General features: G+C 58.8%; 58 protein-coding genes and 2 pseudogenes (1 of these 60 only partly in view). 33 read left to right on the forward strand and 27 right to left on the reverse strand.

Going from position 1 to position 55,917, the window contains the following annotated elements; genetic code table 11:
- Positions 1-208 precede the first annotated feature (208 nt).
- The gene (locus QD357_RS23215; RefSeq protein WP_414125132.1) at positions 209-706 is read left to right on the forward strand and encodes a hypothetical protein; all 498 of its coding nucleotides are present in this window, start codon (positions 209-211) and stop codon (positions 704-706) included.
- On the opposite strand, the gene QD357_RS23220 is transcribed toward QD357_RS23215, so the two are convergent.
- The 6 genes from QD357_RS23220 to QD357_RS23245 form a co-directional block, all read right to left on the reverse strand.
- Complete coding sequence (locus tag QD357_RS23220; RefSeq protein WP_414125133.1) at positions 672-1,040, reverse strand: hypothetical protein; 369 nt, start codon at positions 1,038-1,040, stop codon at positions 672-674. The two genes, QD357_RS23215 and QD357_RS23220, sit on opposite strands and share 35 nt — an antisense overlap.
- A 345-nt stretch (positions 1,041-1,385) precedes the next feature.
- A complete protein-coding gene (locus tag QD357_RS23225; RefSeq protein WP_414125134.1) occupies positions 1,386-2,051 on the reverse strand; it encodes a hypothetical protein in 666 nt (221 codons plus the stop codon).
- A 284-nt stretch (positions 2,052-2,335) separates the two neighbouring features.
- On the reverse strand, positions 2,336-3,082 hold the full coding sequence (locus QD357_RS23230) for a DUF4393 domain-containing protein (protein WP_414125135.1): 747 nt from the start codon (positions 3,080-3,082) through the stop codon (positions 2,336-2,338).
- 54 nt (positions 3,083-3,136) lie between these two features.
- A complete protein-coding gene (locus tag QD357_RS23235) occupies positions 3,137-3,529 on the reverse strand; it encodes a hypothetical protein (RefSeq protein WP_414125146.1) in 393 nt (130 codons plus the stop codon).
- Entirely contained in the window at positions 3,495-4,223 is a 729-nt protein-coding gene (locus QD357_RS23240; RefSeq protein WP_414125136.1) for a GIY-YIG nuclease family protein, read from the reverse strand. The genes QD357_RS23235 and QD357_RS23240 overlap by 35 nt, the downstream gene beginning before the upstream one ends.
- A 183-nt stretch (positions 4,224-4,406) precedes the next feature.
- Entirely contained in the window at positions 4,407-4,934 is a 528-nt protein-coding gene (locus QD357_RS23245; RefSeq protein WP_414125137.1) for a hypothetical protein, read from the reverse strand.
- A 496-nt stretch (positions 4,935-5,430) separates the two neighbouring features.
- Here QD357_RS23245 and QD357_RS23250 point away from each other — a divergent pair, with 496 nt between their 5' ends.
- Genes QD357_RS23250 through QD357_RS23260 form a run of 3 tightly spaced genes read left to right on the forward strand, consistent with a single transcriptional unit; the run spans position 5,431 to position 9,391 of the window.
- Positions 5,431-5,811: a VOC family protein gene (locus QD357_RS23250; protein WP_414125138.1), complete on the forward strand. Its 381-nt coding sequence runs from the start codon at positions 5,431-5,433 to the stop codon at positions 5,809-5,811.
- A gap of 9 nt (positions 5,812-5,820) precedes the next feature.
- A complete protein-coding gene (locus QD357_RS23255; protein WP_414125139.1) occupies positions 5,821-8,145 on the forward strand; it encodes a 6-bladed beta-propeller in 2,325 nt (774 codons plus the stop codon).
- Between the two features lie 58 nt (positions 8,146-8,203).
- Complete coding sequence (locus tag QD357_RS23260; RefSeq protein ID WP_414125140.1) at positions 8,204-9,391, forward strand: cytochrome-c peroxidase; 1,188 nt, start codon at positions 8,204-8,206, stop codon at positions 9,389-9,391.
- 21 nt (positions 9,392-9,412) lie between these two features.
- On the opposite strand, the gene QD357_RS23265 is transcribed toward QD357_RS23260, so the two are convergent.
- Together QD357_RS23265 and QD357_RS23270 are read right to left on the reverse strand one after the other, a co-directional pair.
- The gene (locus QD357_RS23265; protein ID WP_414125141.1) at positions 9,413-12,640 is read right to left on the reverse strand and encodes an SIR2 family protein; all 3,228 of its coding nucleotides are present in this window, start codon (positions 12,638-12,640) and stop codon (positions 9,413-9,415) included.
- Between the two features lie 316 nt (positions 12,641-12,956).
- Positions 12,957-13,603: pseudogene (locus tag QD357_RS23270) on the reverse strand (magnesium chelatase domain-containing protein); the annotation flags it as partial.
- Positions 13,604-13,737: 134 nt separating this feature from the next.
- Here QD357_RS23270 and QD357_RS23275 point away from each other — a divergent pair.
- The gene (locus QD357_RS23275) at positions 13,738-14,139 is read left to right on the forward strand and encodes a hypothetical protein (protein WP_146143970.1); all 402 of its coding nucleotides are present in this window, start codon (positions 13,738-13,740) and stop codon (positions 14,137-14,139) included.
- A gap of 56 nt (positions 14,140-14,195) precedes the next feature.
- Here QD357_RS23275 and gshB read toward each other — a convergent pair whose 3' ends face one another.
- The 5 genes from gshB to rsmI all read right to left on the reverse strand — a co-directional run bounded on the left by gshB (position 14,196) and on the right by rsmI (position 18,204).
- The gene (gshB, locus tag QD357_RS23280) at positions 14,196-15,143 is read right to left on the reverse strand and encodes a glutathione synthase (protein ID WP_107106746.1); all 948 of its coding nucleotides are present in this window, start codon (positions 15,141-15,143) and stop codon (positions 14,196-14,198) included.
- Between the two features lie 93 nt (positions 15,144-15,236).
- Positions 15,237-15,740, reverse strand: coding sequence for a cupin domain-containing protein (locus QD357_RS23285; protein WP_181315991.1), 504 nt, complete (start codon positions 15,738-15,740; stop codon positions 15,237-15,239).
- A 96-nt stretch (positions 15,741-15,836) separates the two neighbouring features.
- Positions 15,837-16,832, reverse strand: a complete 996-nt coding sequence (locus QD357_RS23290; protein WP_107107031.1) for an endonuclease/exonuclease/phosphatase family protein — start codon at positions 16,830-16,832, stop codon at positions 15,837-15,839.
- Positions 16,833-16,934: 102 nt separating this feature from the next.
- Positions 16,935-17,303: a YraN family protein gene (locus QD357_RS23295; RefSeq protein ID WP_107106745.1), complete on the reverse strand. Its 369-nt coding sequence runs from the start codon at positions 17,301-17,303 to the stop codon at positions 16,935-16,937.
- On the reverse strand, positions 17,296-18,204 hold the full coding sequence (gene rsmI / locus QD357_RS23300) for a 16S rRNA (cytidine(1402)-2'-O)-methyltransferase (protein ID WP_107106744.1): 909 nt from the start codon (positions 18,202-18,204) through the stop codon (positions 17,296-17,298). The genes QD357_RS23295 and rsmI overlap by 8 nt, the downstream gene beginning before the upstream one ends.
- A 246-nt stretch (positions 18,205-18,450) precedes the next feature.
- Here rsmI and dnaN point away from each other — a divergent pair, with 246 nt between their 5' ends.
- The 6 genes from dnaN (at position 18,451) to QD357_RS23330 (ending at position 23,099) form a co-directional block, all read left to right on the forward strand.
- Positions 18,451-19,569 (forward strand): DNA polymerase III subunit beta, encoded by a 1,119-nt coding sequence (gene dnaN / locus QD357_RS23305; RefSeq protein WP_107106743.1) that lies wholly within the window; start codon positions 18,451-18,453, stop codon positions 19,567-19,569.
- A gap of 163 nt (positions 19,570-19,732) precedes the next feature.
- Positions 19,733-20,326 carry a phospholipid N-methyltransferase PmtA gene (gene pmtA / locus QD357_RS23310; protein WP_107106742.1) on the forward strand — a complete coding sequence of 198 codons (594 nt, stop codon included), beginning with the start codon at positions 19,733-19,735 and terminating at the stop codon, positions 20,324-20,326.
- Between the two features lie 84 nt (positions 20,327-20,410).
- Complete coding sequence (locus tag QD357_RS23315) at positions 20,411-20,992, forward strand: histidine phosphatase family protein (RefSeq protein WP_107107030.1); 582 nt, start codon at positions 20,411-20,413, stop codon at positions 20,990-20,992.
- A gap of 7 nt (positions 20,993-20,999) precedes the next feature.
- Entirely contained in the window at positions 21,000-21,692 is a 693-nt protein-coding gene (gene pyrF, locus QD357_RS23320; RefSeq protein ID WP_107106741.1) for an orotidine-5'-phosphate decarboxylase, read from the forward strand.
- Between the two features lie 25 nt (positions 21,693-21,717).
- Complete coding sequence (locus QD357_RS23325) at positions 21,718-22,005, forward strand: DUF1330 domain-containing protein (RefSeq protein ID WP_107106740.1); 288 nt, start codon at positions 21,718-21,720, stop codon at positions 22,003-22,005.
- A 113-nt stretch (positions 22,006-22,118) separates the two neighbouring features.
- On the forward strand, positions 22,119-23,099 hold the full coding sequence (locus QD357_RS23330; RefSeq protein ID WP_107106739.1) for a complex I NDUFA9 subunit family protein: 981 nt from the start codon (positions 22,119-22,121) through the stop codon (positions 23,097-23,099).
- 515 nt (positions 23,100-23,614) lie between these two features.
- Here the strand turns inward: QD357_RS23330 and QD357_RS23335 are convergent.
- Positions 23,615-24,415 carry an undecaprenyl-diphosphate phosphatase gene (locus tag QD357_RS23335; RefSeq protein WP_107106738.1) on the reverse strand — a complete coding sequence of 267 codons (801 nt, stop codon included), beginning with the start codon at positions 24,413-24,415 and terminating at the stop codon, positions 23,615-23,617.
- Positions 24,416-24,564: 149 nt separating this feature from the next.
- Between QD357_RS23335 and QD357_RS23340 the strand changes: the two genes are divergently transcribed.
- The 3 genes from QD357_RS23340 to QD357_RS23350 are packed head-to-tail and all read left to right on the forward strand — an operon-like array spanning position 24,565 to position 27,299.
- Entirely contained in the window at positions 24,565-25,257 is a 693-nt protein-coding gene (locus QD357_RS23340; protein ID WP_107106737.1) for a glutathione S-transferase family protein, read from the forward strand.
- Positions 25,258-25,269: 12 nt separating this feature from the next.
- Positions 25,270-26,427 (forward strand): tRNA epoxyqueuosine(34) reductase QueG, encoded by a 1,158-nt coding sequence (queG, locus tag QD357_RS23345; RefSeq protein WP_107106736.1) that lies wholly within the window; start codon positions 25,270-25,272, stop codon positions 26,425-26,427.
- Positions 26,427-27,299, forward strand: a complete 873-nt coding sequence (locus QD357_RS23350; protein ID WP_107106735.1) for an SDR family oxidoreductase — start codon at positions 26,427-26,429, stop codon at positions 27,297-27,299. The genes queG and QD357_RS23350 overlap by 1 nt, the downstream gene beginning before the upstream one ends.
- Positions 27,300-27,607: 308 nt before the next feature.
- Here QD357_RS23350 and QD357_RS23355 read toward each other — a convergent pair whose 3' ends face one another.
- Complete coding sequence (locus QD357_RS23355; RefSeq protein ID WP_245407412.1) at positions 27,608-27,820, reverse strand: hypothetical protein; 213 nt, start codon at positions 27,818-27,820, stop codon at positions 27,608-27,610.
- On the opposite strand from QD357_RS23355, the gene QD357_RS23360 reads away from it, so the two are divergent.
- From QD357_RS23360 to QD357_RS23385, 6 genes are all read left to right on the forward strand, one after another.
- A complete protein-coding gene (locus QD357_RS23360) occupies positions 27,723-28,064 on the forward strand; it encodes a septal ring lytic transglycosylase RlpA family protein (RefSeq protein WP_245407408.1) in 342 nt (113 codons plus the stop codon). The two genes, QD357_RS23355 and QD357_RS23360, sit on opposite strands and share 98 nt — an antisense overlap.
- Positions 28,065-28,278: 214 nt before the next feature.
- Complete coding sequence (locus QD357_RS23365; RefSeq protein ID WP_107106733.1) at positions 28,279-29,568, forward strand: RsmB/NOP family class I SAM-dependent RNA methyltransferase; 1,290 nt, start codon at positions 28,279-28,281, stop codon at positions 29,566-29,568.
- A gap of 224 nt (positions 29,569-29,792) precedes the next feature.
- On the forward strand, positions 29,793-31,079 hold the full coding sequence (locus QD357_RS23370) for an imelysin family protein (RefSeq protein WP_107106732.1): 1,287 nt from the start codon (positions 29,793-29,795) through the stop codon (positions 31,077-31,079).
- Positions 31,080-31,124: 45 nt separating this feature from the next.
- Positions 31,125-32,684 carry a di-heme oxidoredictase family protein gene (locus QD357_RS23375; RefSeq protein ID WP_107106731.1) on the forward strand — a complete coding sequence of 520 codons (1,560 nt, stop codon included), beginning with the start codon at positions 31,125-31,127 and terminating at the stop codon, positions 32,682-32,684.
- Positions 32,684-33,793 (forward strand): imelysin family protein, encoded by a 1,110-nt coding sequence (locus tag QD357_RS23380; protein WP_107106730.1) that lies wholly within the window; start codon positions 32,684-32,686, stop codon positions 33,791-33,793. The genes QD357_RS23375 and QD357_RS23380 overlap by 1 nt, the downstream gene beginning before the upstream one ends.
- A gap of 4 nt (positions 33,794-33,797) precedes the next feature.
- Entirely contained in the window at positions 33,798-34,883 is a 1,086-nt protein-coding gene (locus QD357_RS23385) for a DUF1513 domain-containing protein (RefSeq protein WP_107106729.1), read from the forward strand.
- A 12-nt stretch (positions 34,884-34,895) separates the two neighbouring features.
- On the opposite strand, the gene QD357_RS23390 is transcribed toward QD357_RS23385, so the two are convergent.
- Positions 34,896-35,576, reverse strand: a complete 681-nt coding sequence (locus QD357_RS23390; protein ID WP_107106728.1) for a GntR family transcriptional regulator — start codon at positions 35,574-35,576, stop codon at positions 34,896-34,898.
- A gap of 325 nt (positions 35,577-35,901) precedes the next feature.
- Here QD357_RS23390 and QD357_RS23395 point away from each other — a divergent pair, with 325 nt between their 5' ends.
- The gene (locus tag QD357_RS23395) at positions 35,902-36,699 is read left to right on the forward strand and encodes an alpha/beta fold hydrolase (RefSeq protein ID WP_107106727.1); all 798 of its coding nucleotides are present in this window, start codon (positions 35,902-35,904) and stop codon (positions 36,697-36,699) included.
- Positions 36,700-36,714: 15 nt separating this feature from the next.
- Here the strand turns inward: QD357_RS23395 and QD357_RS23400 are convergent, their stop codons facing one another.
- A complete protein-coding gene (locus tag QD357_RS23400) occupies positions 36,715-37,791 on the reverse strand; it encodes a DUF2252 family protein (RefSeq protein ID WP_107107029.1) in 1,077 nt (358 codons plus the stop codon).
- 161 nt (positions 37,792-37,952) lie between these two features.
- On the opposite strand from QD357_RS23400, the gene QD357_RS23405 reads away from it, so the two are divergent.
- From QD357_RS23405 to guaA, 3 genes are all read left to right on the forward strand, one after another.
- Positions 37,953-38,402 (forward strand): PaaI family thioesterase, encoded by a 450-nt coding sequence (locus QD357_RS23405; protein WP_107106726.1) that lies wholly within the window; start codon positions 37,953-37,955, stop codon positions 38,400-38,402.
- Entirely contained in the window at positions 38,399-39,040 is a 642-nt protein-coding gene (locus QD357_RS23410; protein WP_107106725.1) for a 5'-methylthioadenosine/S-adenosylhomocysteine nucleosidase, read from the forward strand. The genes QD357_RS23405 and QD357_RS23410 overlap by 4 nt, the downstream gene beginning before the upstream one ends.
- 94 nt (positions 39,041-39,134) lie before the next feature.
- On the forward strand, positions 39,135-40,697 hold the full coding sequence (gene guaA, locus QD357_RS23415; RefSeq protein ID WP_107106724.1) for a glutamine-hydrolyzing GMP synthase: 1,563 nt from the start codon (positions 39,135-39,137) through the stop codon (positions 40,695-40,697).
- Positions 40,698-40,842: 145 nt separating this feature from the next.
- Here the strand turns inward: guaA and QD357_RS23420 are convergent, their stop codons facing one another.
- Positions 40,843-41,490: a TetR/AcrR family transcriptional regulator gene (locus QD357_RS23420; protein ID WP_107107028.1), complete on the reverse strand. Its 648-nt coding sequence runs from the start codon at positions 41,488-41,490 to the stop codon at positions 40,843-40,845.
- A 91-nt stretch (positions 41,491-41,581) separates the two neighbouring features.
- On the opposite strand from QD357_RS23420, the gene QD357_RS23425 reads away from it, so the two are divergent.
- The 3 genes and pseudogenes from QD357_RS23425 to QD357_RS23435 all read left to right on the forward strand — a co-directional run bounded on the left by QD357_RS23425 (position 41,582) and on the right by QD357_RS23435 (position 43,688).
- A complete protein-coding gene (locus tag QD357_RS23425) occupies positions 41,582-41,779 on the forward strand; it encodes a hypothetical protein (protein ID WP_181315990.1) in 198 nt (65 codons plus the stop codon).
- Positions 41,772-42,665, forward strand: a complete 894-nt coding sequence (locus QD357_RS23430; RefSeq protein WP_107106723.1) for an NAD(P)/FAD-dependent oxidoreductase — start codon at positions 41,772-41,774, stop codon at positions 42,663-42,665. Before QD357_RS23425 ends, QD357_RS23430 begins: the two co-directional genes overlap by 8 nt.
- A gap of 160 nt (positions 42,666-42,825) precedes the next feature.
- Positions 42,826-43,688 (forward strand): annotated as a pseudogene (locus QD357_RS23435) (class I SAM-dependent methyltransferase).
- Between the two features lie 520 nt (positions 43,689-44,208).
- Here QD357_RS23435 and QD357_RS23440 read toward each other — a convergent pair.
- The gene (locus tag QD357_RS23440; RefSeq protein WP_107107027.1) at positions 44,209-45,141 is read right to left on the reverse strand and encodes an RNA polymerase sigma factor; all 933 of its coding nucleotides are present in this window, start codon (positions 45,139-45,141) and stop codon (positions 44,209-44,211) included.
- Positions 45,142-45,187: 46 nt separating this feature from the next.
- Positions 45,188-46,120, reverse strand: coding sequence for an alpha/beta hydrolase (locus tag QD357_RS23445; protein WP_107106721.1), 933 nt, complete (start codon positions 46,118-46,120; stop codon positions 45,188-45,190).
- 223 nt (positions 46,121-46,343) lie between these two features.
- Here QD357_RS23445 and QD357_RS23450 point away from each other — a divergent pair, with 223 nt between their 5' ends.
- Positions 46,344-47,363 (forward strand): patatin-like phospholipase family protein, encoded by a 1,020-nt coding sequence (locus tag QD357_RS23450; protein WP_107106720.1) that lies wholly within the window; start codon positions 46,344-46,346, stop codon positions 47,361-47,363.
- Positions 47,364-47,366: 3 nt separating this feature from the next.
- A complete protein-coding gene (locus tag QD357_RS23455) occupies positions 47,367-48,821 on the forward strand; it encodes a GntP family permease (RefSeq protein ID WP_414125142.1) in 1,455 nt (484 codons plus the stop codon).
- A 140-nt stretch (positions 48,822-48,961) separates the two neighbouring features.
- Here QD357_RS23455 and QD357_RS23460 read toward each other — a convergent pair whose 3' ends face one another.
- The 3 genes from QD357_RS23460 to QD357_RS23470 all read right to left on the reverse strand — a co-directional run bounded on the left by QD357_RS23460 (position 48,962) and on the right by QD357_RS23470 (position 51,238).
- Positions 48,962-49,402: a hypothetical protein gene (locus tag QD357_RS23460; RefSeq protein ID WP_107107026.1), complete on the reverse strand. Its 441-nt coding sequence runs from the start codon at positions 49,400-49,402 to the stop codon at positions 48,962-48,964.
- Between the two features lie 222 nt (positions 49,403-49,624).
- Entirely contained in the window at positions 49,625-50,884 is a 1,260-nt protein-coding gene (locus QD357_RS23465; protein WP_107106718.1) for an RNA polymerase sigma factor, read from the reverse strand.
- Between the two features lie 6 nt (positions 50,885-50,890).
- Entirely contained in the window at positions 50,891-51,238 is a 348-nt protein-coding gene (locus QD357_RS23470; protein WP_107106717.1) for a YciI family protein, read from the reverse strand.
- Positions 51,239-51,568: 330 nt separating this feature from the next.
- Between QD357_RS23470 and QD357_RS23475 the strand changes: the two genes are divergently transcribed.
- Both QD357_RS23475 and QD357_RS23480 read left to right on the forward strand, forming a co-directional pair.
- Positions 51,569-51,940 (forward strand): YciI family protein, encoded by a 372-nt coding sequence (locus QD357_RS23475; protein WP_107106716.1) that lies wholly within the window; start codon positions 51,569-51,571, stop codon positions 51,938-51,940.
- 143 nt (positions 51,941-52,083) lie between these two features.
- Positions 52,084-52,497, forward strand: a complete 414-nt coding sequence (locus QD357_RS23480; protein WP_107106715.1) for a GFA family protein — start codon at positions 52,084-52,086, stop codon at positions 52,495-52,497.
- Positions 52,498-52,516: 19 nt separating this feature from the next.
- Here QD357_RS23480 and QD357_RS23485 read toward each other — a convergent pair whose 3' ends face one another.
- The gene (locus QD357_RS23485) at positions 52,517-53,452 is read right to left on the reverse strand and encodes a LysR family transcriptional regulator (protein ID WP_107106714.1); all 936 of its coding nucleotides are present in this window, start codon (positions 53,450-53,452) and stop codon (positions 52,517-52,519) included.
- A 112-nt stretch (positions 53,453-53,564) separates the two neighbouring features.
- Here QD357_RS23485 and QD357_RS23490 point away from each other — a divergent pair, with 112 nt between their 5' ends.
- Entirely contained in the window at positions 53,565-54,098 is a 534-nt protein-coding gene (locus tag QD357_RS23490; RefSeq protein WP_107106713.1) for a hypothetical protein, read from the forward strand.
- Between the two features lie 16 nt (positions 54,099-54,114).
- Here QD357_RS23490 and QD357_RS23495 read toward each other — a convergent pair whose 3' ends face one another.
- Both QD357_RS23495 and QD357_RS23500 read right to left on the reverse strand, forming a co-directional pair.
- On the reverse strand, positions 54,115-54,678 hold the full coding sequence (locus tag QD357_RS23495) for a methylated-DNA--[protein]-cysteine S-methyltransferase (protein ID WP_107107025.1): 564 nt from the start codon (positions 54,676-54,678) through the stop codon (positions 54,115-54,117).
- A 171-nt stretch (positions 54,679-54,849) separates the two neighbouring features.
- Complete coding sequence (locus QD357_RS23500) at positions 54,850-54,984, reverse strand: hypothetical protein (RefSeq protein ID WP_280951155.1); 135 nt, start codon at positions 54,982-54,984, stop codon at positions 54,850-54,852.
- A gap of 247 nt (positions 54,985-55,231) precedes the next feature.
- On the opposite strand from QD357_RS23500, the gene QD357_RS23505 reads away from it, so the two are divergent.
- Positions 55,232-55,852, forward strand: coding sequence for a 2'-5' RNA ligase family protein (locus QD357_RS23505; RefSeq protein WP_414125143.1), 621 nt, complete (start codon positions 55,232-55,234; stop codon positions 55,850-55,852).
- A 27-nt stretch (positions 55,853-55,879) separates the two neighbouring features.
- On the opposite strand, the gene QD357_RS23510 is transcribed toward QD357_RS23505, so the two are convergent.
- Positions 55,880-55,917, reverse strand: partial view of a SulP family inorganic anion transporter gene (locus QD357_RS23510; RefSeq protein ID WP_107106711.1) — the end only. Its footprint extends 1,597 nt past the window's final position; the window shows 38 of its 1,635 coding nt (coding positions 1,598-1,635); its start codon lies off the right edge, out of view; it ends in the stop codon at positions 55,880-55,882.

The raw sequence follows: 55,917 nt of genomic DNA on the forward strand, positions 1-55,917 counted from the left end.
CCTGTCGGTGCAAATCTAAAATCATGACTATCTCCCCGAGTTTGATCACCAACATTCCCCTCTCGACCATCGAGAGCAGTATCGGTGATGACGCGCCGCCGGTCTTCCGGGGCGCGCCCCGGAAGACCGGCGGCAACGCTAAACTGGGGAAGATTCAAACGGCACTTCTGGGGAGTATTGATCCGGTATCGACAAACAAGCGGCAGCGATGGCTTCTGCTGCCGCTGAGCGCGAAAAGGCCATCGCCGCAAAGGCCATCGTCGCCGCCAGAATGGCGGAAGATCGCGCCAAGATACAACAAGAGCAAGCGCAAGCAGCGGTCGAAAATGCCAAGCGCTACAGTGGTTGGGCTGGGTGGGCACGTTCGATCTGGGATGGCCTGCGGAAATCAAAAATTACCGATAGAATCCGTCAGGAATTCACAATGGAAATCGGGCGACTGAGCCGGGGAATAGAGCAAAAACAAAGGCAACTGGACGCAGAACGCGAACAACGGAAAGAAGCTGAGCGATCAGTCCGTGAGGCCCGCCAGGCTTCCGAGACGTTGCGATTGGAGCGTGACCAGGCGAAATCGATCCTGTCGCGGCTCCAATTAAGCTTGGAGCCGGAGGCGGCTCATGATCATGTTCATGCCGCCCCCAGTCTCCAGTTGAAGCCAAGCTTTGGTAAACTTAATGATAGATCGCGGAAAGAAACTCGTGAGTAATCCTTTCTGCTTGCCCGGACTTTATCCAATGATAAAGATCGATCATCGCTCTGTCTTTCACTTTTTCAAGTGTTCTGCAGTATTTTGAAGCGACATTTCCGGTCTGAACCTGAAATGATCTGTCATCATCGTCATCTGTTCTAATGATTTGTTCGATTTCATATGACCACCATGTGAAGGACGGCCTTATCACTTGAAAGCAGTCGATGATGAAGTAGTTCCGCGTTTGTTTCCATTCAAATTCGCCCCAGGGGTCTTTTTCTTCCCAGTTGAATTTTAGCTTTTTGAAAACAGAGTCAAAATCTGTGTTTTGATTGGTAATTTCCGTATTCATGCACTTCCCTTTCATAACTATATCATTGCGCACCTCGCCGTTACGCGAGTATCATTTTCCTATATCCTCTAAATCTATGCGTCAACAGCACCAAAATCTGGGTAAATATCATAATCATAACCAATAAGTTGATTTTGTATTTAGCGTTATTCAAATGAATTATTTGGCATATGTTTTATTTATTTTGCTTACGCCCTTCGTGTCCAAAGAAATTCTTCCGATAGAATTCCTTTGACTTCAAAATTATGGGACCAGAATTCCTTTATGGGTGTCAAAAATTCCTTGCGGCACGAAAAAGGCGGCCAAAAGCCGCCTTGAGGAATTCCTTGTCAATTTTCGCCTGCTTTACATTTTTGGGTTGTGCCCAGGCGGCTCGTCAGGCTCTTCATTGTGGTTAAGATTGGCGTTAACCCTCTTCAATTTTTTTTCGATTTCCATCTTTTTTTGCCGGACGGCCTCTTCTTGCTCAAATTTCCAGCTTCTGGCGGCCATTTTCATGTTTAAGATCGTCTCAGCAGCACCGATTTTGTTGCCGCGCGCGGCAGTTCTGAAAGCTCGCTCCCGGCTACCTGTAAACATGGTGTGTGCCCATTCGTGTGCCTCTACCGGGATATGTTTTAGCAATTCCGCAAATGCTTCATCGCCACTCGGTCCGGGCAAAGCGAGATCGCGGATGAGGTCCGAAATGTGTGGGGTACGACCGAAATAGCGCCCCTTGTAAACTCCATCTGGCCGAATGGGTGCATATTCGAATCTAGATTCTTCTGCTGATTTGATTTTCGTCGTCGTCCTATCGCCCGCATTGCGAGGCCTGGCCAAAATCGACGTGATCAGCGTCCCCACGGCCGCGCCAAATTCTTTAGCTAAATCTAAAAAACGGATGTGCAAAATGAGTTTCGCAAGGTCCTTTAGTCGCTGAAGACTTTCTCGCTGTTGCCTCTTCCTCCGCCAGCGCTCAGCCTCGATGCGCTTTTCTTTCTCTCGTTGCTTCCGTTGTTTTTGCGTCGGCATTTTTGCTTACCCTTTTTCTCCTGGTAGAAAGGGTGGCGGAGGTCAGCGCAACGCACCAGTGCCGATATCGGCGGCGGTGATTTTTTTTGGGAGAAATCAGGAAAGCATGAATTATCTCGGGATAACAAAGACTTACGGCTGGTCGGAGTGGAGAGATTCGAAATCGTATAAGTCATTGATTTTCAACGACAATTTCCACTCTTTGTAACGCTATAACGGCCTACATTCTGTTCTAGATTGCAAGAGCATATAACCCGCATCGAAAGCTGCTCGCAAGAGCGAAGCTATAGGCTTACCGCCTCCATAAATTTGCGTCCGACATCCGTGAACCGTAGTTCCTTAAAGATGCGGATACCATTTTGTATCTGGCTCTCATCATAAAGCGGCTCCTGTTGAGCGCTATCGAAGAATGCGGTGATGCCCAAAGCATATAAATGCTGCCCGTAGAATTCGACGTTTTCGGGAAACATGAGGTTAGCGCGCGGTATCTCATCCAGCTCCATCTTTATGTTGCTGAAGGTATTTGAACTTCGGTCGTAATCTTGTGTAAACCGCTGACGGAAGGACTGGCGTTCTTGTTTCCAGAGAGTCCACATGGCGCTAAGTAATGTCGCCTCATCTGCCGATAGTTGCTTGACGATCTGAGAGAAAGCGGGATGCGCATTATGAACGCGCGCCTGGTCCATGCTACTGCTCAGAAGCTGTGAGAACATCTCAGATATCGGGCTATCCTCGGGCTCATACCGTATTCCTTCAAGGACCGGTCCTAACACCTGCGGAGGAGGTGGAAGTCGGTTATCTTCTGGAACGCGGCGAACGGACCTATCGAGGAAGTCTCTAAATCGGTCCTGCAGCGCGGCCGCATACTGTATAGGCGCGAGGGCAAGAAGAACTGTCTTCGTAATATCCTCTACAATATTTCCGACCTGCCGAGCGCCGGGCTTTACTGCATCGTCATAGGCGTCTTTGACTGGAATCTGCTTTGCAACTTCGACAGCTACCGCTGTAGCCAGGTCTACCTCTTCTGCCATCGCCGTCTACCCTGCTCGCGGATTGAGTTATTGTAGCAATAAGCCTGCCGATCTTCACCGGCGAATGTCATCTCGCATTGATTCTATCAGTCCGCTGAACGCCGACTCCCGTTCAGACCGTGGCCTATCATTTGTTTCCACGATGGCCTGGGCGAAACGCGCTACGTCCGGCGACCCGAAAAGCTGGCAGCGGGTTTGCCAAAGAGCAAAATCCTTTGAATTTTCGTCTGAAGGTTGCACCGCTGCTTTATGGAGCGCTCCGAGAAGTCCTAGATAGGCTTCCCGCTTCTCCTGATACAGGCGGTCTTTCATCACTGCCCTGCGACTATTGAAATTGTCGATAACCGACTTCAGTAGCGATCCGATACCAAGGCCACCGATTAGCGGCAAAACCCAATCCATGCTCAGTGCCTCACCAAATTTTTGACCATCGTTTGAAGGCAGCAACGTCGGCCTTCGTCAGCTTGAACCATTCCCCACGTGTCCGCTTCGCGGCAAAGCGTTTATGCCAATACGCTTCAATGCCCGCCGGATCGTCGGTTAAGATCGAATGGACAAGCTCGATTTCCTGAGGAAGCTCGATCTGGATTTGCCGACCGCGCTTATTGAGTGAGGTCGTGAAGCCGATCTTGTAATCCGTCCCGTGGCGCTGCATGTAGACGTAGCCGACTAAGGTGGCCGCATTGTCACGGTCGTAGTCGACGTTCTGACGGCGCGGAACGTATGCCCGCGCGAACGAAGCGACCTCTACCTCACCAGCTCGGTCAGCGTGATCGGCAAGGGCTGTAGCCAATTCGGCCATGCCCCAACGTTTCAACAAGGTTTTCCGATCGGGACTGTTAGGACGGTGATGAAATTCAAAATCGAGGTCGGAAGTCGTCGGGAAGCGGCCTAGTGCTTTAGCAATGTCCATCACGAGATCCAAGAGAGTGTCTTCGCTCCATGCGACCTGAAGTTCATTCGGTGCCAGTCCTGCCTCAGCAACAGCATCACTCCAGTTTCGCCAAATCCTTCCCTGCCACTCGTGACGCTTAATTCCCGTCTCTGCTTCGAACCTCGCAATGCCCGGCGATTTGCCGCCGTTGTCAGCTGCAACCTGCTGGATCTTAAGAAGTATGTCCTGCTTCTTGTAATCGCTCATTCGGCTGATTCCCGTTATGGGCGTATTTTGCTCACGACTACACAAAAAGAAAAGCCCGCCGAGTATACGCTAGGCGGTTACATATACGTATTATTGCCGGTTCGCCCTTGCTTTGAAGCGATCATTACCGCACACGCAGGTTCGCCGCCGACGGAGGAAAAAGCGGCATGAATTCAAAAATGTCTATTTGAGTAGCGACTGTAACATATGACCTAGATCCGGCGGCTGAAGATCGGCTTTTTCACGAAACACATTCGCCAACTCGTGAGCCTTCCTTCCGGTTCGCTTTGCAGCCTCCTCGGCCTCAAAAGGATTTCCTTCAAAATGGTTGGCGTATCTGGCGCTGGCCGCCTGAGCTTCGCATTCGTTCAAAAAGCTCATTGCCCTATAAGCCGTGCCCGCATCTAGCGAATGCCAATCGACGTCTTGAGGGTATGCAGGCGGATCGGGCAGTGAGAACGTGGTCGGAATTTGAGTTTGTCCGTAGTGAGCTATCGAGGCATCGACCAACTCAGCACATTCGATCGCGTAACTCTCAAGGATCGATGCAACTTTCATGCACAAATATGTCCTGGCGTGTTTTTGGCGGGTACGGGACCGAACAAAATCAGCAAGCCAGGTCAACACTGGAGACAAGAAAGCCGTGATGACACCGGTACTTATAACTGCCGTGACAATTTCCTTCGTGGTCCAAATAGATGCATCAGCCATTACACTCTCCGCGTTCACTCGCGGACAATGCTTACGCTAATAAAGAGCGTCAATCGAGCCAATGGAGAGCCTATGAACAATCTGCCGCCTAAAGAACCGCGTTTTAAGAAAGCAAAAGCTGGATCGGGCAAACAGCAGCAACTCGTCCAGAAGAAGTTATCGGATACCGCTCACTTACAGCAACTTGATTGATACCGAAGTGAATCCTACGAATAAAACGGCTTAGTGGGGACCTGTGAGAGCTTGTGGGCAGGACGCACAACTTCTTTGCCCTCAGCGCCATCCAATTTATAGATAGCCTTGCGTCGCTTCGGCGACGCAATAAAAAACCGTATGTGAGCAAGAACATACCAATTATTGGCGGAATTCTTTCGAATTTAGTCAGCACGCACCACAATACATTGAAACTCTTCATCTAGCGTGGTACACACAGGTTGCATCAGCTTTGTCTTAATTTCGCAAGCTGGTATTTCCGCGTCCATCGAGGAGCATCCCAGTGATCAGAGGTTTGCGGGACATCTACGTAAACGTTAGCGATATGCGAAGATCGATTGCATTCTATCGAGATATATTAGGGATTCCAGTCAGTTCTGAGACGACATACTGGACATCACTTGATCTCTATTCTTTGAGATTGGGTTTGCATTGGACGGGCGGGACCGCTGTCCCCTCAATCCCTGCGGATGAACATGGACCCTTTTCCGGGGCAACTATAACTTTCGAGGTTCCCGAGATGGATAAGTTCGTTGAGCACCTGAAACAGAGTGGGGTTTCAGTCGGGCCCATACTAACCTACGACTGGGGTCGCATTGTCACTTTAGCGGACCCCGATGGCAACATCTTGAAAGCCTTGGAACCCGTTCCGGCACGCGATTAGGAGGACGCCATGCGCACGCTGATCATCGGATTGATGATGGTCCTGTGTTTCGGTACAGTTCTCGCCAGCCCACCGCCCTTTCCAGACGAAATGAAGTATCCAAATGTAGTGCCTCCGCGAAAGCAATTTGGCGGATACGGCTCGGGTCTCGGTCAGATGAATGAACCCGTGGCTGTGGCAGTGTCAAAACAGAGCGAGATCTATATTGCGGACACGTTTAACAATCGAGTAATTGTTTACAGCGTCGACGGGGTTTTTCTACGATCGTGGGGATCGCTAGGCCGCGATTCAGGGAAGTTGGTCAACCCTCAGGGTATATTTGTTGGGTCCGACGGAAAAGTTTACGTATCTGACACCGGGAACGGGCGCATTCAAGTCTATGATGCACTCGGAAACTATATTCGGACTATTGGAACTGGGATCGGTGGCGCGTCAGGACACTTGAATGAGCCGATGGGATTGGCGGTCAAGGGCGAGAAAATCTATGTTGCCGACCGCGGCAACGAACGGGTGGCAATTTTTGGAACCGACGGCACGTACGAGGGGCAGATTGGAGAACTCGGTACGGCCGATGGACAATTCAACTATCCAACCGACGTGGCGATTGATGATAGCGGTTTCGTATATGTCGCAGACGCCTATAACAATCGTATCCAAAAGTTTGACAATACAGGAAAATATGTCGCTCAGTGGGGCGGATGGGGATCATATTCAGGGCTTTTCGCAAATCCAAGCAGTGTCAGTTTTGCGGGTGACAAACTCTATGTCGGGGATCTGATTAACCACCGAATTCAAGTTTTTGACGACAAAGGTAACTATCTATATCAATGGGGTCGTCACCCCCCTACCGGCCATGAGGGGAACGGTCGGCTTCACTATCCGGCCAAAGTCGCCGTAGCACCTGACGACTCATTCAGTGTGGTCTGCGAGCCATTTGAATACCGTTGTCAGGTATTTGATACGTCCTCTGCCAGCGCCGTCCACAATGTGGATGACAAGGCATGGTGGGACAAGGGATCGCGCTTCCACTATGGCACGCGGGCCGTTTGTCAGGGTGGGTTAATGACAATTGCCGAGCCCGATACACATTCGGTTTTGGTTTTTGACATAACCGCCGACAAGCCCAAACTCCTCACAAGGCTTGGCGGTCAGGGTAGAGCGCTCGGGAGCTTTGTGCGGCCCTCCGGAATGACTATCAACAGCGATAGTGGAGAGATTATCGTATCCGATGGCGGCAACCACAGGTTACAAGAGTTTGAATTGTCAAGAATGGTGCCTGCGTCGGCTGAGTTCGCTCCGAACGTCAGCCGCGTTGTTCGCGCGAAGAGTGTGATAGGGCTTGCGTTGCCTCATATTAGCGCACAGGGTTTCGATGGTTCCAATGCCTCCCCAGTAGAGCCGAGCGCTCTGGCAAGAGATAAAGACGGCTCTCTCTACATGGCCGATCCGCACAATTCGAGGGTAATTGTTCTAGACAAGGATATGAACCCCGTCAGGACAATTGGACACTATGGGAGCGGCGACGGAGAGTTGGAAGTCCCCAATGACATCAGCTTCAGCAAAGACGGCGAAACGCTTTACATCGTGGACACCTATAATTTTCGTATCGAAGCATTTGATCGCAAGACAGGGAACTACAAATTCCAATGGGGCGCCCCGGGCGCGCAACAAGGGAACTTCATACACCCGTTTGGTATTGCCAGCGGGAATGACGGCTTTGTCTATGTTTCAGACGATGCGGCTAACAGGATTCAAAAATTCGATGAAGCAGGCAATTTCGTTTTGACGTTCGGTCGTTGGGGAACCGAGCCGGGACAATTTTACAAGCCCAAAGGCGTCACACAGGATTATAAAGGGCGCATAATTGTCGCGGACTTCGGAAACCATCGCGGCCAGATATTCACTTCAAGCGGCGATTATTTGGACATGTTCGGCATTGGAGAAGGGTATACTCCGCCTCTCGTTCTTGCCAATCAGGCCCACGTCCTGGCATCGGCCGGTCCTTCGAGCCAAATTAGCAATGGTGGGTCGTACGTGGTGACCTATAGCATCTCGGATGGCGCTATCAGCATTGGACAGCCATTCGCGCTCACTCTTCGGATATTAAACGCACAAGATCATAGTGATGCGTCCGACGTAGGATTGTCGGTAAGCGCAACTATGCCTGCTCACTATCATGGGATGAATACTCAGCCCACGGTTGAAAGGGCGCCTGATGGCTCCTGGCAAATTAAGGGTATGTTGTTTCATATGCCTGGAGCTTGGCAATTGAACTTTGACATCAGCGGACCTAACGGAATCGAGCGTGCGCAGGCAGATTACCTACTGCAGTAGGGGACCTTGACCCAAAATGTCGCGAATTCTTTTAGTGGGTGCGATATGGACCCTCTTCTTGACGCTGGATGCTTCCAGTGAAGTAATAACACCCGAGGATCAAGAGGTTAGCTTTTCGAATTCAGAAGAAGCTATCATCCTTGGTATGTCGCCGATGCCCGAACCGCCTAGTGACCCAACAAACAGACTGGCACAGGCCGCCGGAGCGATAGCTTTGGGACGAAGGCTTTTCTTCGATTCTCGCTTGTCACAGGGAAACGTAGCCAGTTGTGCATCTTGCCACAATCCTCTCGAAGGTTGGGCGGACGGACGTCCGCTCGCGCAGGGACTCGCGCTTGGAGACAGAAATACACCATCTCTAGCAAACTCGTCATATCAGCGATGGTTCGGCTGGACCGGGGCCTCGGCCACACTTTGGCAACAAATAATCCGGGCAATAACAAACCCGCACGAGATGGGCGGAACCCCCGTAGCAGTAGCTGAGCTTCTAGAAACTGACACCATCTATTCGGCAACATTCAAAGATGTCCTTGCCGACGCCTACGGAAGAAGCATTGATCACAGTGTCGGTTCCCTCAATGAGCCGAAAGCAAAGCTGGTGGCTGCCGCTAAGGCGATCGCGGCGTTCGTTGCCACGCTTTCTTATGGCTGTGCGCCGTTTGATAGATTCGTTGATGGTTTGCGAACGTCTTCCGCAGGAGAGCAGGAAGCGATCAGTTCCAGTGCAAAGCGCGGCCTGAAGATTTTTATTGGCAAAGGGCGATGCAACACATGTCACTATGGGCCACTCTTTTCGGACCGCGAATTTCACGATCTCAAAGTACCTGGGCGTGACGGCAAGTTCTCCGATGATACTGGTCGTTACTTGGGGCTGGAACAGTTGGCAGCGGATGGCTTCGGCCCGAATTCGGACTTCAGTGATTCTAAAGATAGCGAAATAGGCAATCTTATCAATTACACGAAGAAACTACCCGAGAACGTAGGACAGTTCCGGACACCGTCCCTTCGAAATGTCTCACTCACGGCGCCTTATATGCACGCTGGGCAATACACCAGCCTCTTGGCCGTTCTGGACCACTACTCAGAAATGGCGGATGCTATGGTTCTCAACCACAGTGACGAGGGAGTGCTTGTACCGCTGTTTTTGACCATCAGCGAGAAGAATGATTTAATTAGTTTTTTAGAATCGCTTACTGACTACAGACTAGAGTCTGGCGCAAATCTGGCGTGCGAAATACGAAAATAGTCGATCAGGCGAGTGCCATAATCAAGACTCCTCACCCGTTTCGGTAGGCGGCGGAGTTTCCAGGATTTCCTCGCTGTCGCCTTCGTCACTCGGCGGCGTCAAACACTCGGCGGAAGGTTCCTCCTTGGAAATCTCCACTGCAACAGGCCCACGCGTGTTAAATCGCAGCTCAAAATAGACAGGGCTGCCGACGGAGATCTCGTCCCAAAGGTCGTCAGACGTCCCGCCTGTTGGGCGGAAGAATATCTCCGAGATCATTCCCGGAACCCTAATGAAACCACTTGTTGGACCGAGCTTAGTCACATTACCAGTCCATCGACCATGAGGCGTCGCAGGATTTATCACCGGTAAGCGCGGCGTGTTTTTTTCCTTACCCGGTACGCGCATCTTGCTGGCCGAAGCCAAAACCTTTTCCAGTTCCGGGCGATCGCCCCTCATAAAATGAAATCTGATGGCGTGCAGATGCATTAGCAAGTTTTGATCTTCGGGCGTAAAGGAACGCTTCAAAGGTAATTCCAACTCATTGCGGAAGTCGTCGGCTAGCGTGATTAGTAACTCAAAGTAGACCTGATTCAGGAACTTGCTGTGTTGCTTTTGCTGCAATGCGGTTCGGATGGCTGCCAATGCCTTATCCGGGTGCTTCCTGAAGATGGCGCGCGCGTACGTTGCAGCCACATACTCAAGATGTGGTTGATCCTTAAGCGTCGTCTCCAACATTCCGATCCCCCGGTCACCGAGCTGGAGAACCTGCCGGAGTCGATAACTTTCTCGGATTAGAGCTTCGAAATCAGGAGCGCTCGAAAGTCCTTTTTGAAGAGCTTTTTGAGCGTCTTCTGCTAGTCTGGCGACATCATTCGGGCTTGCAGCACCATTATTCAATCGATCGCGAATTTCATCAATTGCAATATGGGCAGAGAGGCTGCAAACGTAAGGATCACTTCGCTCCCCTCCAGCTACTTGCCGGAGGATGTTCTTTGCCTCACCTCTTAAAGACCTCCTCTCAAGCGTATCCTTCGCCTGCTCCGCTTCTCTTGCTAAGAGAGAAGCACGAGTATGCTTGATAGAATTGTCTCTCGGCCGAAGCGCCTCGGCTCTTTCAAGCTTTTGTCGTGCGAAATTTAAATTCCCCCCCGCCGAATTCATCTCTGTAATCGCCTGCTGTTGGAGGACAAATGTCTCGTCGCCAAATACTTTTTCGGCAAGAGAAAGAAGGTCCCTTCTTTCCTCTAATCCTGGAGCAAGTTCTCGAAGATTTCTGAACGATAACATTCTCCGCATGGCATCGTTGTCTGAAGAATAGCTGATATTCATATGCTCAAGAATTGAGCGATACTGTTGAAGCTGTTTAGACTGACTATCAAGAATTCGACGGAAGACAATATCTGCGATATGAGGATGTCGTGCTCGGTATGCATAGTCGCGAGAACCTGGATCAATTTCGGCAAACACTAGGCCCTCCAAAGGACCCAAGAAGCGTCGCTCAAAGTCCCGAAAACCTATGCCCATCACGCGATGAACCAATGCTGCGCGAACAGGAACTCTGAAACGATTCAGGGTACAGACGAACAAATAAAGCTCTTGTGCTTCTGTGAGAAGAATTCGGTGATACTCTTCCACCAAAATGTCTTCTAAGAGTTTTCCCTGGGTCGCCTCATAGAGAGCAACAAGAAGTTGTTTATCTGCAACCTTTTCAAATGCCTCCCTCTGCTTTTCAAGTGGCTCTCCACTTAGAACCCCCAAGGATTTATGTTCGAGCAGCCTCTTCAATAAGCTATTGATCTCATGATCTTCGAGATTCCGTAGCTCCGTTTTGAACTTGAGACGTTCAGAAAATGCCTCCAGACCATTGCCAAGAGAAGCATGGGTATCGGCTAGCAAAACAGTAATCGGTACCCCAGCCGCTTCAAGGCGATCCAGAAGATTATTAATTGAAATCAGTTGATCGGCGGCATGATCCACCACGAGGATGGCATGCAGACCTGTCAGATCGTAAAGCTCCAGCAGCGGCTCCGCCCGCAGGTTTGCTCCCGGTGGAGCAAAGAGCACGAGCTTTCCATGAGTCGCAGCGAGATCATAGGCGATTCTCCTTAGAAGCACTGACTTCCCAGAGCCAGCTACGCCTCTGAGCGCAACGACATTGGCGCTCTCTTCCGATTTCTGAAGGCCTAATAGCTTCAGCATGAGTGTCGCATACGGCAACCGCTCAATGTCGAAACCCTGCTCAATAGGAGCCCAAGATTGGCTCTCACCCTTATAAAACAGCTCTGCAGTCACCGTTGTAGTTGGTAGCCCCGAGCGCACGTGCTCAACGTTGTTAGTAAGAAATGCAGCCAAACCAGGTGGAGCGACCACATTGCGTCTGAAATGGCGCTCAATCGAATTCGTCTCGGCCTTCAACACGCCATGCAGTTTTCTGGCCGTGGGATCGATGCTCTTATCAAGTTCCACCATAAAGTCATCAAAGGTGAACTTCAGCGGCGTAATGCGGCGCTTAGCAAGTAGGGCTTCATCAAACTGATTGATTCCCGGCGAGACGAAATAGTACATCGGCCGTGAGGATGCCTCCTTTTCAACCTGGGCGATAATAGCCTTGATATGCGGATCGTTCAGACGGCTTCCTGCAAAGATGATCGGGTACTCGTAAGCCAAATCCTCAAGCCGTCGAAACAGTCGTTTTCGATTGGTCTCAAACTCGATGTAGGTATCTGTTGTCAAAATGAGGGGGGCTTCGCGGTCAGAGAGTTGATCAATACTCCCATGAAGCTTGAAGTATGGCAGCGGGTCAGCCAGGGCCGCCAAGTCCTTTTCGATTCCACTTTGATCTTTGTAAAAGGCACGTAGTTCCTGGTGAGTATTGACGTTGGCACGATAAGCGTCTTCGACGATCAAATCATAGTTCAGCGTGAAGATCGCCTTCCACCGAAACAAGGGCAACGCCTTATGCCCCGGAGTTGGCAAAAAACCGGAAATTTTCTCAGCGACATATCGTTGGAGGGTATTTCGGCCAACCTCATTTTCGACAAGCGTCGCAACTTCCTCAAGGGTGCGGTCTTTACATTCGCCACCTAGGAAATGATCTGCGAGAAGGTCTCGCAGATCATTCCCAAGCGGCATTTTTCGGCCATCAGGATGTCTGCAATCGTAATTTATCCCCGCCCCGAAAAACAGAACAACTTCACCCCGGGTCACCGCATTGATGAGCGTTGTGGGAATCATATGAATGCCGCCCTCTCCTAGTTGAAGCAGCATCCTGCAATGCCTCCAGGCAAATGGTCAACGAAAGAAGAACTAAGCCGCTTGTTGGTCTCTCGGGCCAACATCGCAACAATCGCCAGCCGTGCTTGGCCTGGCTACACAGATTTCGTCATTCCTTCTGCAATGGCGGGACAGCTAGCAAATTGGCTCGCGAGCGGCTTCGCCAAATTCGCAGACGACCCTTGAGATCGAGGGCAGCATAACGCGCCTCACCACATGCCACATCCAACTGCCGCTCATTCTGCCTGACAGGCGCTCGTCACCGTCCCGCGCCCTACTTATTTTGAGAAGGTTATATGCAACATAAACTGAGCAAATTATGGCCGCCGGCCGCCGCCACCTCCAGCGCCCGTTTGGCGCTCTCCTGGCCCTTGATATCGGCAAGGTCGGGGAAGTTGGCGGCATTCGCTCTGATCGCCGGTTCGGGGCGCGACAGGACCTGGGTGCCGCGGAAATGATTGGCGAGCGCAATCAGGCTACGCGGCGCGAGGATATCGATGTCTGGGCCGGCCCATGCGGCCTCCGGGCCGCTTTCGGCCGGGCATATCAGCCCCTCCCCTTGCCGATTGCGTTGGCGGCGATCGCGGCCGGCAGCGCGCCCGCAACGGGCGCGATCGTGCCGTCGAGATTGAGCTCGCCGACAACGGTATAGGCGGAGAGCGCATCCGCCGGAATGGCGCCCAGCGCCGCCATCAGCCCAAGCGCGATCGCAAGATCGAAATGGCTGCCCTCCTTGGGCAGGTCCGCGGGCGCGAGATTGACCGTGACCTTCTTCGGCGGCAGCGACAGGCCGGAGGCATGAAGGGCTGCCTGCACACGTTCGCGGCTTTCGGCCACGGCCTTGTCCGGCAGGCCGACGATATGCATCAACACCTTACCCGGTGCGATCATCACCTGCACTTCGACGGGAACGCCCTCAATGCCCTGAAACGCAACCGTGCTGACGCGCGCTACCATCCCCGCCCTCTTTTAACTCGTTTACCGTTATCAATTTTTCATAACAGACTATGGGTTGCATAGTGGCAGAAGTTATGGAATGAAACAAGAACAATAAAAGAACGAAGGGACGATTTCTACAATCGGGAGCAAATATGAGACGTGTAGTATCGCTTTCCCTTCTGCTGGGTGCTGTTCTGGCCGGCTGTCAGTCTATCGATGGCGGGGGTAATCTGGAAAAAGGCGTTCCCTATCAATTGAGCGCCAAGGAAATTGCCGCTGTGGAAAAGGGTTTGCACGAGCAGCTTCCCTATGAGGGCGCGCTGATCTTCGGGCCGATGTTGGCTTCCAAGGATAGCAAGGGCTACGTCAGCGTCTGCGGCACCATCAGCTCCTTTGGTGGCCTGCACGGTGTCATGGACAAGCGGCCTTACGTCGGCATGATGGTCGACGTGAAACCGTTTTTCGGCTTCGTCCCGACCGTCATCGCGGACGATAGCTCCACCGGACCGTCGGCAGTGATCCTAACCTGCCACCGGATGGGCATCGCGATATAGCGCGCCTTGCGGCGAGCGAAGAGGCGGCGTCGTGATCCCTGGAGGACAGGCGCCCCTCAAGCGCGCTTCGCTTCGATTGCATCCCACAACAGGCTTGCGATATCGGCACCGCCGAAGCGTTTGACTTCGCGCAGGCCGGTCGGCGAGGTGACGTTGATCTCGGTCATGTAGTCGCCGATGACGTCGATACCGACGAGCAGGAAGCCGCGCGCCTTCAGCGCAGGGCCGATGCGCTCGCAGATTTCCTTTTCGCGTGCCGTCAGATCGGTCGCCTCGGCACGGCCGCCGACATGCATGTTGGAGCGGGCGTCATGCTCGGCCGGCACGCGGTTGATCGCGCCAACCGCCTCGCCGTCGACGAGGATGATGCGCTTGTCGCCCTTGCGCACGTCAGGCAGATATTGCTGCGCGATGAAGGGCTCGCGGAAGAGCTGGCCGAACATTTCGAGCAGCGAAGACAGGTTGCGGTCGTCACGGGTCGAATGGAAAACGCCGGCGCCGCCATTGCCATAAAGCGGCTTCAGGATGATATCGCCCATCTCCTCGCGGAAGAGACGGATTTCGGCGGGATCGCGGGTGATCAGCGTCTTCGGCATCAGGTCGGCAAATTCGGTGACAAAGATCTTTTCCGGCGAATTGCGGACCCACGCCGGATCGTTGACGACGAGCGTCTTCGGATGGATGCGCTCGAGCAGGTGCGTCGAGGTGATATAGGCCATGTCGAATGGCGGGTCCTGGCGCAGCAGTACGACGTCCATCGTCGAGAGATCGACGCGCTCCGACTCGCCAAGCTCGAAATGATCGCCCTTGACGTCGCGCAGGATCATCGGCTCGACGGACGCATAGATCTTGCCGTCGCGCATGCTGAGACGCTCGGGCGTGTAATGGAAGAGCTTATAGCCGCGGGTCTGGGCCTCAAGGCTCATGGCGAAGGTCGAGTCGCCTGCGATGTTGATGCTCTTGACGTGGTCCATCTGGACCGCAACATTCTTGATACCAGCCATAGTCAGCCCTCGCTCGAATTTGCGGACAGATGTAGGTCGGCCCGCATCCAAACGCAACGGCTATTCAAGGACTTCCATCAAGGCCGGCAGCACTCAGGCGGCAAGCCCCTGTGCGCCGCCCTGACGGACGAAGTTGCGCAGGCGATACGCCATGGTCAAAGGCTTCGGGAACGGCTTGCGGCAGAAGGCGACCTTGCGCAGATAGCGATCGATACGCCAGGTGGCCCAAGTGCCGCCGGCGAAATAGGCGACATCGCCGGCGCTGAGCGTGCGTTCGACGCCATCTTCCGTTGTGATATGCACCTCGCCTTCGAGGATCATCACCGTTTCGTCCCAGCCGAAATACCAGCGAAACTCGCCTGCGGTGCAATCCCACAGCGCGGTCATCGCGGCATCGTCCTGCCCGCGCGAATGCTCCGCAATGCGGGCGACCGGATCGCCCGCCAGAATCCAAGACGGCTCGATCGGCGAAGGCTTCATTTCCATCTCGCCGCTGGCGCCCGCCACGAAACTCTTCGACTGCGGCGGCGCGGCAATGACCGGAGCGGCACGCGCGGCAAAGGCCGCCATGCTCGCCAACATCAATTTCAAGACCATGCAATCCCCCAATTCCATACGCGTCTCAATCTCCATCGCATGGAAGAGGTAACGGCGCGGTTCATGAAATCCGGCGCATTTTAATGATTGCAGAGATCAGGCAGAAAAACCTTCGATTGTACAAACGACCATATCGTGATCGGAAAGCGGCTTGCCCTCTTCATTGAGGGAGGAAACGAGGTGGCTTTCGCTGATCTTCAAACCGCGACTCAAGAACCAGTCGAGCTTCATGATGCGATCGGGAAAGCGCGTGATCAGGCTTGGGCGCGTGCTCGTTTGATCCAGCGGGCCGCCATGGCACTCGAAGCCGCGGCCTTCGGCCATGGCGAATAGGGTATCGGTCGAGAAATCGCCGCCCGTGTGATTGCCGGTATTGAGATCGCCGCCAATCAGGATCGGAAGGCCAGGCGCAAAACCTTCGACGGCATCGATCAACGCCGCCATCTGCCGCTCGCGATAGGCAACCGTCGCGACACTTTCGAGATGGACCGAAACGGCGACGAAGGGACCAGCCTCGGTTTCGACGATAGCGCCGACAGCGCAGCGATCGCCGATGCGCGGCTGTTCGTTGCTGTCGTTGAACCACTTGGCCTCGCCCGGCAAACGGAAGAGGAAAGCATCCCGCAAGGCAACGGACGCCATCAGGGAATTGCCGTGAAAGCCCTTTTCGTTGAAATCGTCCTTGCAGAGGGAGCGCTCGATTTCCGAGCCGAGGCTGAGTTCCAGGAATTCGACGCCATAAGCATAGTTCATGCCGAGTTCGCCTGCGACGATGGCGGTCGGGTCATTCTGTTCGGTGCGCGCCATGCCCTCGTCCATCTCGGAGAGCAGGATCAGCGGCGCCTTGGTCGCCTGCAACTTGGCGGCGGATTCGAGGGGAAAAAGGCAGCGCTCCATGTTCCACGCGGCCACGGTGAAGGGGAAGCCAAGCGGCCGAACCTCACCGGTCGCGCCACCGATGCGCACGGTGTTCATGCAGGCAAGGGATGCCAGTTTTGCGGCGTGAACATCGGGGGTCTTTTCCAACGAAATAAAGCCTTTGCGTTCCTCCTGCGAGGGAACGGCGAAGGCGGAAACGGTGCTGCGGATCATCATGAGACCTGTCGAAATGGGTGGGGCGCTATACCTGGAAGCAGTGCGAGCGCGGCGGTCTGGCAATAGTCGCGCTTTGTGACGCCGCCATGATGGCCAGTCTCAAAAAGCATCCGGAAAATGCCGTGGCCAGTGGCGCGGCAGGATGGCGACGATGTCGTAGCGCTGCGACAGGCGCGCATAGTCCGGCTGGCGTGCCAGCCAGAGGTCGCTGGCGGCACGAATGCGTTTTTGCGCGGAAAAGGAAACGGCATCGATCGCCTCCTGCTCGCCGCGCCTGGCTTTGACCTCGACGAAGACGGCGAGATCGCCCTTGCGGGCGATGATGTCGATTTCGCCGAGCTTGGTACGATGGCGGATGGCGAGAATGCGGTAGCCCTTGAAGAAGAGGAAAAGCGCTGCGGCATATTCCGAGACATGGCCGCGTCGCCATGCTTCCCGCCGCTTCAGCCGCTCGCCGGTCTCAACCATGGCGCTCCTTCATATCGAGCAGGCGCTGATAGAGATCCTTGCGCGGCAAGCCTGTGATCCGGGCAGCCTCTGCCGCCGCCTTGGCTGTCGGCATGCTCCGTGCGAGATCGCTGAGAATGGCCTCGACATCAGCTTCGGCAGCAACCGTCTCTTCCGGCCGGCCGACGAGCCAAACGATCTCACCCTTGACGTTATCGACCTTGTCGTAAAAGGCGGCAAGCTCGGTGAGCGTGCCGCGACGGAATTCTTCGAAGGTCTTGGTGAGTTCGCGGCAGACGGCCGCTTTGCGCTCGCCGCCCAGCACATCGGCGGCGGCGGCGAGCGTTGCGGCGATGCGATGGGGCGATTCAAAGAAGATCAGGGTCGCGGGGACGAGGGCAAGCTCGGCCAGCCGGTCGCGGCGGCCCTTGTCCTTGGCGGGCAGGAAACCGGCAAAGAAGAAGGCATCGTTGGGCAGGCCGGAGCCGACCAGCGCGGCAAGCGGCGCAGACGCCCCTGGGATCGGCACGACACGGTAACCCGCCTCGATCGCCTGCAGCGCCAGCCGGTAGCCGGGATCGGAGACCAACGGCGTGCCGGCATCGGAGACCAGCGCCACAGAGCGCCCGGCTTCCAGCGCCTGCAGCAGCCGTGGCCCTGCCTCATCGGCATTGTGCTCATGATAGGCGAATGGCCGGTTCTGGATGCCGTAGCGATCGAGCAGCACACGGGTCACCCGCGTATCCTCGCAGGCAAGCACATCGGCGCCCGCCAGCGTTTCCAATGCCCGCAGCGTGATATCGCCGAGATTGCCGATCGGCGTCGCGACAAGATAAAGCGCCGGCTCCAGCGGCCGGGCGGGAACCGTGGTATTATGCAGGCGGAAACTGCGCGCTCCGCCGCCTGTGTGTTCGTCGCTCATACCGACCCTGAATTCGTCTCGGAATCATCGCCTTTATGGGCGAGGTATGTCCTGACGGCAAGAGCGGCGCAAATCCTGTGAGCATTGTCGGCCAAATACCGAAATGACGTGCAGCATATCCCGATGCCTCTTGCATTCGCATGCTGAGTTCTGTCATTTTGCCCGTCCAATCTCGGGCCTTGTCCGAAAATGCATCCTTCGGGCGCCTGTGGCTGCCCGGGAGTAACGGTCGAAAGCGGTAGCATCATGCGTATTACAATTGAGCGGTCGAACCTCCTGAAATCGCTGAACCACGTGCATCGCGTGGTCGAGCGTCGCAACACGATCCCGATCCTGTCCAACGTATTGCTCAAGGCCGACGGCGCGAGCCTCGACATGAAGGCGACCGACCTCGATCTCGAAATCACCGAAGCGACGCCCGCCAATGTCGAGAAGGCCGGCGCCACCACCGTGCCGGCGCATCTGCTCTACGACATCGTGCGCAAGCTGCCGGACGGTTCGGAAGTGCTTCTCGCCACCAACCCCGATGGCAGCTCGATGACGGTTGCTTCGGGCCGCTCGAAATTCTCGCTGCAGTGCCTGCCGGAATCGGACTTCCCGGACCTGACCGCCGGCAGCTTCAGCCATTCCTTCAAGCTGAAGGCGTCGGATCTGAAGATGCTGATCGACCGGACGCAGTTCGCGATCTCCACCGAAGAGACCCGTTATTATCTGAACGGCATTTTCTTCCACACGATCGAAAGCAAGGGCGACCTGAAGCTGCGGGCCGTGGCCACGGATGGTCACCGTCTTGCCCGCGCCGATGTCGACGCCCCCTCGGGCTCGGAAGGCATGCCAGGCATCATAATTCCGCGCAAAACGGTCGGCGAGTTGCAGAAGCTGGTCGACAGCCCCGATGTCGTCGTCACCGTCGAAGTGTCTGACGCCAAAATCCGCCTGACGATCGGATCGATCGTTATGACCTCGAAGCTGATCGACGGCACTTTCCCCGATTATCAGCGCGTCATCCCGACCAGCAACGACAAGGAAATGCGGGTCGATTGCCAGACCTTCGCCCAGGCCGTCGATCGCGTCTCGACCATTTCGTCGGAGCGCGGCCGCGCCGTGAAGCTGGCGTTGTCGGACGGTCAGCTCCTGTTGACGGTCAACAATCCCGACTCCGGAAGTGCTACGGAAGAAGTTGCCGTGGGCTACGACATGGACGCGATGGAAATCGGCTTCAACGCCAAATATCTGCTCGACATCACCGCGCAATTGTCCGGCGATGCCGCGATCTTCCTGCTTGCCGATGCCGGCTCGCCGACGCTGATCCGCGACACGGCCGGCGATGACGCTCTCTATGTCCTGATGCCGATGCGCGTCTAGCGAAACCGAAGCATCCTCGTAAGTTCTTGGGAACGAAAGAGGGCGCTTTCATTTGAACCTGTAGAGGTTTGCGACATTTTCTCTTGTTATTGCGCCATAGCATTGCAAGATAAGACATAAGCGATATGTAACTCGCAACTGTAAAATCTGGTGGGGGGAGAGCATGGCGCTGCGTCTCAAGGAACGGCTGGGCAAAAAGTTCGACGAAGAAATCCGTTTCTTCAAAGGCATGATGCAGGGCCCGAAAACGGTCGGTTCCATCGTTCCGACATCCTCGATCACCGCCCGCAAGATGGCGAGCATCGTCAACACCCATTCAGGGCTACCGGTGCTGGAACTCGGCCCGGGAACGGGCGCGATCACCAAGGCGATCCTGGCGCGCGGCATCGAGCGGGAAAATCTCGTCGCCATCGAATATTCCACCGACTTCTACAATCATCTCGTCCGTCTTTATCCCGGCGTCCATTTCATCAATGGCGATGCCTTCGATCTCGACAAGACTCTGGGGGTATTGCGCGGCCAGACATTCGATTCCGTCGTCTCGGGCATTCCGCTGCTGAACTTCCCGATGAAGGCGCGCGTCGCGCTGCTCGAAAGCCTGCTGGACCGCATACCGCCCGGCCGTCCCGTGGTGCAGATCTCCTACGGGCCGGTCTCGCCGATCATCGCCCGGCCGGATCGCTATCATATCCAGCACTTCGACTTCATCGTCCGCAACATCCCGCCGGCACAGCTCTGGGTCTATCGGCGGGGCTGACGCTATTTTCGTAGAGCCGTCTTCCCTCGACCGGGCATATCTCGGCTTCGAAACTGCGCCTTTCAACATGGGATCATGCAATCGATGTTCGCTCTCTATATCACGCACCCGCAGGTGCGCATTGATCCCTCGGTGCCAGTTCCGGAATGGGGCCTTTCCGATATCGGCACGGCGCGCGCCAAACTTGCGGCAACGCGCCCATGGGCGAGCAAGCTCGGCCTCATCGTTTCCAGCGGCGAGCGAAAGGCAATCGAGACTGCCGAAATCCTGGCGACGGCGAGCGCTGCTGCGGTCGAGATCATCGAAGCCACGCACGAGAATGACCGCAGCGCCACGGGCTTTCTGACCCCACCGGAATTCGAGAAGGCGGCGGACTGGTTCTTTGCCCATCCACATGAGAGTTTTAAGGGCTGGGAGCGTGCGATCGATGCGCAGGCACGGATCGTCTCCGAGGTGGAAGCCGTTCTGTTGCGGCACGACCCGAGCGTGCCCATCGCTTTCGTCGGCCACGGCGGCGTCGGCACGCTGCTGAAATGCCACCTCGAGGGCAAGCCGATCGCGCGTCAAGGCGATCAGCCACCGGGCGGCGGCAATCTTTTCTGTTTCGACCTTGCGAAGCGCGCCGTCTCATGCGACTGGACGCCTATAGAAGATTGGCAGGGGTGAACCTGAGATGACCGCACGCGACCGCTTGATCGTTGGACTGGATGTTCCAAACCTTCAGGAGGCCGAAAAGGTCATCACGGCGCTCGGCGACGATATTCTCTATTATAAGATCGGCTATCAGCTCGCCTTCGCCGGCGGGCTGGAATTCGCCCGCGACCTTGCCGCCGATGGCAAGAAGATTTTCCTCGACATGAAGCTGCTCGATATCGACAACACGGTTGCTTCCGGCGTCGAGAATATCGTCAAGATGGGCATGTCGATGCTGACGCTGCATGCCTATCCGAAGGCGATGCGGGCGGCCGTCGCCGCAGCCAAAGGTTCCGATCTCTGCCTGCTCGGCGTCACCGTGCTGACCTCGATGGATGAAGAGGACCTGATCGCCGCCGGATACGAATACGACCCGCATACGCTGGTGCTGCGCCGCGCCGAACAGGCGCTGCTCGCCGGCATGGGCGGCATCGTATGCTCGGCTGAAGAATCCGCCGCCGTTCGCAAAATTATCGGCCCGGACATGGCGCTGGTGACCCCGGGCATTCGCCCGACCGGCAGCGACAAGGGCGACCAGAAGCGTGTGATGACGCCGACTGAGGCCATCAAGGCCGGATCGAGCCACCTCGTCGTCGCCCGGCCGATCGTCAAGGCCGCCGATCCGAAGGAAGCCGCCCGCGCCATCCTCGCGGAAATGGACGCCGCGATCTAAATTTTAGGAAACAGGGAGACCGGACATGGCAAAGGGATATTGGATCGCACGCGTGGATGTTCGCGATCCCGAGCGCTACAAGGATTATGTTGCCGCCGCCAAGCCGGCTTTCGAAAAATACGGGGCGGTTTTCCTCGCCCGCGGCGGTGCTTTCACGCCACTGGAAGGCCAGGCGCGCGGCCGCAATGTCGTTATCGAATTCCCATCGCTGCAGCATGCCGTAGAGTGCTATAATTCACCGGAATACCAGATCGCGGCCAAGATCCGTCATGAAGTGGCGGATGCCGAAATGGTGGTCGTCGAAGGCGTCTAAGGCTTCCAAAAAAGTGGCCCGAACATGCGGCGCGATAGTACTTCACCTCGGCCCTCGGATCGGTTAAGACGAAGCCACATCAGCCCTATTCTAAGCCTTTCGAGGAGCCTGCCATGACCCTGTCCAACCTTCCGCCGCTCGTGACCGTGTTCGGGGGATCGGGCTTCATTGGGCGGCATGTCGTCCGCGTACTCGCTAAGCGCGGCTATCGTATCCGCGTCGCCGTGCGCCGGCCTGATCTTGCCGGTTACCTGCAGCCGCAGGGCAATCTCGGCCAGATCTCGATCGTCCAGGCGAACCTGCGCTATCGCAACTCGATCGATCGCGCCGTCGAAGGTGCGCAGCATGTGGTCAATTGCGTCGGCATTCTCACCGAAAGCGGCCGCAATACATTCGATGCGGTGCAGGAATTCGGCGCCAAGGCCATCGCGGAAGCCGCACGCGGCGTCGGCGCTTCGCTGACGCATATTTCCGCCATCGGCGCCAACGCCAATTCGGCTTCCGCCTATGCCCGCACCAAGGCCCGCGCCGAAGCCGCCATCCTGTCGATCAAGCCGGATGCCGTCATCCTGCGGCCGTCGATTGTCTTCGGTCCGGAAGACGGCTTCTTCAACAAATTCGCCGATATGTCGCGCACCGCGCCCTTCCTGCCGCTGATTGGCGGCGGCCTGACGAAGTTCCAGCCGGTTTATGTCGAGGATGTCGCCGAGGCAGTCGCCCGCGGCGTCGACGGCAAGCTCAAGGCCGGCACGATCTATGAGCTTGGCGGCCCGGAGGTGCTTTCTTTCCGCGAATGTCTCGAGACGACGCTTGCCGTCATCAATCGCAAGAAGTCACTTGTCTCTCTGCCGTTCGGCCTTGCCTCCCTCATCGGCAACATCGCTTCATGGGTGCCGCTCATCACGCCGCCGATCACTGCCGATCAGGTTCGCCTGCTGAAGCACGACAACGTCGTCTCCAAGGAAGCCGAAGCGGAAGGCCGGACCCTGAAGGGTATCGGCCTCATGCCGACCCTGCTTGTCTCCGTGCTGCCGTCCTATTTGGTGCGCTATCGCCCGCAGGGTCAGTTCACCGGCTCCGGCAAGGCTGCGTGACGCTTTACCGATTCGAAAAATCGAAGCGCCGCCTGGTTCCTCCAGGCGGCGTTTTTGTTTCGTCTGATCGCGTTTCCGGCACCAATGAGCCGCTTTTACCGTCTTGATTCACAGCTTGGCGTTGCTCAAAAGACGCACACCGAAAATAGTAGCATTAACGTCAAATTTAACATGAACCTTTATTGCTATTCATCATTTCACTGACTAACACAACCGCGCGTCGCCGAGCCCGGCAAGGCACAATGCGTGGCGCGCTTCACTTCTGCGGAAAGGCATTCTTCGATGGGTAAGTCTATCGCGCTTTTGTTTGCGTGCGCGGCACTGGTGATTCTGGCAGGCTCATTCGTAGCCCGCGGAAGCATCGCTTCGGTCAAGGGTGAATGCGCCCCGACCTATGGCGTCGACCCCTGCACGACAGGGTCCATCGAGCCTTCATCCTCGAACTAATCGAGCATGAAAAAGGCCGGTTTTCACCGGCCTTCGTTTTCTCAAGATCTCAACTTAGGCGATCCGCCTCAGCCGACCGTATAAAGTCCGATCAGGCCGAGAACGCCGACGCCAATGCGCCACCAAGCGAAGGGCGCGTAGCCGCGGCGCGAGACGAAATCGAGCAGTGCCCGGACCACGAACAATGCCGATATGAAAGCGGTGAAGAAGCCGATGACGATCAGCAGGCCCTGATCCATGCTGAGGTCGTGGCGGCTTTTCCACAAATCCAGCGCGAAGGCGCCGGCCATGGTCGGCATGGCAAGGAAGAAAGAGAATTCCGCGGCCGAACGCTTGTCGGCACCGAGAAGCAGGGCACCAACAATGGTGGAACCCGAACGCGACGTTCCAGGGATCATTGCCAGACATTGGAAGAAGCCGATCTTGACTGCCATCGGCCAAGAGAAGTCATAGGCGCTGGTATATTTCGGCTTGAACGGGATCCTGTCGATAACCAGGAGGACGATGCCGCCGAGAATCAGCGAGATGCAGATAACCTTCGGCGAATCGAACAGCACCGTCTTGATGAAATCATGCGCGATCGCGCCGATGACGGCAGCCGGCAGGAAGCCGAAGAGGACCGCGAGCACGAAATGACGGGCCTTGACGCTGACCGGCAGCGCCTTTGCGATTTGAACGAGGCGATTGAAATAGACAAGCAAGATGGCGAGGATTGCACCGAGCTGGATCAGAACGTCGAAAGTGGCAGCTTCATCAAAACCGAGGAAATGTCCGATCAATATCAAATGTCCCGTGGAGGATACCGGAATGAACTCCGTCAGGCCTTCCACGAGGCCCAAAAACAACGCGATAACAATTTGTTCAGCCATATTGTGTCCTTTGTCAAAGGCCGGGGTGGCCCGATTCGCTTGTAATAGCTAGGCCAAACTCCTATAGCTTCAACCGATGACGTATGACTAGGGCCGCAAATCGTGGCCCGAGACTCTTATAAGCATCAACTGCAAAAGCCCGAGTATCAATGCCGACGCTGTATCATCACTCCATGTCATCTCCGTCACGGTTCGTCCGTCTGATCCTGACCGAATACGGTTATCAGACGGAGTTGATCGAGGAACAGACGTGGGAAAAACGGCGCGATTTTCTGGCGCTCAATCCGGCCGGCACGCTGCCCGTCTATGTTGATGACAGCATGCGTGCGCTCTGCGGCGCGACCGTGATCTCCGAATATCTCGACGAGACGCATGGCGTTTTGAAGCGAGATCGCCGGCTTCTTGCCGAAGACCCGTTCCAGCGCGCCGAAATACGCCGGCTGGCGGAATGGTTCATGCAGAAGATGGAACAGGACGTGACGCGGCCTTTGGTGCGCGAACGCGTATACAAGCTGCAGATGACCGCCGATCAGGGCGGCGGCGCTCCTGACTCCAAGGTGATGCGCATGGCTCGGGGCAATATCCGCCAGCACATGAAGTATCTCTCCTGGCTCGCGGGTTCCCGCCAATGGCTCGCCGGCGACCGGCTGAGCTATGCGGATCTCGCGGCCGCCGCTTCGATTTCCGTCCTCGATTATCTCGGCGAGATCGATTGGGTGGAATCGCCCGTTGCCAAGGAGTGGTATCAGCGGCTGAAATCGCGCCCGTCTTTCCGGCCGATCTTGGCGGAACGCGTGCGCGGCATCACACCCGTATCGCACTACGCCGATCTGGATTTCTGACGAGGGCTGGATATGCCCGAAGACCGTGCCACAGAAAAAGAAAGCAAGCGACGGCGTACGCTGACCGCCTTTCTTCGCGACGAAGCGCGGACGCAGGGTTTCGATCTCTGCCGCATCACTCGGCCAGACGCCATTCCCGAGGCAGGGATCAGGCTCAATCAATTCCTGGAACAAGGCTACCACGGCACCATGGCGTGGATGGAGGAGACGCGCGAACGCCGCGGCGATCCCAACGTGCTCTGGGGGGATGTCCGCTCCATCGCCGTCTTCGGCCTCAACTACGGCCCCGAGGAAGACCCGCGCGGCATTCTGGAGAAACCCGACAAGGCGGCCATCTCCGTCTATGCCCGCAATCGCGACTATCACGACATCATCAAGGGGCGGCTGAAGGAGATCGCCACCCGCTTCGCGGCGCGATCGCAGGAAGACGTCAAGGTCTTCGTCGACACGGCGCCGGTCATGGAAAAACCGCTGGCGGCCGCAGCCGGCCTTGGCTGGCAAGGCAAGCACACCAATCTCGTCAGCCGCACGCACGGTTCCTGGCTGTTTCTCGGCTCGATGTTCACCACGGCCGATCTCGAACCGGATCAGGCGGAGATCGATCATTGCGGCTCCTGCCGCGCCTGTCTCGACGTCTGCCCGACAGCGGCTTTCCCGGCCCCCTACCAGCTCGACGCGCGCCGCTGCATTTCCTATCTGACCATCGAACACAAGGGGCCGATCGATCCGCAGCTTCGGCCGCTGATCGGCAATCGCATCTATGGCTGCGACGACTGTCTCGCCGCCTGTCCCTGGAATAAATTCGCAAACGCTGCCGCGGAGATGAAGCTGATCGCCCGCGATGACCTCAAGGAACCATCGATCGCCTTTCTGCTCGATCTCGACGATGCCGCCTTTCGCACCTTCTTCAGCGGTTCGCCGGTCAAACGCATCGGCCGTGATCGCTTCATTCGCAATGTGCTGATCGCCGCCGGCAATTCCGGGGAGCGCGGCTTAATCCCGGCATGCCGCGGTCTGGCAGGCGATCCCTCGGCCGTGGTGCGCGGCATGGCCGTCTGGGCATTGTCGCGGTTGATGATGGCTGGCGAGTTCCGCACTTTTGCGGCAGAAAGAAGTGACGAACCGGACGCGGATGTGCGCGCGGAATGGACAATGGCGGGAGTTGCGTGATGCATGTGATGATTTTCGGCTGCGGCTATTCGGGAACGGCTATCGCAAAGGCCTTCGCCGGCCCGGGCGTTCGGATCACCGGCACGACCCGTTCGCCCGACAAGACCGGTCCTCTTGGTCAGGAGGGCATCGAAGCTTTCCTCTTCGACGGCGAGACGTTCGATCCCGCATTGAGCGAGACGATGAAATCCGCCTCGCATCTCGTCCAGTCGATCGCGCCCGGCAAGGCGGGTGATCCGCTGCTGCGGCTGGCGCATATGAATATCCGCGCGCTCATGCCGAAGCTCGAATGGGTTTGCTACCTTTCCACCGTCGGCGTATATGGCGACCACAAGGGCGCATGGGTCAGCGAGGAAACACCGCTGCATCCGGTTTCCGACCGCTCGGTCGAACGCGTCGAGGCAGAGGATGGCTGGCACCGCGTCGGCATCAGGCTCGGCATTCCGGTTGCCGTGCTCCGGCTTGCCGGCATCTATGGTCCGGGCCGTAACACTTTCTGCAATCTGGAAAAGGGAACGGCACGGCGGCTGATCAAGGCGAACCAAGTGTTCAACCGCATCCGCGTCGAGGACATCGGCGCCTGCGCCAAGTTCCTCTCCGAGCGTAAGCTGGGCGGCATCTATAATGTCACCGACAACGAACCCGGTCCGCCGCAGGACGTCATCGTCGAGGCGGCCCGTCTCATGGGGATCGAGCCACCGCCGGAACAGGCTTTCGAAACGGCGGAGCTAACGCCGATGGCGCGTTCGTTCTATGGTGAGAACAAGCGTGTTTCGAACGCAAAACTGCGCGCGCTGGGCTTCCCGTTCCGCTATCCTGACTACCGCATGTCGCTCGCCCAACTGTGGTCCTCTGGCCGTTGGCGCGGCTAAACGAACGCGAGATTATCTCCCCAAAAATCGCACGAAAATTCCTACTAACCCATATTGGTTAGTTCAATTTGCTCCACATTTATGGTTAATGGTCTCTGAAATTGCACAAATGCGGCAGCAAATAAGGCGAAGTCAGAAAATTATTTTTTCAAATTTCGTGATCTTCTGCATTGCAACATCGATTTGAGAAAATTCGTTCGGTTTTTAACTGAATTTATTGTGTTTTTTCCATCAAATCTTAGTTTTAGAGATACTCGATATTTATTGTCATAAATCACGAATGTTACAGGCTGTAACATTCCGTGATATTAGCAGGCACTTTTTTGCCATTTTTCGCCCGATTTAAGCCCCCGCCGCTCACCAGGCGTAAGTTCAATTGTTTGAGGGAAAATCGGTTTGAAGAAAATCAATCGCTCTGTTGCGATCGTCGCAACTATATCCGCTGCTTTTGCTATCCTCTCGACGGATGCATTTGCAGCATCGGGATGCGGGGGCGCATCATGGTACGGGGGAAGCTCCAAGACTGCTTCCGGGGAACGCATGAGTTCAGGCAATTTTACTGCCGCTCATCGCTCGCTTGCCTTTGGCACACGCCTGAAGGTGACCAACCGCCACAACGGCCGCAGCGTTGTCGTTCGCATCAACGATCGCGGACCTTTCATTCGCGGACGCGTGCTCGATCTCTCCCGTGCTGCAGCGCAGGGTATCGGCATGGTTGCCTCCGGCACGGCGAGTGTTTGTTACGACGTCGTCGCCTCGAAATAACCGGCGGATTTGCTGGGAACGACCCCGGCGTTTCGGCCTGACGCTTGCTCTCTCCGTCAATCGCGGCTACCACGCGGTTGAGACGTCTCAATAATCTGCCGCCACGTGCTTATTTCGTGCGGATTGATGAGGTGTCAGTGACACTTTAGTGGGCGCATGAGCCTTTCCGGCAACCCACGTGATTTCGGACCATGCGCAAGCAGGAGAATAGTAAATGCGTCTGGGCGGCCGGCTGCAGGGGGCCATCGAAGTTCTTGCCGATATCGAAGCGCGCAAGCGACCGGTGGCTGATGCCCTGAAGGATTGGGGACTGGCCCATCGCTTCGCCGGCTCCGGCGACCGCGCCGCAATCGGCAATATCGTCTACGACGCTCTGCGCATGCGGCTATCCCATGCTTGGCTGATGGGTGACGACAGCCCTTCCGCTCTTGCCCATGCCGTGCTCTTTCGCCAATGGGGCTTAACGCCCGAAAAGCTGGCCGCCGAATTTGAAGGCGACAAATTTGCGCCCGAGCCGCCAAGCGCCGAGGCGCTGGCAGCCTTTGCCACACGCAAGATCGAGGATGCGCCTCGCCATATCCAGGGCGACATTCCGGAATGGGTAGAGCATTCCTTTCAACAGGCATTCGGCGATAGCTGGCTTGCAGAAGCGCAGGCCTTGGCCGAGCGGCCGACGCTCGATCTGCGCGCCAACGCGCTGAAGGCCAGCCGCGACAAGGCCGTGAAGGCACTGGAACGCGCAGGAGCCCATGCTTCGAAGATCGCCCGTTACGGCATCCGCATTCCTGCCGGCGAAGGCGCATCACGCCTGCCGAATGTTACCGCCGAACTTTCTTTCCAAAAGGGCTGGTTCGAGGTGCAGGATGAAGGATCGCAGATCGTTGCCGATCTCGTTTTGCCTGAAGAAGGCGACCAGGTGCTCGACTATTGCGCCGGCGGCGGCGGCAAGACGCTCGCCATGTCGGCAGCAATGCACAATAAGGGCCAGGTCCATGCCTATGATTCCGATCGGCGGCGGCTGGCGCCGATCATCGAGCGCTTGAAGCGCGCCGGCACGCGCAATGTTCAGGTTCATGACGAAAGAAACGGCCTGCTTCCGCTGCGCGGCAGATTCGACAAGGTGCTGGTCGATGCGCCCTGCACCGGCACCGGCACGTGGCGCCGCCGCCCCGATACGAAATGGCGGCTGACGCAAAAGAACCTCGACGAGCGCACCAGCCAGCAGCAGGAAGCGCTGGCTCAGGCTGGCGAATTCGTGCGCCCCGGCGGCATGCTGCTCTATGTCACCTGCTCGGTCCTGCCGGAAGAAAATGAAACGCAGGTCAACCGCTTTGCAGCCAACAATCCGGACTTCGAAGTGGTCGAAGCGCTGAGTTCCTGGGAGAAGCTGTTCGGCGGCGATGCGCCGAAGCCGCGCTCATCGGACGGCAAGACCATCACCCTGACTCCGGCATCGACCGATACCGACGGCTTCTTCTTCTGCCGGCTGCACCGGAAGGGATAGGCTGAGCTCACTCTGCCCGCGGCGAGTGCTTTCGCGCGGGCGGAACGAGATTGTGCGACATCAGCCGCTTTTTCCAGCGAATCCACTCCTTTCCCGATACTGAAACCGATAATTTCCCGCTTTATAATCATTCCAAACTAGAGTGTTTGACACCAGTTTGTTTTTAATACATGAGACAATTTGCCAAGTTTCTGGCGGCGCCCCCGCCGTCACAGGAGAGGATCATGAAACTGAAAATCAATTTTGGCGCCGCCCTGGCGCTGGCCGTCGCCTCGACCGCCATGTCCATCCTTCCGGCGCTTGCGGCCGCGCCCGAGCCGGCCGCCATCATCAAGCATTACGCCGAAGTGGGCCATGCCAAGTATCAGGACGCGCTGACCACGGCGCAGGCGCTGGACAAGGCGATCGACGCATTGCTTGCCAATCCCAGCGACAAGACGCTGAAGGCTGCCCAGGCTGCCTGGATCAAGGCGCGCGTTCCCTACGAGCAGACGGAAGTCTACCGTTTCGGCAATCCCATCGTCGACGATTGGGAAGGTGCAGTGAATTCGTGGCCGCTCGACGAAGGCCTCATCGACTATGTCGACGCCTCCTACGGCACCGAGAGCGATGAGAACTCGCTTTATGTCGCCAATGTCATCGCCAACAAGACGATCAAGATCAACGGCAAGGATGTCGACGCTTCGCATCTGACGCCGGAATTCCTCTCCGGCACGCTGCAACAGGCCGGCGGCGTCGAAGCCAATGTCGCGACCGGCTACCATGCCATCGAATTCCTGCTCTGGGGCCAGGATCTGCACGGCACCGGTCCGGGTGCCGGCGAACGTCCCGCCACCGACTACGACCTGAAGAATTGCACGCACGGCAATTGCGACCGCCGCGCCGAATATCTGAAATCGGCCTCGACCCTGCTCGTCTCCGCCATGCAGGAAATGACCAATGACTGGGCGCCGGATGGTGAAGCCACCAAGCATATCGAAGCCGATCCGAAGGCTGGCCTCGCCGCCATCCTGACCGGCATGGGCTCGCTCTCCTATGGCGAACTCGCCGGCGAGCGCATGAAGCTCGGCCTGCTGCTGCACGATCCCGAGCAAGAGCATGATTGCTTCTCCGACAACACCTACAACTCCCACAACAATGCCGCCATCGGCATCGCTGCGGCCTATAACGGCAATTACACGCGCGTCGACGGCACCAAGATGAAGGGTCCGTCGCTGCACGATCTCGTCGCCGCCAAGGACAAGGCGCTGGACAAGGAGATGGAAGGCAAACTGAACGCGACGCTCGATGCCATGAAGGCCATGGTTCATCGCGGCGAGACGGTCGAGAAGTACGACCAGATGATCGCCGAAGGCAACACCGTCGGCAACGCCACCGTCCAGAAGGCGATCGACGGCCTACTCGATCAGACGAAGAGCATCCAGCGCGTCGTCGCCGACCTCGATCTCGGCACGATCAAGCTTGAAGGCTCGGACAGCCTGGATAATCCTAACGCCGTCTTCAAGAAGTAATAAAGGAGGGCGGCGGCATCCGATGATGCTGCCGCTCTGATCCAGATGATCCGCATTCCGGTTGTCAGCGCATTCTTGCCCGCTCTCGCAGCGGGCTTTCTGGCTTTTGCCGTCACGCTGGCGGCAGCCGATGTTCTGAATTTCCCGACCGTCCGCACCGATCTCTCGGCCGACACCCTGAAGAGGGTTCAGGACGTCACCCGTCCGACCGCGGATTTTTCCAAGGCCGAGCCCTATGAGGCGATGGAGAGCGGCGCGACGACCTCGATCGCGCCCGTCGGCCGCAACATCTTTTCGCAGCCTTCCGCCAATCTGGGCCTGGAGCGTCAAGAGAATTTCCATCTCGGCAATGCGCTGTTTCGCCAGCTCTGGGTCTCTTCGCCCTCTTCCACGCAGGCGACAGACGGGCTGGGGCCATTGTTCAACGCCCGCTCCTGTCAAAGCTGTCATGTCAGGGATGGCCGTGGCCATCCGCCGGAGGCGGCGGGAGCCCCTGCCACTTCGATGGTTCTGCGGCTGGCGCGACCGGCGATTACGCCGGAAGAGGAACAGGCCCTGAAGGATTTCAAGGCGCTGAACTTTCCGGATTCGACCTATGGCGCGCAGTTGCAGGACCTCGCCGTGCCCGGCCTCGCCGCAGAGGGGAAGGTGGCCGTCACCTATACCGAGGAAATGGTGACACTGGCGGGCGGCGAAACCGTTTCGCTGCGCAAGCCGCATTATGCCGTGACCAGCCTCGCCTACGGTCCGCTCGGCGAGACAACGACGATCTCACCGCGTGTTGCCCCCGCGATGATCGGTCTCGGCCTGATCGAAGCCATTCCCGATACGGATATCCTCGCGCATGCCGATCCCGAGGATAAAGATGGCAACGGCATTCGCGGCCGCGCCGCTGTGGTCCGCGACCACCGCACCGGCCAGCTCGTGCTCGGCCGCTTCGGCTGGAGGGCGCAAAATGCTAGCGTGCATGATCAGGTGGCGGACGCCTTCCTCAACGATATCGGCATTTCCACGCCCGACCAGCCGAACGCCCACGGCGACTGCACGGCTAAGGAAGCCCATTGCCTTGCCATGCCGACCGGTGTGCAAAAGCGTCTCGGCGATACGGAAGCACCGGGGCCGATCCTCGATCTCGTCACCTTCTATTCCGAGAACCTCGCCGTGCCCGCGCGCCGCAAGGCAAGCTTTCCCGACGTGCTGCACGGCAAGCAACTCTTTTATCAATCCGGCTGCGCCGCCTGTCATACGCCGAAATTCGTCACCCGTGACGATCTCAAGGGCAGCGACGGCAAGCCTACGGCGCAGGCCTTCCAGCTCATCTGGCCCTATACCGATTTCCTGCTACACGACATGGGCGACGGGCTTTCCGATGGCCAGCAGGTCGGTGTGGCATCCGGACGCGATTGGCGCACACCGCCACTCTGGGGTATAGGCCTGACGCAAACGGTCAGCGGCCAGCAAGCCTACCTGCATGACGGCCGCGCCCGCACACTCACCGAAGCCATCCTCTGGCATGGAGGAGAGGCAGAAAAGGCCCGCAATACGTTCGCAAACCTGCCGCAGAGCGACAGGCAAGCGCTTATCAATTTTCTGGAGTCCCTCTGATGCGCTATTGGAAGCCTTTCGCGGCCGGCCTTTTCCTCAGCCTTGCGGCACTGCCCGCCAGCGCCCAGGACGCGACGGCGAATGGCGCCGGGCTGAACGAGTCAGCCGTGCCGGCAGTACTGCAGAAGGCTATCGATGACGTCATCCGCCCCGGATACCGGGCCGTGCATGACAGCGCCTCGAAGCTGACCACGGCGATGAAAGCACTCTGCGCCGATCCTTCCGCCGCAAGCCTCGCCAGCGCGCAATCCGCCTTCGGCGACACGGTCAAAAGCTGGTCGCGCATCGAGATCGTGCAGACCGGGCCGGTCCTCGAAAAGAACCGTTTCGAACACATCCTCTTCTATCCCGATCGCAAGGGCGTCGGCCTTCGGCAAGTGCAGGCGCTGATCGCCAAGGCCGATGAGCAGGACACTACGGTCGAGGCGGTCGCCGGCAAGAGCGTGGCGCTGATGAGCCTGACGGCGCTGGAATATGTGCTCTATGGCAACGGCTCCATTGTTCTCAGCACCGAAAAGCAAGGTTTTCGCTGCCGCTATGGCGCGGCCGTCGCCGGCAATATCGAAAACACGGCCAAGGATATCGCCGACGAGTGGGACGACCCGAACGGCGTGCAGAAGTCCTGGAAGAATCCCGGCAAGACCAGCGACGACTTCATGGACAACAAGGAAGCTGTGACGGCACTGCTCGGCATCCTCGTGCACGGTGCGGGAAATGTCAGGGATCAGCGGCTCGAGACCTTCTACAAGGGCGATCCCGCTACGGCGCGGCCGAAAATGGCGATCTATTGGCGTTCCGGCGACACCTGGGCCTCGCTGTCCGGCAATCTCGAAGGGCTGAAAACGCTCTGGGAAAAAGCCAGCATGGCCAACCTTCTGCCCGCCGACAAGCGCGATATCGCCGACAAGATCGACGGTCTGCTGAAGGAACTGACCCTGACCGCGCCGACGGTCAATCCCGATATCGAAGCAGCGCTCGGAAACGATACCGAGCGCGCTAAGATCGACAAGCTGCTGAATGTCAGCCGCGACCTCACCACCGCTTTCAGCGACAATTACGGCGGCGCGATTGGCCTTTCCGCCGGTTTCTCCTTCGCTGACGGGGATTGATGGCATGCGCAGCGCGCTGATCGACCGCAGGGCCTTCGTGAAAGCGGCGGGGCTGACTTTCCTGGCTGCCTTGAAACCGGGTGCGCTGATGGCGCTGGAACAGGCTGACGCGGTCTATGCCTCCGGCATCCGTACGTCAGACGGTTCCTTCGCCGTGGCGACGGTCACCGAGCGCGGCCAGATCCTCGATCAGGTGGCGCTGCCGGCCCGTGCCCACGGCATGGCCTTTTCGAAGGCAACCGGCAAGACCGTCGCCTTCGCCCGCCGCCCCGGCACTTATGCGATGATCTTCGATCCCTGGAACAAGGGAGAGCCAATCGTCATCACTGCGCACGAGGGCCGGCATTTCTATGGTCATGGCACGTTTTCCCCTGACGGAAAGCTGCTTTACGCCAGCGAGAACGACTTCGACAACAACAGGGGCATGATCGGCATCTACGACGCCCGCAATCGCTTCGCGCGCATCGGCGAATACGAAACCTACGGCACCGGCCCGCATGACATGACCGTTTCCGACGACGGGAGGCTGTTGATCGTCGCCAATGGCGGCATCGAGACCCATCCTGATTTCGGCCGAACCAAGCTCAACCTCGATCACATGGAGCCGTCGCTGACGCTGATCGAGGCAGCAAGCGGCCGGCTGATCGAAAAGCACGCCCTGCCGCCGCAATATGCCCAGGTCTCCACCCGCCATGTCGACATCGACGCGCAAGGCCGGATCTGGTTCGCCTGCCAATATGAAGGCCATCGCAGCGACCTGCCGCCGCTCGTCGGCCATTTCTCCAAGGGAGAGGACCTGACCTTCATCTCCTTGCCCGACGACACCACCCGCGCCCTCGGCAACTACGTCGGCGCCATCGCCGTCAACCGCGCCGAAAACCTTGTCGGCGTCACCTCACCGGTCCAAGGCACGTCGGTGACGCTCGATGCGAAGACCGGGGCGGTGTTGAAGGTGGAAAGCATCGCCGATGCAGCCGGCATCGCGCCGGCGCAGCATGGCTTTGCCGTTTCCTCCTATGACGGCGCTTTCCTCGGCGAGCACAGCGATGTCGCCTGGGATCAGCACATCGTGCGCATCGCCCGCGCCTGATCTGGGCGCTGCCTAAGCCAGCTTGTTGGCTTCGATGAAGCGCCGCAATGTCGTCGCCGCATTCAGCATATGTGCCCGCATACGGCGCGACGCCAGTTCCCCGTCACCCTCTGCGATTGCCTGCATAATGGCTTCATGCTCCGCCCTGGATCGATCGAGGCGCTGTTCCTGTTGCAATTGCGCGCGGCGGAAGGCCATCAGACGATTGTGTATCGCGATCGCCTGTTCGGCGAGGAAGCTGTTGTGGGTCGCGTGATAGATCGCCTCGTGGAACGCACGGTTGAACGTGTCATAGGCGTCAAAATCGCCTTTTTTCACGATAGCTTCGGATGAATCGTGCAGTTCGATCAGGTGGCTGCGCTCCAAGGGCGTCATGCGATAGGTGGCGAGCCTCACGCACATTGCCTCGATTTCGGCTACCGTCTCGAACATGTCCATGATGCGTTCGGGTGTCATGCGGGCGACGACCACCCCGCGCCGCGCTCGCATTTCCACCAGACCGTTCGCTGCCAGTTGCCTCAATGCCTCGCGAACCGGGGTACGCGAGGCGCCGAAGCGATCGGCAAGCTGCTGTTCGTCCAGTGCGGCGCCTGCCTCAAGCTTACCGGCGGCGATCTCATCCGCTAGCGCGTTGCGGATGCGATCGGACAACAACTCGCGATCCTCTATCGTGTCATCCGATTCATCAGTCATTCCTCATTCTCCCTTGTCGCTTGTATGCAAAGATGCTTCGACCGCCTCATCTTGCATGCAAATACTCGATCACGCAACCGTTACGCATCCAATTATTGACTGATATCGCATTTAAGAATACAAGAATGCTCAACGGGCTTGCTTTTGCATACACAAAGCAGCCTCGATACCCAGCCGGAATGCAAGACGGGGCGCATTCGATCGGTGTGTTTGGGCAGATGCCGCTCCCAGAAGTACGAAACCCGCAAGAAGCTCACCGCTCCGATATCCGGCGCGGACGGCTTTCTGTCGCCCATTTATCCTCTACGCCATAAGGATCACGATGATGATGATGACCAGACGGAATTTCTCGACCGCGCTCATTGCCGGCGCCGCCGCTTCCTTAGTCTCCTCACGCGGCACGGCCGCCAGCAGCCCAACCTCAAGCCCGGTGACGCCGGCGCCATCGAAGGCCCGCAACGTCGTCCTTGTACACGGGCTCTTCGCAGACGGCTCCTGCTGGACGGAAGTCATCGCGCGGCTGCAGGCCAAAGGGCTGAATTGCACGGCCGTACAAAATCCATTGACGACGCTTCCCGAAGCGGTCGCATCGGCACAGCGCGTTCTCGATCGCCAGGATGGCCCGACTGTCCTTGTTGGCCATTCCTTCTCCGGCATGATCGTGACGGAAGCCGGTGTGCATCCGAAGGTCTCTTCTCTGGTCTATGTCGCAGCCCGCGCACCGGATGCAGGCGAAGACTATACGGCACTCGCCAAGACATATCCGACGCCTCCGGCATCGGCAGGCATCGTCTTCGACGGCGATGAAGGGCGGTTGACTGAGGAAGCTTTCCTGCGGGATTTCGCCGGCGATCTGCCCAGGGCCAAGGCAGAGGTGCTTTATGCCGTGCAGCAGCCCTTCCATACGGCGTTGCTGACCGGCAAGACCAGCCAAGCCGCCTGGCGCACCAAGCCGAGCTGGTACGCGGTCTCCACCGAAGACAGGACGATCAATCCGGATCTGGAACGCTTCATGGCAAAACGCATGGGCGCCAAGACCATCGAGGTGAAGGCCAGCCATCTCGCGCTGATCTCGCATCCCGATACGATCGCCCATATGATCCTGGAAGCCGCCGGGTATTGACCGGTTTTTGCCGGTCTAACCCTTCGCCGCGAACTCCGCCTGCTCCATGCCGATCGCAACAGCCGCCGCCTTGGCGGAGTTCCTCAGCCAGTCCACCTCCCTCTTGTCGAGGTCAGCCAAAATCCCCGGAATGCGGGAGGCGTCATCGGCATGGCAATTGGCGATCTCGAAGCCCATCAGGTCGAGCATGGCCGGCGACAGCAGGATTTGTGCATCACCCTCGACCTCGATTTTACGGCTGTTCGGCGAGAGGCGACGGACCAGCAGCTTGTCGACCACCTGATAGCGCGGATCGGGAGAGCGGGCGCGGCCGGAGGCAATGACCGCCGTATGGATCGTCGTGTCCGATGGGTTGTGTCGAAGCGACCAGGCGGATTGGGCAAGTGCCTTGACCTCGCGGAGAACCGGCCCGCCGCGCCATTCGACATCAGCGATAAAGCGTGGGCGGCCGAGGCTGCCGGTGCCGGCCGTGCGCGGCTTAGCGACAAACGGAAGTTTCTCATCCGGCAGCGATTGCCGCAGCACGTCAAGATAAGGCGTGGGTACCGGTTTGGCCGGGGGCGGCAGATCGCGATATTTGTCCCAGAATTCCTTGCGCTCGGCATTCGAGAGGATGACGTCGTTGCGCAGCCACTTGTAATCCCGCTCCAGAATGACCGGTGACGGCGCGTTCAATCCGCGGCGATAACCACCGAGGATGGCTTCGGCGATGGCGCGCGGCGTTGGCGCTGTGGTGCCCCGTGCAAGGATCGCGCTCGTTGCCAGGCGCACGAGGTCCAGCGCATAGGGCATGACAGCCGCATCGTCGAAATCGTTGGCACCCCAGACCAACCGCCCCTCTTCATCGCGCCAAGTGCCGAAATTCTCCAGATGCGTATCGCCGATCGCCAGCACCTGCGGTGCGCTCGCGAGATCGGGACACATATCGAAGATGGTCTCGGCCCAGCGCCAATAGGTGGCGCGCAGGAAGACGAAACCGCCGCTCTTCATCTTCTTGTATTTCTTTTGGAGATCGGCCTCGACAAGATCGGCGCCCAATTGCGCCCGCATCCAGGTTTCAAAGGCCTTGGTCGATTGCAGGATCGTCGTCATCTCGGGTTCCATCTCGAATCTGTTGATGGCCATATCGAATACCCACCATCATGGGAAAAAAATGTCGATGGCGCGTCATTCTTCAAAAGGCGAATTCTACCGCAGTACCCTTGTCCAAACCGCCTCTCCATGCCAATTTCGCACCCGCGAAAGGGAATGGGATGACTGGAGAAAGCAGCGGCGACTTTCGGGCGCGCATTCGGACGAGTTTCGAGCGACAGGCGGCGATGGCGACCATCGGCGCAGAACTGACGCGCGTCGAGCATGGCACGGTCGAGATCGAGCTGCCGTTCGACGTCAAGCTGACGCAGCAACACGGCATCCTGCACGCAGGCATCATCGCCGCCGCGCTGGATTCGGCCTGCGGATTTGCGGCCTACAGCGTCATCGATCCCACGGCATCTATTCTCACGATCGAATTCAAGATCAATCTGATGTCACCGGGACGCGGCGAGCGCTTTCTGTTCCGCGGCGATGTTACCAAGCCCGGCACCACCATCATTGTCGCCGATGGGCGAGGCTATGCCATAGGCGACGGGCCTGCCAAGCTGATTGCCTCCATGACCGGGACGATGATGGTCATCCGAGGCCGAGAGGGAATTACCGGATGAAATTCGAACTGAAACGCGTGTCGGGAAAATCGATCCTGTTCGTCATGGCGGCAGAGGCAGAATACGGCCCGTTCCTCCGCTCCCGCATCGATCCGCTGATGACCGGCGTCGGCCCGGTCGAGGCGGCCATTGTCATGACGCGGGCGCTCGCTCAGCTCGAAGCACAGGACGATCTGCCGGACATGGTGGTTTCGCTGGGTTCGGCCGGCTCGGCGAAGCTGGAACAGACCGAGGTCTACCAGGTCACCTCCGTTTCCTATCGCGACATGGACGCTTCGCCGCTCGGCTTCGAGAAGGGCCGCACGCCATTCCTCGACCTGCCCGCAGCGATCGAGATGCCGCTGCGCATTCCCGCCATTCCGGAAGCGAGCCTCTCGACCGGCGGCAATGTCATCTCCGGCGCGGAAGCCTATGGCCGGATCGCCGCCGACATGGTGGATATGGAAACCTTCTCCGTGCTGCGTGTCTGCCAGATCTACGACCGGCCGCTGATCGGACTGCGCGGCATTTCCGATGGCGTGGTCGAGCTGCAGCACATTTCCGGCTGGACCGAATATCTGCATGTCATCGACCGCAAGCTCTCCTATGCCGTCGACGCGCTGTTCACGGCACTGGAAGACGGCGTTTTCTGGTTCTGAGCGGCGCAACGGCTGATACAATGGGGACAATAAAATCGGCACCGGCTTGATTTGCCGGATTGCCAGGGAAAGCGCTTTTCATTAAAGGCTCGCCATGACCCAGACAGCACATCCAGACACCGTTCTCATCGTCGATTTTGGCAGCCAGGTGACCCAGCTCATCGCACGGCGTGTGCGCGAAGCGGGCGTCTATTGCGAGATCGTCCCCTTCCAATCCGCCGAAGCCGGCTTCAAGCGGCTGCAGCCGAAAGCCGTGATCCTGTCCGGCAGCCCGGCCTCGACCGTGGATGAAGGCTCACCGCGGGCACCGCAGATCATCTTCGACAGCGGCATCCCGGTCTTCGGTATCTGCTACGGCCAGCAGACCATGTGCATGCAGCTCGGCGGCAAGGTGGAAAGCGGCCATCACCGCGAATTCGGCCGCGCCTTCCTGGAAGTCAACAAGGATTGCGCCCTCTTCGAAGGCCTGTGGTCGAATGGTTCGCGCCATCAGGTGTGGATGAGCCACGGCGATCGCGTCACCGCGCTGCCGGAAGGCTTCGAAGTCGTCGCCACCTCCTCGAACGCGCCCTATGCCTTCATCGCCAACGAGAAGCGCAAATATTACGGCGTGCAGTTCCATCCGGAAGTGGTGCATACACCTGACGGCGCCAAGCTGATCAGCAACTTCATCCACAATATTGCAGGGATCAAGGGCGACTGGTCGATGTCGGCCTATCGCGCCAAGGCGGTGCAAGCGATCCGTGAACAGGTCGGCGACAAGCGCGTCATCTGCGCGCTCTCCGGCGGCGTCGATTCCTCCGTCGCGGCACTGCTGATCCACGAGGCGGTCGGCGACCAGCTCACCTGCATCCTCGTTGACCACGGTTTGATGCGCAAGGATGAGGCCGCGAACGTCGTTGCGATGTTCCGCGAGCACTACAATCTGCATCTGTTGCATGTGGACGCTTCCGACCGTTTCATCGGCGAGCTCGAGGGCGTCAGCGACCCAGAAACCAAGCGCAAGATCATCGGCCGCCTCTTCATCGAAACCTTCGAGGAAGAAGCCAAGAAGCTCGGCGGCGCCGATTTCCTCGGCCAGGGCACGCTCTATCCCGATGTCATCGAGAGCGTTTCCTTCACCGGCGGCCCCTCGGTCACCATCAAGTCGCACCACAATGTCGGCGGCTTGCCGGAGCGCATGAAGATGCAGCTCGTCGAGCCGCTGCGCGAACTCTTCAAGGATGAAGTGCGCGTGCTCGGCAAGGAGCTCGGCCTGCCCGACAGCTTCATCGGCCGCCACCCCTTCCCCGGCCCCGGCCTCGCCATCCGCTGCCCCGGCGGCATCACCCGCGAGAAGCTGGAGATCCTGCGCGAAGCCGATGCCATCTATCTCGATGAAATCCGCAAGGCTGGCCTCTATGACGCCATCTGGCAGGCCTTCGCCGTGCTTCTGCCGGTTCAGACTGTCGGCGTCATGGGCGACGGCCGCACCTACGAATTCGTCTGCGCGCTCCGCGCAGTCACCTCCGTCGATGGCATGACCGCGGATTTCTATCACTACGACATGGAATTCCTCGGCCGCGCCGCAACCCGCATCATCAACGAAGTCCGCGGCATCAACCGCGTGGTCTACGACGTCACGTCGAAGCCGCCCGGCACGATCGAGTGGGAGTGAGGGGGAACGGCGGTGATCGCGCAGTCTAAGCGCCAATTTTCGCTGCCGTCCCTGTTTCATCCATTTGGGCGGCGCTTGAATGGTGCCTCCCAAAAAAGCGGGTATTATTGGTTGCTCACCGCCCTCCTTCGCGGCCTCGTCTAGGCTATCCGCCCGCGTGGTCGTTGCCACCGTGCGCGGCAATGAACATGGCGACGGCCGACCGGCAATAGGATTCGATCTCATTATCATCCTCCGCTCTCGCCTCATCGAAGCGTGCGATAATCAGGAGATCGGAGCCTTTGAAAAGCGCGGCAAACAAGCGGGCGGACCGGAGAGGATCGGGCACGTTCAGAGCCCCCTTCGCGTGCAATTGACGCAACAGGGCCTCGATTTGGGCGATGATATGGGCGGGGCCGGCTTCGTAATGGAGCTTGCTCAACGACTTTTGACTCGCGACGTCGGCCATGACCATGGCTTCGACACTGCGCACGTCCGGGCGCAACAGCGTGCGAAGCAGCGATGATCCCACCGCCATGAGCTGATCTTCGGCCGAACCGGCGACGCCTTCAAAAAGGGCCTGTGGTATTAACTGCTGGCAGCGGGCCGCAAACGCCGCGCCAAACAGCGCCTCCTTGTTCTCGAAGTGCCTGTAAATGCTGAGCTTGGATATCTTCGCTCGCTGGGCGACCTTGTCCAAGGTCGTCGCTTGAAAACCCAATTCCGCAAAGAGTTCGCCCGCGGCGTCGACGATCGTTTGGCCAAGCGCCTCGTTGGCGGGCCGGCCGCGCCGGCCCTGGCTATTTTCGGTCACGTACAATTCCAGTCCTTGACAGTATCCTAATTCCTGAATTATGATACCATATAGTATCCAAAATGTGCAAGCCATTGGGTAGGTTTCAATCATGTCCTCCAAATCCGGGCCGCCCGGCGATATTGAATGCGGCATCATCCGGTCGGTCAACACAGTGATGGGCGACTTTCTCGCCGATGCCGAAGCCCTGCTCGCTGCCCGTCTGGAGCGCGTATCGCTGGACGATATTGCGCGCCAGGTCCAACCCAACCACCTCCATCTACAACACGGAGCCCATGACCATGGATGACGTCATCATCATCGGCGGCAGCTTTGCCGGTCTCGCCGCCGCCCTGCAGCTCGGCCGTGCCCGCCGCAAGGTCACCGTTCTCGATACCGGCCTGCCGCGCAATCGTTTCGCCGGCCACTCGCATGGTCTGCTCGGCCACGATCACAAGCCGCCGCTGGACATCCTGGCCGAGGCGCGGCAGCAACTGGCGCGTTATCCCACGGTCAATTTGGTCAATGCCCGGGCCGACAGCGTGTCCGGCGGCATCGACGATTTCTCCGTCCTCATTGGCAATGGCGAAAGCCTTGGGGCGCGTCGCCTGATCCTGAGCTATGGCATCGTCGACCAGATGCCTGATGTGCCGGGCTTTGCCGAAGGCTGGGGCACGTCCATCGTGCCCTGTCCCTATTGCGACGGCTTTGAAGTCGCCGGCCAGCATTGGGGCCTCGTCTGGTCCGGCCGGCAGTCGCACAATCAGGCCAGACTGTTCCACGACTGGACCGACAGGTTGACGCTCTTTGCCGATGGTCACGACATCCCGCCCGATATCCGGGCCGATCTGGCGCGCCGCAACATACCTGTCGTCGATGGCCGGATCGCCGGGATCGCCCATCACGGGGGCCATAACGCCACCGTCAAGCTCGATACCGGCCCCGATGTCGCGGTCGACATCCTGTTTGCGCATCCGCGCAACAAGCCGTCCGCAAGCCTGCATGAATCACTGGGCCTCGCCACGGTCGATACGCCCCTCGGCATCGTCCTCAAGGTCGACGAGCGCCGCGAAACCAGCATGCCCGGCATCTACGCCGCCGGCGACCTCGCCAACCCCGGCATGCCCTCGGTCACCACGGCATCATGGCAAGGCGCGATGGCGGGCATCTCCGCCCAGCAGTCGATGCTGGTTTAAGAGCAGGGCTTCCCTTTTCCGGTTGCCGCAGGCGCGGTTGTCCTTCCAAGTCCGGCGCTAGGCGGCACCGGCGCCTTATCGCTGGCGGGCGCAGGATCGCTGGAGACGATGCCCGCTTTGGCATCGGATAGCTTAGAGCGCATCAGAACAAGGATATGTCATGGCACAGTACAATGCCGATCAGGTCGCCGATTGGAATGACCAAAACGGGGAGCGCTGGGTCGCGCACCAGGCCCGGCTCGACGCCATGCTGGCGGTGTTCGGCCAGGCCGCAATCGAAGCCGCCGCGCCCGCGGCGGGCGAGCGCGCGCTGGACGTCGGCTGCGGCGCGGGCGCGTCTAGTCTGGCACTGGCCGCCCGCGTCGGCCCGGGGGGCCAAGTGCTGGGTGTGGACATATCCGAACCGCTGATCGGCCGGGCACGCGCGCTTGCGCCACAGGATACGCCGGCCCTGTTCCAGGTGGCCGACGCCGGCAGCGCCGAGCTGCCCGAAGGCACGTTCGACATCCTGTTCTCGCGTTTCGGGGTGATGTTCTTCGACGATCCGATAGGGGCGTTCGCGCATATGCGCCGCGCTCTCCAGCCGGGCGGGAGGGTCGCTTTCGTCTGCTGGCGCGGCGCGGCCGAGAACGATTGGATGCGCCTGCCGATGGGCGCGATCAAGGGCATCGTCCCGCCGACGGCGGCGCCCGATCCCGAAGCACCCGGCCCGTTCTCGTTCGGCGACCGGGGGCGGGTGGCGCGCATCCTGACGGCGGCCGGCTTCACCGATATCGCTATCGCGCCCTTCGATGCTTCCGTCCCGTTTGGCGAGGGCGCGACGCGGGACGCGGCGATCGACGACGCGGTGGAGATGACGCTCGAGGTCGGCCGCTGTCGCGCGCGCTCGCTAATCAGCCCGACGACATCCGCGCCCGCGTCTCGGCCGCGGTTCGTGCCGCCTTCGCGGACCTCCCCGGCGAGCGGTCGGTGATGATCGACGGCGCGGCATGGATCGTCACCGCGCGCAATCCCACAAGCTGACAGGGACTACCAGCGGAGACGCCCCGCTCGGTGGATGGGGCGTCTTTGGCTGGTCAGCCGTCTCGAAGGGGCAGTTGAGCAAAACGATTCCTAGGCTCAGGCCGGTTCGCAAAGGAGGTGACGGTACTTTCTTCGTTCGCTGTAAAACCCACGTGAGTTGCCCAAAATGGGTCCGGAAAGGCGATCGACTTCGATAGATACCGAAACCGCACAAAAAATTTCGGGCTATTTTTCCCTTTAAAATCAAGACCGTAATGTTTTGACGGCCTATGGGGCGGCTTCTTGCGCGGCAACGAATTAAAAACCTAGCTATATCAATGATCTAACTAGATTTAGAGCAATCGAGTGGGAGTGAGGGGTGTGGGCAGCGACGCGAAGAACTCGGCGGCGTAGCGAAGTGCGTCCTTGCGAACTTGATGGCGGTGCTCATCGTCGACCTCCGCCAGGGCATGGCCATGTTTCGTCAAGGACTTCGAGGCCATTATCGCTACCACCGAGACTTTCCTCCGCGCCGCCTCCGTCATCCTCCTCCCAAGGCGACCGACTCGGTCATGAGTTTTAAGTCGGACTCCGAGCTGTCTCCAATGACCCACGGGCAGGCATAATAGTCTTCGATGCGGTCGATAACACCGTCGGCGACATGGACACGAACCGGCCACGCGACCTGCCACTGGACGCCTCGCTGGAAGAGCACGAGTAGGATGGGCTCCCCGTCGATCTCCCCGAACTCCATGGTCCACGTTTCTGGATTTCGCTCGTATTCGAAGAAATAGGGAGAGCTTCTGAGCAGGCCGTCAAAGCAGTCGGCGACCCGCAACCGAGCATCGGCGCTGGTAAGGCCCCGCACGCCATCCCAGTCATGGCGGTTGAAGAGGTCAACATAGCGCTGCAAGAGTCGCGCGGTGTCGGGATCAAGCGGAGGACGGCTCGGTTCGCCGATAGGTCCAGCGGGCAAGTCGGCGAGCTTCGCCCGTCCACGGGAGAGCGCGGATTTAACGCCGCCAACCGTCGAGTCCACGAGTTCTGCGGTCTCTTCCAGCGAATAGTCGAATACATCCTTTAGGAGGACGCAGGCGCGCTCCTTGGGAGGCAGGCTGCCAACCAGCCGTTCGATGGCGCGACGTGCATCGGTCGTCGCCGGCTCCGCAGTGACGACCCCGATGTCGTCCGAATAGGCGCCCTCCGCGTGCTCGCGCGCTTCGCGGCGCCTTAGAAAATCTATGCAGCGATTGTGAGCGATGCGAAATAGCCAGGGTTTCAGCCTGTGGGCGTCATCGAGGGTCTCGATCTTCGTGTAGGCCTCGAATAGCACCTCCTGCATGAGATCCTCACCGTCGAGCCGTGAGCCGGTCATGCGGGCGCAGTAGCGATGCAGTTGGGCTCGGACGTCTGACACCGTCTGGAGGAAGGCTCGATACCGCGCGTCGAATAGGCCAGTCGGTCGCTCAGTCATGTTCTTCACCTGCCACATCTTGCATCATTAAGGACATGGGTGCCCGTCATGCGACTACCTGACTTTCACCGCGGGTTGACGCGGTTCCGGTCAGGCCGAGCTTCGGCCGGACCCACTGCGCAAACCGCTCGATCGCCTCATCGGCTTCAGGCGCACGACCAGCCATCATCTGGAACGAATGCAGCATCCCCGGAAACACGTCCAGGCGCACCTCGACGCCGGCGGCCTTCGCGCGGTCGGCGAGCACCCGGCTGTCGTCGAGCAGCGTTTCGTCTCCGCCCACTTGCAGATTGATCGGCGGCAGGCCCGTGAGATCGGCGAAGATCGGGCTCGCGAATGGATTTCGGGCATCGGCCTCTCCGAGAACCAGCGACGCCAGCATATCTACCGACGCCTTCTGGAAGAAGGCATCCTTCGCGCGGTTAGTTTCGTAGGAAGCCCCACTCGCCGATAGATCATGCCATCCGGAAATACTGAGGAGCGCAGCTGGCAGCGGACGTCCCGCATCGCGGAGTTTGATCGCCGCTGCAACGATCAGACCCGCGCCAGCAGAGTCGCCCGCGCCAATTGTATGATCCGTCGCGATGCCCTGCTCGGCCAGCCACTCGAACGCGTTCACGGCCTGCTCGATCTGGCGCGGGAACTTGCTCTGAAACGCGTAGTCGTAAGTGGCGAGCAGAGCGTAACAGCCAATCGCCTTGGTAAGGTGTCCGACCATCTTGCGATGGGTCCAGATCGATCCGCCAACATAGCCACCGCCGTGCAGGTAAAGCATGACCCGATCTTTGGCCGCCAGTTTTGGCTGAACCCACAGCGCGGTCTTATCGCCGAGGTTCGTCTCGACGTAATCGACGCCGCCCGGTTCTGTCGTCAAAACAGACCACTCGGAGGCGTCCTGCGGCGATTCTCGACCGCTACGCCAAGCCTCCGCGAGCGTTTCGTAGTGTATCTTGTTTGCCAAGCTCTGCTTGCTATTCATTGTCACGCTCCAATTCGTCAGGAGGGCGATGTTGCCCGTCAACAGCTAAGACGAACGATCGCGCCGAAAGGATACGTCGCCTATGCTTCCGCCGGAACTGCCGCAAATGAGTTTCATCTCGCCTGCCTAATGCAACGAGAGGATGACGAGTACGCAATTGTGCGGTATTGTGCGGCGCACAACCACGGCGGTGGCAAAGGCCGATGCCGGCAAAGGGGAGACAATGCAGCGAGACCCACTGCACATCGATCTTGCCCTTCAGGGTGGCGGTGCCCATGGGGCTTTTTCCTGGGGCGTTCTCGATCGGCTTCTGGAAGAGCCACGGCTGCGAATCGAGGGAATTTCCGGCACTTCGGCCGGAGCGATGAACGCGGCCGTCTTGGCGCACGGCTATACCGTCAATGGCGTGGCAGGCGCCCGCGAGGCCCTAACGGAATTCTGGCGCAAGGTATCGGGGGCGGCGCGCTTCAGTCCCTTCCAGCGCGGTCCCCTCGATGTCCTGCTGGGCCGCTGGTCGCTCGATCACTCGCCGATGTTCGTGGCGATGGACATGATGGCGCGTCTGTTCTCGCCCTACGACCTCAACCCTGCCAGTGCCAACCCGCTCTCCGCGATATTGGCGGAAAGCGTCGATTTCGACCGGCTCTCGGCCAGCCCGATCAAGTTGTTCGTCACGGCGACGAATGTCCGCACCGGCCGCGGTCGGGTCTTCCGTAACAGCGAATTGACACCGGACGTCCTGCTTGCCTCCGCATGCCTGCCGACGCTGTTTCAAGCGGTCGAGATCGATGGCGAAGCCTATTGGGACGGTGGCTACGCCGGCAATCCGACGATCACGCCGCTGGTTCGCGAATGCACGTCTCAAGATACGATCCTCGTGCAGATCAACCCGGTTGAAAGGCCGGGCACGCCCCGCTCCGCGCGCGAGATCCTCAATCGTATCAACGAAGTCTCCTTCAATGCGGTCCTCCTGAAGGAACTGAAAATGATCGCACTGCTTCGGAAGGTGGCTCAGGTGGGGGATGACGAGGGCGAGCGCTGGGCGTCGATGCGCATTCACCGGGTCGTCAGCGACATGATGTCCGGCCTCGGTTCTTCCTCGAAGCTCAATGCGGAATGGGAGTTCCTGACCATGCTGCATGACTGGGGACGCAAGTCCGCCGACGCCTTCCTCGATGCCCATGGCGACGATCTCGGCCGCCGCTCCTCGCTCGATCTCGATATCCTGCTGGAAGAGGGCTGACGGATGGGGCTGTTCGGCATTCTGATCGGCCTCGGGCTGCTGGTCTGGCTTGCCTTCCGGGGCTGGAGCGTGCTGCTGCTGGCGCCGCTCGGCGCCATCGTTGCAGCGCTCTTTGCCGGGGAACCGGTGCTGGCGCACTGGACGCAGACCTTCATGAGCAGCGCTGCGAGTTTCCTCGCCCAGTTCTTTCCGTTGTTCCTGCTTGGCGCACTTTTCGGCAAGTTGATGGAGGACAGCGGTTCGATAGCGGCAATCGCCGATTTTATGATGCGGCGACTGGGAAAGGGTCATGCCATCCTCGCCGTCGTCATTGCCGGAGCGCTGATCACCTATGGCGGGGTCAGCCTCTTCGTCGCCTTCTTCGTGCTGGCGCCGATGGCGCAGGAGTTGTTCCGGTCATCAGGCATTCCCAGGCGGCTGATGCCGGCTGCGATCGTGCTCGGAACGTCCACCTTCACTATGTCGGCTTTGCCGGGAACGCCATCGATTCAAAATGCCATCCCTATGCCGTTCTTCGGGACGACGCCGTTTGCAGCGCCCGGACTGGGCATCATTGCTTCTGCCATCATGCTTGCCTTTGGTCTATGGTGGCTGCGTCGCGCCGAGGCGGCCGCGCGAAGATCCGGCGAAGAGTTCGGCGAGGGCATGCCGGCGACATCAGACCATCTCACTTCCGACGACCGGCTGCGCGAACGCGCCACGGCCGGCAGGGAATTCGATCCGGCCGAGATCGCGCATGGCCGCCATGCCGAGACGACGCCGCCAATCTGGGTTGCGGCGCTGCCGCTTGTTGTAGTTGTCCTTGTGAATCTCAGCATGACGCTGCTGATCCTGCCGGCGCTTGATCTCGGCTTCCTTTCGGAGGATCGATGGGGCGGGATCTCCCGCTCCTCGGTCAGCGGCGTATGGGCCGTTGTCACGGCGCTGGCCGCCGCGGTCGCAACTGTCGTCGCGCTGAATTTCCGGAGATTGCCGACCTTGCGCGAGACGATGGACGCGGGCGCCAACGCGTCCGTCCTTCCGGCGGTCGCCGTCGCCAGCCTGGTTGGCTTTGGAGCGGTCGTCGCGGCGATGCCCGCCTTCGGGATCGTGCGCGACTGGGTGCTCGGCATCGGCGGGGGACCGCTCGTTTCGATCGCGGTGGCCACAAATATCCTGGCAGCGCTCACGGGTTCTGCTTCCGGCGGTCTCACGATCGCCCTCGATGCGCTTGGCAGCACCTACCTGATGCGAGCGCAGGAAACAGGCCTCGACCCGGCACTTTTGCACCGCGTCGCGGTCATCGGGGCTGGAACGCTGGATAGCCTGCCGCACAATGGCGCGGTCGTCACCCTGCTTGCCGTCTGCGGGTCAACCCACGGAGAAAGCTACCGCGACATCGTCATGGTCGGCATCATCGGCGCGATCCTGGCGCTCATTGCCGTCATCATGCTGGGGAGCATTCTCGGCTCGTTCTGACATATTCACGCGTTGGAGCGCGGCGCGTCTAACCTATGAACAATCGAATGGAATAGAGGGCGAACGGCAATCCCCGGGGTCGTTTTCCCGGAGAGGCCCGATCGCTGAACTAGCAAATCGGACCCTCCAAGGTAATGCCCTTACCTCATCGAGATGCTCATGCCGCTGATATCGGCGTTGACTTGCAAGCCGACCTGCCGGCCTGTGAGTTCGAGCTGGGCGCCCTTGTCATTGGTCATGACGATTATCTGGGCGCCTTTGCCGACCGCACCGCCACCGCCCGCTGCACCATACACTCCGGCCACATCATGGGCGCGGCGAATGTGGCGCACGGTACCACTGAAATAGGTCTTGGAAGCCCCGAAGGCGAGGCCGCCCGAGATGCCGCCGATCGAGATCGGATAGTGGCGACCGTGGAAGGTCAGCGTACCCTCGCCTCCGGAGCCACCGACGAAGAAGGCCGCCTTGTAAACGGCGAAGCGGATCGTCCCGCTGTCGGCATGGGCGGCGCTGGCAAAGCTAATTCCCGCGGCGGCGATGGCTGCAACCGCGACTGAACGAAAACCGGACGAAATCTTCATCATGATGAGATGTTCCTCAAGAGCGCCGCTTACCCAGCCGGCCGGGCACGACGTTAGCGTCGTATCAAAGTGACAAATAAACAGTCTTGCACGACATTTGTTCCAAAGCACGATAAAAACAATGCGTTAGAGCAGATCCAAATGATCGAGTGGGAATGAGGCACAACGGCCAAACCTTCCATCCGGGAAGGGATAATGGCCTGTCCAACCGCAACGCCGAGCCTAGCGCGGCGGCACCAAGCTTTCCCTCCGCCGCCTTTGCAAAAAGCGGCGAACGGCAGGGTCTATTTCCAGGGCAATCGCTTGGTCATAGGCTTCGCGAGCCGCCGCCATTTCTCCCATTCTCGTATGAAGTTCGGCGCGCGCCGCCCAATAGGGTTGATACTCGATAAGCCGGCTACCGGGCGCCAGCACCGGCAGCGCCGCGAGCCCTGCGGCAGGCCCGCGCGTCTGTGCCACGGCAATCGCGCGATTGATTGCCGCCACCGGCGAGCCGGTGATTGCGCAAAGGCCATCATAGAGACGCTCGATCGCCACCCAATCCGTCGCGCCTGTACGGCGTCGCACGACATGGGCCGATTGGATGGCCGCTTCCAATTGATAGCGGTCGAAAGCATCAAACGCGCTGGCGCGAATAAGCAGATCCTCGGCCTCGTCGATCAGGCCTTCGTCCCATAGGGCAGGATCTTGATCGGCCAACGGCACGAATTCGCCGGCCGCACTCCGCCGTGCGCCACGCCGCGCGTGGGAATAGAGCATCAACGCAAGCAGACCGAGCGCTTCGGCCTGCTCTGGCAAAAGTGCGACGATCAGCCGGCCCAGGCAAATGGCCTCCTCAGCCAGGTTGCGCAGGCTCGCATCGGCGCCGGCCGGATCGCTCCAGCCTTCCGCATAGGCTGCATAGACTGCCTCCAGAATCGCCCCCAGGCGGGCGCGCATGTCCGCCCTCTCGGGCACGCACAAGGGAATTTTGGCGCGTCGAATCTTGTTCTTCGCCCGCGCCAGCCGTTGGCCCATCGCCGCCGGCGAGACCAGGAAGGCGGAGCCGATTGTCTGGGCATCAAACCCCAAGATCGTCTGCAGGATCAGCGGCGCTCTGATGCCGGGCTCTACCGCCGGATGCGCGCAAGCGAACATCAAAGCCAGGCGCTCGTCTGGAATTTCCGGCGCAAGGCTCGCCGCTGCCTCCAACTCCTCCGCCATGAGCTTCAGATGCCCGGAGGCGACAGCGCTTACCCGTCTGCGCCTGATGGCGTCGATCATCTTGCGGCGGGCAACGGCAAGCAGCCAAGCTTCGGGGTTTAGCGGCGCGCCCTTGACCGGCCAATCGGCCAGAGCAGAAGCAAAGGCCTCCGACAGGGCGTCTTCGGCGCCGGCCACATCGCGTGTGCGCGCCGCGAGAATAGCGACCAGTTTGCCATAGCTTCGGCGCGCCACCGCTTCGGCGGCTTTGACGGCAGACTGGTCGTCTCCTTGCGACATGGCAGATCAATAGACCATCAGAGGGCGAACCTCCACGGTATCACGCCGAGCACCGGGACAACGCGCCGCCCAGGCGATGGCGCTATCGAGATCTGCCGCCTCGATGATGTAGTAGCCGCCCAACTGCTCCTTGCTTTCGATATAGGGGCCGTTGAGAACGGTGGGCTTGTCATCCGTTGCGCGCACCACGGTTGCCGCCGAGGAATCCTGCAATCCACTGCCCGCCACGAAGGCTCCGGCCTTTTTCAACACTTCTGTGTAAGCCGCATAGGCCGCGAATGTCTCGGCTTTCTGCTCCTTGCTTGCATTCTTATGTTCGGCTTCGTTCCAATACACCAACAGCATATATTGCATGACGCATTCCTTTCACTCGATACGCGCAGCCTTATGGCTCGCTGCGACAACGACGTTTGAACCGGGGAGATTTTGACAGGGTGCAGGAAGAAATTTTGGGCATCGGCGGCCTTACAACCTCGATATCGCTTTTGGCGGCAAAGGTGACATGTCTGCTTGTGGAGAGAAAGGCCTCTGTTCGCGCCGGAATTCCGATCATTTGAGCCGGATGTAAGCGCAGAGACATACGTTCGGTGTCAAAAAATTTGCAGGACAATGTCGGCTTCCGAAAACCCCATTCGTCGTTCCACTATCAGGCCGATGAGGCCGGCTCGAACAAGGAGACAGACAATGCGTGTGATGGTGCTCGTGAAGGCTACCGAGGAGAGTGAAAAGGGGTTTCTCCATACGGCATGGGAGACGGAGATGATGGAGGCGATGGGCAGATTCAATGACGAACTGCGCGATGCCGGCATCCTGCTAACGGCAGATGGCCTCAAACCCTCCTCTGACGGCAAGCGGGTTGCATTCGATGGTGCCGGCCGTACGGTCATCGACGGGCCTTTCGCCGAACCCCGCGAACTGGTCGCCGGCTTCTGGATCTGGGAGGTCAAGGACATGGACGAGGCCGTCGCCTGGGTAAAGCGCTGCCCCAATCCCATGTCGGGACCGAGCGAGATTGAAATCCGGCCGTTTTACGAGATGGCTGATTTGCAAAGATAATCCACCGCCAGAGGTGACTTGCGGAGCTTGACCTATTTTGATCGCATGCCCGATGCTTTTTGCTGAATAACCGCATAAGATGTGGCGGCTTACCTCACTGCAATTGTCACGGATGCCTGTCAACGGACTAGGAGGGCTGATACATGGCGAAGAAGCACACGGGTCAGTGCGCATGCGGCGCCGTCAAATTCCAGTTCAATACCGATCCTACCTTCGTCGCCGTCTGTCACTGCCTTGACTGCAAGAAGGCATCAGGCGGCGAGGCGGCCGCTTTCTTCGGCGTGCCTGAAGATGATTTTACGCTGATCAGCGGCGAGCCGAAGGCGTTTCACTACATCGCGCAGTCAGGAAAGGGCCTGGATCGCAACTTTTGCCCCGATTGCGGCGCCAGGGTATTCAGCAGCAAGCTGGAGAGCTTCCCGGGAATGATCTTCGCGACGATCGGCTGCCTGGATAGTTCCGAGGGCATTGAGCCGATGCTCGAGATGTTCACCAAGCGCCGCCTCGAATGGGTGAAGCCACTCGACCTTCCGCAGTTCGAGACTATGCCTGGCTGAGTCCAAGCGGCGATCAGGCTTAGATCGCCTTTCCGAACCGAGCGTCGGTACTCCGGTATCTGACATGCTCGATGAAGGCTCGGAGTTTGGGCAGGACCTGACGCCTACCCGGATGGTACAGAAAAACCCCCGGCGTCGTGACGGCGAAGGGGGTGAGCAGCGCTTGCAACCGGCCATCGGCAACAGCCGCTTCGGCGAGCGGACCGGGCACCTGCGCAAGTCCCGCACCCTGGATGGCAGCCCCCAGAACCGTGGGATAGTCATGCGCGATCAGCGGCCCCGAGACGATCGCCTCGACCGCCTTGCCACTATCGACAAAGGACCAGGGCGCGACCGATCCGTTCGAGCGGCGCATGCGCAGGCAGGCGTGGTCGCGCAGATCGTCGATGCGCTCCGGCCGCTTGCGCCGAGATAGGTAATCCGGGCTGCCAACGACTACAAACGGGAACGGCGGCGTCAGCCGCACCGCAACCATGTCGGCGGCGATGAACTCGCCCATCCGCACACCGGCATCAAACCCTTCGGCAGCCAGATCGACCAGCTTCTCGCTTACGGCGATTTCCACCTCGACTGCAGGATAGGCCTCGCAGAAGGAGGCGATCAGCGGCTCCAGCAGGATCGGCACGACCGAGCGCGGCACGGCAAGGCGCAATAATCCGGCCGGCCGCTCTCCAAGCTGACCGGCGACCTCGCTTGCGGCGACGAGCTCTTCGAAGGCAGGCTTTGCACGCGACAGGAACCGTTCGCCTGCCTCGGTGAGGCCGACACTGCGCGTGGTGCGCAGGAAGAGCGCTGCGCCGACGCGCGTCTCAAGTGCACGCACCACTTGGCTGATCGCTGAAGGAGTCACCCCCAGTTCTGCGGCGGCTCTGCGAAAACTGCGGTGCTCGGCGACGCTCAGGAACGCCTCCACACCATCGAGCGCACCTCGTCTCACTGTGAAATTCTGCTTCATGGCCCGTCAACATTATAGCGAATAGTCGCCAGGCGAAAGCGGTCGTACATCTGGCTTGCAAAGCGCCCGCGGCGTTCGAGGCCGCATGAATTAGAACCTCATAGGAGGCCCCATGTCGCCCGCATTCATCTTCCAGCTCCATCTTGTTCTGGGCTACGTTCCGTGGCTGCTGTGCTTCGGGGCGTATGTCTGGCCGAGGCTCAAAGCGATGAATCCGGTCGAAGCGCAGCGCGCCATCGCCACGCTGCACAGTTTCCGCTTCTTCGGGCTCGTCTTCATTGTTCCCGGCGTCGTCGGCCCCAATCTGCCCGCCGGCTTCGCCACACCGGCCGCTTATGGTGACTTCGCAACCGGCTTGCTCGCCATCCTGGCGCTCCTGACGGTAAGGACGCGCCCGCTCTTTTGGCTGTTCATCATCGCCTTCAACGTTGCGGGGGCAAGCGACATCATCATCGACTATTATCACGGCAGCCAGCTCGACCTTCCGGCATTGGCCGGGCAGCTTGGCGCCACCTACGCGATCCCGATCATCTACGTGCCGCTATTGATGATCACGCACGTCGCCGCGTTCTATTTGCTGCTGCGCCCTCAATCTCAGAGGATTCGGACTCTCGCCGTAGATGCAGCCGCATCTACGGACGCGTAATTCATCCGATCGACGATCAGAAGCCCAGGGATTGCTGCACAGGCTTCGGCGGCGCGAGCTGGACACCTTCCAGCTCCAGCATGCGAGCCTTGGCGGTCGAGCCGCCGGGCGCGGAGAAGCCGCCAATCTTGCCGCCGGCGGCCAGGACGCGGTGGCAGGGGATGATCAGCGCCACGGGGTTCTTGGCCATAGCCTGGCCGACGTCGCGCGCAGCTTCCGGACCGGCGCCGAGCTGTTTGGCGAGCGCGCCATAAGTGGTGGTGTGCCCCCAACCGACCTGCCGCGCGGCCGCGTAGATCTGCTTGAAGAAATCATCCTGCTCGGTGAGATCCAGTTTGACGGTAGAGAAATCGATCTCCTCCCCAGCGAAATAGCGCTTAACGGCGGCAACTACTTCGGCCACATCTGATGTCGGTGCGCCGGGCCTTGCATTTGGCAGACGGCGAAGCATAAGGCGCTCGGTCGCATCAGCGCTTTTCGTTGGGAGCTGGAAGCGCGTTATGCCGATATCGTTCCACGCAATCCCACAGAAACCGCCTGCGTTTTCGAAGATCAGATAGTGTTGCATCGTCTCGCTCATGGCAGAGTCTCCGTGTTTCCACTTGCCATGAAAATCGTGCTTCAGGCCCCCGAATTCAACCCGATTCTTGCGCAGGCTGAGCGTTGCCAACATTTCCCGGTTGAGGGAAGCGGTGCCGATGCTGCTATGGCAACATCAACCGCACCGCTTCCCATCCGGCTTGGGAGCTTATCAATATCCGCCGCCGGCCGGAGCGGAATTCTGTGTCATGCCGCCTCCCCCGGAATTGCCCGTGGTGGAGCAAGCGGAGAGGCCGAGGCCGATGAGGGTGATAAGTGCGGCTGAGACGATGGCTTTTATCAACATGTGAGGTCATTCCCTTGTTGAGAGCGGGCGCAAGGTGCCCTGACCTGCCGTGAACAATCGAGGGGCAGTTTTATTCGGTACACTTCGTAAATCGGGGATGCGCTGGATTATCTCGATCTTCCCAGCCAATTGCCGCCACTTAATTTTGTTCTCTATTTGTTCTTGATTTTGAGGCTATGCGGCCGTAGGATATCTGCGATCGGCAAGAACAGGACGAGGCAAAGCGACTTGGCTTTGAAGCGATCTCATGAAGAACAATGGACAGCTTTCGCTCAATCTTGGCGGGGGATCACGGGTCAGGAAATCCGAAGCCGACCCGATGCATTCCGATGCGCTATATTTCGCTATCCTGCCTGATCGGGAGGTTGCTTCTTCAACTGCTGAACTGGCAGGCCATCTCCGTCGGCAATATGGCTTTTCGACAAAGCCGAGACGGTCGGATTTGTTTCATATCACGCTCTATCCGCTGGGATCCTACAACGGCAGGCCAGAGCCGCCGCACGAGGTTGCGTTTGCGGCGATGCAAGCGGCATCGACAGTCAGCAAAACATCATTCCAGGTCGTCTTCGATCGAGCCGTCAGCTTTGGCAACGGTGATAACCGGCCGCTTGTTTTGTGGCGCAAGGAGGGAAATGCGGAGCTGAAGGCGCTGTATCGGGAACTGGATGACGCAATGCGGCACATCGGATTTGCAAGTGATGGCAGAGAGAAATTTGAGCCGCATATGACATTGCTATATCGGGGCCATTTGATTCCCGAAGTCATATTGGACGAACCCGTCACCTGGACCGTTCGAGATTTTGTCCTGGTCCATAGCCTGCAGGGCGAAGGCGAGCACAAGCATCTCTGCTATTGGCCGCTGAACTAGCCCGGTTACCCAGGCATTCGGCTGACATCAGGCGCTTTGTGCCACCGGGCTGACAACAGTCGCCG

The organism is Rhizobium sp. BR 317 (assembly GCF_047445835.1).
GTDB lineage: Bacteria > Pseudomonadota > Alphaproteobacteria > Rhizobiales > Rhizobiaceae > Rhizobium > Rhizobium paranaense.

Coding starts and splice junctions, on each gene's coding strand:
- QD357_RS23365 (WP_107106733.1), top strand. CDS start 28,279: ATGCGTCTGGGCGGCCGGCTGCAGGGGGCCATCGAAGTTCTTGCCGAT.
- QD357_RS23440 (WP_107107027.1), bottom strand. CDS start 45,141: ATGACTGAGCGACCGACTGGCCTATTCGACGCGCGGTATCGAGCCTTC.
- QD357_RS23380 (WP_107106730.1), top strand. CDS start 32,684: ATGCGCTATTGGAAGCCTTTCGCGGCCGGCCTTTTCCTCAGCCTTGCG.
- dnaN (WP_107106743.1), top strand. CDS start 18,451: ATGCGTATTACAATTGAGCGGTCGAACCTCCTGAAATCGCTGAACCAC.
- QD357_RS23350 (WP_107106735.1), top strand. CDS start 26,427: ATGCATGTGATGATTTTCGGCTGCGGCTATTCGGGAACGGCTATCGCA.
- QD357_RS23400 (WP_107107029.1), bottom strand. CDS start 37,791: ATGACGACGATCCTGCAATCGACCAAGGCCTTTGAAACCTGGATGCGG.
- QD357_RS23315 (WP_107107030.1), top strand. CDS start 20,411: ATGTTCGCTCTCTATATCACGCACCCGCAGGTGCGCATTGATCCCTCG.
- QD357_RS23445 (WP_107106721.1), bottom strand. CDS start 46,120: ATGAATAGCAAGCAGAGCTTGGCAAACAAGATACACTACGAAACGCTC.
- QD357_RS23385 (WP_107106729.1), top strand. CDS start 33,798: ATGCGCAGCGCGCTGATCGACCGCAGGGCCTTCGTGAAAGCGGCGGGG.
- pyrF (WP_107106741.1), top strand. CDS start 21,000: ATGACCGCACGCGACCGCTTGATCGTTGGACTGGATGTTCCAAACCTT.
- QD357_RS23340 (WP_107106737.1), top strand. CDS start 24,565: ATGCCGACGCTGTATCATCACTCCATGTCATCTCCGTCACGGTTCGTC.
- QD357_RS23285 (WP_181315991.1), bottom strand. CDS start 15,740: ATGGTCTTGAAATTGATGTTGGCGAGCATGGCGGCCTTTGCCGCGCGT.
- QD357_RS23290 (WP_107107031.1), bottom strand. CDS start 16,832: ATGATCCGCAGCACCGTTTCCGCCTTCGCCGTTCCCTCGCAGGAGGAA.
- QD357_RS23275 (WP_146143970.1), top strand. CDS start 13,738: ATGAGACGTGTAGTATCGCTTTCCCTTCTGCTGGGTGCTGTTCTGGCC.
- guaA (WP_107106724.1), top strand. CDS start 39,135: ATGACCCAGACAGCACATCCAGACACCGTTCTCATCGTCGATTTTGGC.
- QD357_RS23410 (WP_107106725.1), top strand. CDS start 38,399: ATGAAATTCGAACTGAAACGCGTGTCGGGAAAATCGATCCTGTTCGTC.
- QD357_RS23230 (WP_414125135.1), bottom strand. CDS start 3,082: ATGGCAGAAGAGGTAGACCTGGCTACAGCGGTAGCTGTCGAAGTTGCA.
- QD357_RS23215 (WP_414125132.1), top strand. CDS start 209: ATGGCTTCTGCTGCCGCTGAGCGCGAAAAGGCCATCGCCGCAAAGGCC.
- QD357_RS23470 (WP_107106717.1), bottom strand. CDS start 51,238: ATGCAATATATGCTGTTGGTGTATTGGAACGAAGCCGAACATAAGAAT.
- QD357_RS23245 (WP_414125137.1), bottom strand. CDS start 4,934: ATGGCTGATGCATCTATTTGGACCACGAAGGAAATTGTCACGGCAGTT.
- QD357_RS23295 (WP_107106745.1), bottom strand. CDS start 17,303: ATGGTTGAGACCGGCGAGCGGCTGAAGCGGCGGGAAGCATGGCGACGC.
- QD357_RS23395 (WP_107106727.1), top strand. CDS start 35,902: ATGATGATGACCAGACGGAATTTCTCGACCGCGCTCATTGCCGGCGCC.
- QD357_RS23455 (WP_414125142.1), top strand. CDS start 47,367: ATGGGGCTGTTCGGCATTCTGATCGGCCTCGGGCTGCTGGTCTGGCTT.
- gshB (WP_107106746.1), bottom strand. CDS start 15,143: ATGGCTGGTATCAAGAATGTTGCGGTCCAGATGGACCACGTCAAGAGC.
- QD357_RS23505 (WP_414125143.1), top strand. CDS start 55,232: ATGAAGAACAATGGACAGCTTTCGCTCAATCTTGGCGGGGGATCACGG.
- queG (WP_107106736.1), top strand. CDS start 25,270: ATGCCCGAAGACCGTGCCACAGAAAAAGAAAGCAAGCGACGGCGTACG.
- QD357_RS23500 (WP_280951155.1), bottom strand. CDS start 54,984: ATGTTGATAAAAGCCATCGTCTCAGCCGCACTTATCACCCTCATCGGC.
- QD357_RS23425 (WP_181315990.1), top strand. CDS start 41,582: ATGTCCTCCAAATCCGGGCCGCCCGGCGATATTGAATGCGGCATCATC.
- QD357_RS23370 (WP_107106732.1), top strand. CDS start 29,793: ATGAAACTGAAAATCAATTTTGGCGCCGCCCTGGCGCTGGCCGTCGCC.
- QD357_RS23240 (WP_414125136.1), bottom strand. CDS start 4,223: ATGAGCGATTACAAGAAGCAGGACATACTTCTTAAGATCCAGCAGGTT.
- QD357_RS23220 (WP_414125133.1), bottom strand. CDS start 1,040: ATGAATACGGAAATTACCAATCAAAACACAGATTTTGACTCTGTTTTC.
- rsmI (WP_107106744.1), bottom strand. CDS start 18,204: ATGAGCGACGAACACACAGGCGGCGGAGCGCGCAGTTTCCGCCTGCAT.
- QD357_RS23450 (WP_107106720.1), top strand. CDS start 46,344: ATGCAGCGAGACCCACTGCACATCGATCTTGCCCTTCAGGGTGGCGGT.
- QD357_RS23430 (WP_107106723.1), top strand. CDS start 41,772: ATGGATGACGTCATCATCATCGGCGGCAGCTTTGCCGGTCTCGCCGCC.
- QD357_RS23460 (WP_107107026.1), bottom strand. CDS start 49,402: ATGAAGATTTCGTCCGGTTTTCGTTCAGTCGCGGTTGCAGCCATCGCC.
- QD357_RS23495 (WP_107107025.1), bottom strand. CDS start 54,678: ATGAGCGAGACGATGCAACACTATCTGATCTTCGAAAACGCAGGCGGT.
- pmtA (WP_107106742.1), top strand. CDS start 19,733: ATGGCGCTGCGTCTCAAGGAACGGCTGGGCAAAAAGTTCGACGAAGAA.
- QD357_RS23375 (WP_107106731.1), top strand. CDS start 31,125: ATGATCCGCATTCCGGTTGTCAGCGCATTCTTGCCCGCTCTCGCAGCG.
- QD357_RS23490 (WP_107106713.1), top strand. CDS start 53,565: ATGTCGCCCGCATTCATCTTCCAGCTCCATCTTGTTCTGGGCTACGTT.
- QD357_RS23225 (WP_414125134.1), bottom strand. CDS start 2,051: ATGCCGACGCAAAAACAACGGAAGCAACGAGAGAAAGAAAAGCGCATC.
- QD357_RS23335 (WP_107106738.1), bottom strand. CDS start 24,415: ATGGCTGAACAAATTGTTATCGCGTTGTTTTTGGGCCTCGTGGAAGGC.
- QD357_RS23465 (WP_107106718.1), bottom strand. CDS start 50,884: ATGTCGCAAGGAGACGACCAGTCTGCCGTCAAAGCCGCCGAAGCGGTG.
- QD357_RS23475 (WP_107106716.1), top strand. CDS start 51,569: ATGCGTGTGATGGTGCTCGTGAAGGCTACCGAGGAGAGTGAAAAGGGG.
- QD357_RS23255 (WP_414125139.1), top strand. CDS start 5,821: ATGCGCACGCTGATCATCGGATTGATGATGGTCCTGTGTTTCGGTACA.
- QD357_RS23485 (WP_107106714.1), bottom strand. CDS start 53,452: ATGAAGCAGAATTTCACAGTGAGACGAGGTGCGCTCGATGGTGTGGAG.
- QD357_RS23325 (WP_107106740.1), top strand. CDS start 21,718: ATGGCAAAGGGATATTGGATCGCACGCGTGGATGTTCGCGATCCCGAG.
- QD357_RS23330 (WP_107106739.1), top strand. CDS start 22,119: ATGACCCTGTCCAACCTTCCGCCGCTCGTGACCGTGTTCGGGGGATCG.
- QD357_RS23480 (WP_107106715.1), top strand. CDS start 52,084: ATGGCGAAGAAGCACACGGGTCAGTGCGCATGCGGCGCCGTCAAATTC.
- QD357_RS23405 (WP_107106726.1), top strand. CDS start 37,953: ATGACTGGAGAAAGCAGCGGCGACTTTCGGGCGCGCATTCGGACGAGT.
- QD357_RS23390 (WP_107106728.1), bottom strand. CDS start 35,576: ATGACTGATGAATCGGATGACACGATAGAGGATCGCGAGTTGTTGTCC.
- QD357_RS23265 (WP_414125141.1), bottom strand. CDS start 12,640: ATGCTGCTTCAACTAGGAGAGGGCGGCATTCATATGATTCCCACAACG.